The sequence below is a fragment of the Pseudoselenomonas caprae genome (assembly GCF_008271345.1).
Taxonomy (GTDB): Bacteria; Bacillota; Negativicutes; order Selenomonadales; family Selenomonadaceae; genus Selenomonas_A; species Selenomonas_A caprae.
Genome location: NZ_VTOZ01000024.1, coordinates 1 through 47,521, shown reverse-complemented (window position 1 = coordinate 47,521; position 47,521 = coordinate 1). Strand labels below are relative to the sequence as shown.

The window sequence follows — 47,521 nt, the reverse complement described above, 5'->3', positions numbered from 1 at the left end:
CAATTTATATTATTAAAAAAAGCCTGCTGACACCGACGCCAGCAGGCTTTTCCTTTATATTATGCTTCTTTCTTGTCAAACGGAACGTGGTTGAGCACGAGATCCGGATTGTTATCCGTAATCCAGCCGATAGCCCACTCGTTGTTGAGCAGGAGCACCGGATTCTGGTTGCGGTCATAGACGAACATGCCGCGGTCAGCACCTTTGAGCGCCGCCGGCGTCACTTCGCGACCATCCTCAAAGGCCATCCAGCGGGCGACCTCAAAGGGCTGCATGTTCATCTCGATGTCAACGTTGTACTCATTCTTGAGGCGGTACTCAAGCACCTCGAACTGCAGCGTGCCGACCGTACCAACGATATAGGACTCCGTGCCAGCACCAGCCTGCTGGAAGAGCTGGATAGCACCTTCCTGCGTGAGCTGCTCGATACCCTTGACGAACTGCTTGCGCTTCATGGTATCCTTCGCCTGGACGCGGGCGAATTTTTCTGGCGGGAATACCGGGAAGTCCGCATATTTGAACTTATGGCTGGCATCGCAGACCGTGTCGCCGATGCCAAAGACACCCGGGTCGAAGAGACCGATGATATCACCCGGGTATGCCGTATCCACAATCTGGCGGTCCTGAGCCAGGAACTGCTGAGGCTGAGCGAGCTTTAACATCTTGCCCGTGCGCTCATGCCAGACTTCCATGTTGCGCTCGAACTTGCCCGAGCAAATGCGGATGAAGGCCAGACGATCGCGATGGGCCGGGTTCATGTTGGCCTGAATCTTAAAGACAAAGCCCGAGAACTTCTCATCGCTGGCCGGAATCATGCCCTCGGAGGACTTGCGGGGCTGCGGAATCGGCGCCATGCGGATATAGCCTTCCAGGAAGTCCTGCACACCGAAGTTCGTCATGGCCGAACCAAAGAACATGGGCGTAAGCTCACCGGCATTGACAAGTTCCATATCGAATTCTTCACCAGCCTCATTGAGGAGCTCCAGATCTTCCTGCAGAGCTTCCCAAATATCTTCGCCCACGCGCTCGATGACTGCCGGGTCATCGGGCTCATAGACATCGGCGATGCGCGCTTCCTGGCCGTGCGTCGTATCCTCAGCGAACAGCAGCACCTTGTCGTTGCGGCGGTCATAGACGCCCATGTACTGCCCGTCCTGACCGATTGGCCAGTTCATCGGATAAGAGCGGATGCCCAGCACGTTTTCGATTTCGTCCATAAGGTCAATCGGAGCCTTACCATAATGGTCCAGCTTGTTGACAAAGGTAAAGATAGGAATGTTCCGCTGCTTGCAGACCTTGAACAGTTTCTTCGTCTGGGCCTCGACGCCCTTGGCTACGTCGATGACCATGACAGCACTGTCAACGGCCATCAGCGTGCGGTAGGTGTCCTCGGAGAAGTCCTGATGGCCCGGCGTATCGAGGATGTTGATGCGGCAGCCGTCGTAGTCGAACTGCAGCACCGACGAAGTGACCGAGATACCACGCTGCTTCTCGATTTCCATCCAGTCGGATACCGCATGGCGCTGAGTCTTGCGGCTCTTGATGGAACCAGCCAGATGGATGGCACCACCGTAGAGCAGGAGTTTCTCGGTAAGCGTCGTCTTACCAGCATCCGGGTGGGAGATGATGGCAAAGGTGCGGCGCTTTTCTATTTCTTTATTGAGTTCTTCACTTAATGCTGACAAAGTAAATCCTCCCATATGCAAATAACACTAATCTACATATTATCACAAGGACTATTATCATCGCAATAATTAATTTCTTGTCGTATAATAGAGAGTAATGAATACAATGGAGGTGTCCTCATGGAAATCAAGAAATCCGCCTGCCCTTACGACTGCCCCGATTGCTGCGGGCTGCTTGTCTATACCGAGGGCGATGAAGTTATCAAAGTAAAGGGCGACCCGAGCCACAGCTATACCCGCGGCACACTCTGCCCTAAGATGGCGCGCTACGAGCGCACGGTGCACTCACCGGCACGCCTTACGACGCCCCTCAAACGCGTCGGCCCCAAGGGCAGCGGGGAATTTGCGCCGATCAGCTGGGACACCGCCATTGCGGCCATCGCCAGCCAATGGAAAACCATCATTGATACGTACGGTGCTGAGGCCATCCTGCCCTACTCCTATGCTGGCACCATGGGCACCATCCAGTACAGTGCCGGCCACAGCTTCTTCTATCAGCTGGGCGCCACGAGCCTTGACCGCACCATCTGCGCCCCAGCAAAATCGCGCGGCTATCGCGACGTCATGGGCGGCACGCTGCCCACTGCACCCCAGGAGGCCGGCTGCAGTGACTTCATCATTCTCTGGAGCATCAGCATGCTGGCCACCGACATCCACTTCCGTCACGATGTGGAGCTTGCCCGCCAAAACGGCGCTAAAATCTGGTGCATCGACACCTATGAGACGCCAACAGCCCGCTATGCCGACCACTTCACCTGCGTGAAACCCGGCACCGACGGTGCCCTGGCCCTGGGCCTTATGCATGTGCTTAGCCGCGACGGACTTGTCGACGAGAAATTCATCCAGCAATATGTCACGGGCTGGGAGGAACTTCGCGACAACGTCCTGCCCCGCTATACGCCAGCTAACGTAGCAGCCATCACGGAGGTTCCTGCCGCAGCCATTGAGGAGCTTGCCAAGGCCTTCGGCCGCGCCCGGGCCCCCTTCATCCGCCTTGGCAGCGGCCAGTCCCGCTATGGCAACGGCGCGATGACCTCGCGGCTCATCACCTGCCTGCCCGCCATCGTCGGCGCCTATGCCCATACCGGCGGCGGCCTGCTGACCTCAGCCTCGGGCAGTCATGCCTTTGACAAGAGCATCATCCGCCGCCCCGAAAAGGAAAAGGGTGGCGTCCGCCATATCAACATGATCAAGCTGGGCCAGGCCCTGACAGATGAAAAACTAGCGCCCCCCATCAAGAGCCTTTATGTCTATTCCTCCAACCCTGCCTGCACGGCCCCCGAGCAGGTCCTCGTCCAGCAGGGGCTTTTGCGCGAGGACCTCTTCACCGTCGTCCACGAGCGCTTCATGACCGACACGGCCCGCTATGCCGATATCATCCTGCCTGCGACGACTTCCCTGGAGCACGACGACATCTACTATTCTTACGGCCACTATACCGTCCAGCGCGGCGATGCCGCCATCCCGCCGGTCGGCCAAAGCAAATCCAACTGGCAGGTCTTTTCGCTGCTGGCCAAGGCCATGGGCATCGACGATACCTTCTTCCAGCAGACGGAAGCAGAACTGATTGAAAAATTCATCGCCAGCACCGACACGGCCTGGCCACTGCCTGTCGACAAAGCAAAACTAGCAAACGGCGAGCCAGTCGACCTGCCTCTGCCCGAAAATTACAAACTCGATTTTAAAACACCCTCAGGCAAAATCGAAATCAAAAATCCAGCCATCGAGCCAGCCCTGCCCGACTACCGTCCGCCCCATTATGCCAACGACACCGAAACATTCCTGCTTATCAACGCCCCCGACCCGCGCATCCTCGACAGCTCCTTCAACGAGCGGCCCGAGCTCACGCGGGGCCATGTCATGGAGCTTTTGATGCATCCTGATGATGCCCAGCGCCTGGGCCTTTGCGAAGGCGATACCGTGCAGACCAGCAATGCCCAGGGAAGTGCGCAGTTTACGCTTACCCTATCGGCACGCACCCAACCAGGCCGCGTCGTCAGCGAGGGCGTCTGGTGGAACACGCTGACAAAGACTGGCAACACCAACCAGCTGACCCATGCCCGCACCACCGACAAAGACGGTGGCAGCACCTTCTACGATGTCAAAGTCAATATCACAAAATTGACCGGTCAAATCTGACATGTCAGCATTTGACAAGTCAAAATTGACCAGTCAAAAACGGCAGCAGCAATCCTATGATAAGATTGCTACTGCCGTTTGTTTTATTTGAGCTCCAAGCCCACGGGGCAATGGTCACTGCCAAATATTTCATTGTGGATGGTCGCATCGGCGATGCGGTCTTGGAGCCGCTTCGACGTCACGAAGTAATCGATGCGCCAGCCCGCATTCGTATCGCGGGCCTTGCGCAGGTACGACCACCAAGTGTAGATGCCCGTGCGCTCCGGATACAGCGTGCGGAAGGTATCGATGAAGCCCGCCTCCAGAAGCTCCGTGAACTTGCCCCGCTCCTCATCGGTGAAGCCTGCATTATGATGGTTCGTCTTCGGATTCTTGAGATCGATCTCCGTGTGGGCCACGTTGAGATCGCCGCAGACGATAACCGGCTTCTTGCTGTCAAGCTCAAGTAGATAGGCACGGAAGGCATCCTCCCACTCCATGCGGTAGGCCAGACGCTCCAGCTCCCGCTTGGAGTTCGGCGTGTAGACCGTCACGAAGTAAAATTCCGGGAACTCCAGCGTGATCACACGGCCCTCGTGGTCGTGCTCCTCGATGCCGAGCCCGTAGCTTACCGAAAGGGGCTCGATGCGCGTGAAGACCGCCGTCCCCGAATAGCCCTTCTTCTCGGCGCTGTTCCAGTACTGCTTATAGCCCGGCAGGTCGAGGATGGCCTGATCCGGCTGCATCTTCGTCTCCTGCAAGCAGAAGACGTCCGCCCCCAGCTGGCAGAAGGATTCCATAAAGCCTTTTTTGAGGCAGGCCCGCAGGCCATTGACATTCCAAGAGATAAATTTCATCGGCAATACCTCATGCTATCACGGCAGCGTCTTGAACGCATCAAAGGGCCAGAACACCAGCATCGCCTTGCCCTTGATGAGATCGAGTGGCACAAAGCCGACATCGGCGAAGCGGCTGTCCTCCGAGTTGTTGCGGTTGTCCCCCATGACGAAGATCGTCCCCTTCGGCACCGTGGACTTCGGATATTCGCTCTTCGTCTTCTCGAGGATGTAGTCCTCGTTCAAGAGCTGGTCATTGACGAATACGCGGCCATCCTTGATTTCGACCGTATCGCCAGCCGTCGCGATGACGCGTTTGATGAAATCGCGTTTCGGATCACGCGGATACTGGAAGACGAGGATTTCCCCCTTCTGCGGCTCGCGGAACTGGTAGATGAACTTGTTGACCACCAGACGCTCCTGGGACTGCAGCGTTGGCCGCATCGACGGCCCATCAACAATGTACAGCTCTACGACGAACTGACGGATGATGAATGCCAGCACAACAGCGACGACAATCGAGATAATCCAATCCTTGGCTTCTTCTCCTAAAGAACTCATTACAGTATCCTCCTCCTAATCGACTTTTAATCTACAAACAAATAGGGACTGCCCAAAAGCAGTCCCTACCGTTACGCCAATTAGCGTTTCTCTTTGATACGAGCAGCTTTACCCGTAAGGTTGCGCAGATAATAGAGTTTTGCACGACGAACGATACCCTTGCGGACAACGTCGATCTTCTCAATGCGCGGGGAATGAACCGGGAACATACGCTCAACGCCTACGCCGTAAGAAATACGACGAACCGTGAACGTCTCACGGACACCCGTACCCTGACGAGCGATGACAACGCCCTCGAACATCTGGATACGCTCGCGGGAACCCTCGACGATTTTCGCATGAACGCGAACCGTGTCACCAGGGCCGAAAGCCGGGATGTCAGAGCGGAGCTGTTCTTTTTCCAAAGTTTCGATGATGTTCATTTGTATATTTCCTCCTTATTTCAGACGTTCGTGGCAAGCATCTCATGGGTGACAAGTCACCGGCTCACTCAGAGGACCGCCCACATATACTCTGATAGTTTATCATAAAAGGAAGAGCGTTTCAACACCCCGAAAAATTAATTTTCACTGAAAATCAGCGGGAAATACGCGCCGCCATCGCCCGCTTGACGACCTCCTCGGGCACATCATTGCGGGATATCACCGTGCCGATTCCCGTCATGAGCACCCAGTTGACCTTGCCGCCCACGGTCTTCTTGTCGTGGAAGATATCTTTATACATCGCCTCCACGGTGCAGCCCTCGGCCTGCACCGGCAGATGCAGTGCCGCAATGAGCCTGTTCACACGCGCTGCGGCATCCGCAGGCAGCAGCCCCAGCTGTACGCTGATATCGGCGGCGCCAGCCATGCCGATGGCGACGGCCTCGCCATGGTTGTAGCGCACATAGCCGGTCTCCTTCTCGATGGCATGAGCCATCGTATGGCCAAAGTTCAGGATGCGGCGCAAGCCGGCCTCCTGCTCGTCCTGGCTCACGACAGCCGCCTTGATCTCACAGGAGCGCGCGATCATATGCGTCGCCGCCTCGGGCTCCAAGCTCAGCACTGCTTGCTGGTTCTGCTCAAGGAACGCAAAGAACTCCGCATCATAGATGATGCCGTATTTGATGATCTCCCCCAGCCCCGTATAGATTTCGCGCTTGGGCAGCGTCTTCATCAGCGCCAGATCCATGAAGACGGCCTTGGGCTGATAGAAGGCCCCGATGAGATTCTTGCCCAAGGCATGGTTGACGGCCACCTTGCCGCCCACGCTTGAGTCGACCTGCGCCAACAGGCTCGTCGGCAGCTGCACGAAGGGCACGCCCCGCATATAGGTCGCCGCGATGAAGCCTGCCAGATCGCCGACCACACCGCCGCCCAGGGCAAAGATCGGTGACTTGCGGTCAAGACCAAGCTCGATGGCCTTGGTATAGAGCCCCTCGGCCACGGCCAGGCACTTGGAGCTCTCACCGGCGGGAACCTGCGCGATCTCCACCTGCAGCCCGGCCGCCTGCAGCAGCTTCTTGACCTTGCTGCCATAGAGCGGGCCGACATTCGTATCCGTCACGAGCAAGGCCTTCGGGGAAAAGCCAGCCCTGCGCACAAAGGCCTGCAATTCCTCCTCTAATCCATAACCGATATAAATCGAATAACTTTTCTCGCCTAAATCAACCTTGACCTCACGCATGCAGTACACCTCTTGTTTTCAAAAAACGCACGATATTTTCCACGACCTGCAGCGGCGACAGCTCACTAGTATCGATCGTGAAATCGGCCTGCTTATAGAGCTCCCGACGCTCGGCCATCAGCTGCTCGACAGCCTTGCGGCGGTCGCCCTGATCAGCACTGTCAAGCACCGGCCGCGTGCCGCGGCGATTCGTGCGCGCCAGCACCGCATCGACACTTGCACTCAGGCAGACAATGACACCGCTCTTCTTGAAATCCGCCACGTTGTCCGGATTCTTGACCGTGCCGCCTCCCGTCGAGATGACCGCGTTGCGGCGCGCCGCCAGCCGCTTCACCAGTGCCCGTTCCTGCTCCCGGAAGTACGCCTCGCCCTTCCGGGCAAACATATCGGGGATGCTCATGCCCGCCTCTTCCTCGATTTTCTGATCCATATCAATGAAGGCCGCGCCCAGCTTTGCCGCCAGCATCTTGCCGGTGCTCGTCTTGCCCGTGCCCATGAAACCGATGAGTACGACGTTCCTCATGCTCACCAATCCTTCCCGATGCGCTGTTTATAGCTGTCCATTGCCGCCTTGACGTCCACCAGTGCATCAGCACCGAACTTGTCGCAAATAGCCTCCGCCATGACAAAGGCCGTCATAGCCTCGCCGACTACGGCCGCCGCCGACACAGCGCAGGTATCGCTGCGTTCCTTGCAGGCCAGCACAGCCTCGCGGCTCTCGATGTCGATGGAATGCAGCGGCGTCATCAGCGTCGGGATTGGCTTCATGGCCGCCTTGACCACGACCTCCTCGCCATTCGTCATGCCGCCCTCCAGGCCGCCCGCACGGTTCGTCTTGCGGTACACCTCGCCAGTTTCATCGAGGAATACCTCATCATGGATCTGGCTGCCCGGCAGGATGGCGCAGTCAAAGCCTGCACCGATCTCCACGCCCTTGATGGCCTGGATCGACATCATCGCCGCCGCCAGCTTCGCATCGAGACGGCGGTCCCACTGGATATGGCTGCCGAGGCCTGCGGGCAGGCCGCGGACCGTCACCTCGAAGATGCCGCCCAGCGTATCACCAGCCTGCTTGGCCGCATCAATCTTGGCCTTCATCTGCTGCTCAGCCTCAGCATCATAGCAGTTGAGCTCCGAGCCATTCTCCGTGCCGAGTCTTGACCGGTCAATCTTTGACAAGTCAACAGCCACGCCGCCGATATTCGTAACCTGCGAGACAATGCTTATGCCCAGCGCCCGCAAGAATTCCTTGCAAACTGCGCCCACAGCCACGCGCATCGTCGTCTCGCGGGCGCTGGACCGCTCAAGGATATCACGGACGTCCTTGCGGTCATACTTCTTGACGCCAGTCAGATCGGCATGGCCCGGGCGCGCAGCAGTGACCTTCGGGCCAGCCGGCTCCCCGAATACCGCCATGCGATCTGTCCAGTTGGCAAAGTCCTTATTGACCACCTGAAGCGTCACCGGGCCGCCCAGCGTCTCGCCGAAGCGCACGCCCGAAACGATTTCGACTTTATCCTTCTCGATCTTCATGCGGCCGCCGCGGCCATAGCCCTGCTGACGGCGGGCCAGATCGCGGTTGATGGCCTCAAGGTCAATCTTCAGCCCCGCTGGCAGCCCCTCCAGGATTGCCGTCAGACACGGGCCATGGGACTCCCCAGCCGTCATAAAACGTAACATACTCATACAGGATACACCTCGCAGGTTTTCAAATTTCTATCATTAATAGTTTAATTTATTGTATGTGATAAATCAAGTCCTCTGAATATCAATCATTGTCCACAGGACTATCTCCTGCCCAGGCATAGATCCGCAGCACCAGCACGCAGTCAAGCCGTCCCTCCTGCTGCCGCACTGCCGTCCGCTCCACTTGGATGCAGCGTTCGCTTTCCCGCAGGCCACGCAGGAAAGCCAGCAGGTCGAAATACGTGCAGCGGAACCTGACCTCCACGGGCAGGACCTGCATATCCTGCTGCCGCTGCACTGCCTGCGGTGTCACCTGCTGCAAGGCCACATGATGGCGGAGTGCCTCGCGCTGCAGCAGGCTCAAGAAATCCCCCTGTGCCAGCTCCGCCGGCAGAGCCTTATCGGCCCGTGCCTTACGGTCCGTCAATTCCTGCCCATAGGCTGACAAGTCAAGATGCGCATTCTGGTAATTCGTCACCGTCACGATCTGACGCTGCGTCACCTGGGCATCTCTCAGATACTCCTGCCGGGCCGCCTGCAGCGGCTCATGGATGCCCCATAGGACCACGGCCCCCAGCACCAGGCTGCTGCCTGCCGCTGCCGCCAGCCATTCCCTTCCTGCCAATTGCCGCAACTTGCTTCCTCCTTTCCCGCCATGCCTCATCTACAAATGCAGTGCCAGCCGGAAAGCAACGGTACCGCCAGCCCGCGGCTGCTTGCCCTCCGCCGTATCCCCTGACGACTCCAGCACCGGCCCCTCGGGAAAGAAATCCTTATCCCGCTCGAAGACCTGCACGAAATCCGCGATTGCCTCATAGCTCACGGCCTGCCCCTCTATCTCCAGCACATCCTGATCGCGCAGCTCGATACCCTCGAGCCAGACGCCATCCACGGTCATCGCCCCCAGGTGCACCAGCAGCCCATACCAAGGAAAGCCTGCCTGTGTCAGTCCCTGCCAGCGCTGTTCTTTCCGCTCGAGCTCCGACCGCAGCTGTTCCAGTGCTTCCATCTGCTGCTTCTGCGGCAGAAGCCGGGCCAGTTCCTGCTGCCGGGCCTCGGCCTGGGCCCGGGCCTGATAGAGCGCCCAGCCATCCCAGCCGATCAGCGCCCCCGCCCCCAGCAGGCAAAGGCCTGCCAGCAGCGCTGCCAGCCGCCGGTAATCCCATCGCTCAGCCGTTTCCCTGCGCTTGAGCAGCCATGCCGCCCGCAGCGCTTCCTCCTCCAGCCCCCGCAGGAACAGCACCGCTGCGGCGGCCGCCGGCTCGATGGCCGCGGCATCACACCGCAGTGTCCCCTCAGCCCAAGGCAGCTGCCAGCCTGCCACGGATAGCTGCTCCTCCCTTGGTTCCTCCCTGCCCCTCGGCGCCGCTGCCGGGAACGGCACCACCAGCTCAGTCAGGGGAATCTCAGCCTGGGCAAAGGCCTCGCAGGCCTGCTGGATATACTCGCGATTCACGGCTGCCGCCCACATATCCGGCCTGCCCGCCACCTCAGCGCTTGCCACCAGGAAGGCTTCGATATCCAGTGCAGCCTCGCTGAGCTGCGGCTCCAGCTCCCAGTAGACGGCTTCCCGCCGCTCAGCCACAGGCATATCTGGCGGCAGCGGAATCCAGTAGGTCAGGATTTCCGCCTGCGCAGCTGCGAGCACGCGCGGGATCTTTTCCCAGCCCTCGCGCGCCAACCGGACACTGATCCGCTCGGCCTGATCCGCCAGCGCCAAGGGCTCAGCCGGCAGCTGCACGGCACCACCTATCTGCCAAGCCTCCCCGCAGACCAGCCGCACCAGATAGACCTGTCCCTGCCCATCGATCTCAATGCCGACCACCTCCGGCCACGCCTTGCGGCAGCGCCGCACCAGCTTCTGCCCCCACTCACGGAGCCCAGCCCAACCATACATATGACGTTCCTTCCTTCCGCAATACGCCCTTGACCAGCCGATGGCGTTCCCAGCGGGCCCCCGCCTCCTTGTAGCGGGCAAAGCCCAGCAGATACAACTTGTCCTGCCGCGGCACGGCCGTGACCTGCACCGCCATGTTGTCAGGATAGCAAAAGCCCGTAGTCTTTATCTCGGTACGCTTATGCCCCCAGCACACCTCAGCCTGCTCCGGATGGGCCGTGAGCAGCTGTGCCGCCTGCTCTGTCACTCCTTCGGCTGCCAGCCGCAGCTGCATCTCCTGCTGGTATTCCTCATCGGCTGCCTGCATGGTATGTATCGTATGCAACATCGCCAACGCAAACAACACCACTACCAGCATCAGGCAGAGCATCACCACCGTGACAGCCCCCGCTTCGCCTGCACGCGGCTCATTTCTTGTCTGGCGGCAGATAGACTGCCGTCTGCAACGTATACACATGACCTGTCCTTTCGCTCACGCCTTGCAGCCGGATTACATACAGCCCTTCATGCCCAGGCTCTTCCTGGCACGAAAAGTCCTGTATCGACGCCTCGGCCATCGCGGAATCACCAGTCATCGGTGCCGACGCATCGATGCCATCCACGAGTTTCCGTGTGCCTTCCATATTATGCAGCCAAAAAGTCCGCCGCAGCGGCTTCTCCCCTGCCCCCTGCGGTGGCAGGGCGTATTCCCGCTTGCAGATGTCATATCCGCACGACTCGGAATGATTGGGCTCGATGCTCCGAGCCTCCAGCGCATGCTCCACCACCCGCTGGAAGGCTATTCCCACCTCCTGCTGCAGCTCCGCATCGGCCATGACCAGGAAATAATTCTTGATGCTCCACAGCACCATGGTTCCAGCCGCCGTCAACAACAGCACGAGCATCGGCAGCGACACGGCCGCTTCGAGCAGCACAAAGCCCTTCTGCTTACCATCCCTCATGATTTCAGCCCCTTCGCTCCGTCCTGGCGGCATATGACCCGCGAGAACTGCAGCTTCCCCTGCCGGTGAAGGCTCTGCCAGTCCACCGTCACGACAACCTGCCAGGAATTCTCTGCCACTGGCTGCACATCTGCTTGCACAACAAACCGGCCGTTATTCATCTGCAATTGTTCCTTCGCCCCCAGCCAGCCCACCTGTCCTGCCTGGAGCCCCCGCTTCGCTGCCTGCCACTGCAGGCGTGACAGCTCCTCCCGGGCCAGGTAGACGCCCGTCGTGCGCACTGCATCGATTTCCTCGGTCAGCATGGCCTGCTGGTACAGCCGCAGGCTGGCAGTCATCGCCAGCAGCACCACGCCCACCACCAGGATCTCCAGCAGGATGTAGCCCTCCGCCCTGCTATTCATCGCATCATCCTCTTTATCCGTATTCTGCCCGCCCGGCTGATCATAATCTTGCGGCCCTCATTTTCCCAGCCCTCGCAGTACAGGACCAGCGTCATCATCTGCCTGCCGATATCGTCCAGGCCGCCATTCTGCAAGAAGGAAATGGTCCGGTTGCCGCTGCCGGCAGGCTGGTCGTTGCGCCGCACATGGACAAAGGGCAGGTAGTGATGCACGCGCGCCGTTTCTCCTGCATGGCTCTTCACCCGGAACACATAATACGTCTCCTCCACCCGGATGCTCGCCTTCTGCTCCATCGGCTCCTGCTGCCCGTAAAGCCACGCCTTGTCTGCCACCATGCGGCTCAAGGACTGGGTGCGCCGCAGGTCAGCCAGCAGGCACTCCGACTCATATTCCAGCGCCGTCTCCCGATAGAATTTGAGCAGCGACGGTGCTGCCACCGCGGCCAGGCAGGCCACTATCGCCAGCACTACCGCCAGCTCCCCTAGGACAAAACCAGCATTTCCCTGACCTCTGCCCTCCATGCTATCGCCTCACCATAACGACCAATACCACTGCCAGCATTCCGCGCCCACCTCATAGGCGAAGAGGAAGCCGCCAGCCAAGAAGGGGCCGAAGGGCAGCGTATCTGACCAGCCCTGGCGTCCCTGCCAGACCAGCACACAGGCCCAAAGGCCGCCTGTAAGAAATGCCATGCCCAGCGCCACCAGCATGGACTGCCAGCCCAGCCACAGTCCTGCTGCCCCGGCCAGTTTCACATCGCCCCAGCCGAGCCCGCCCCGGCTGAGCCAGCGCAGCAGCCATAGCAGGCAAGCGCCGCAGCCGCTCCCCCCGAGTGCCTCCATACCGCTGCCCTGACCGCCCAGCCAGGGAATGACGGCGGTAGCTGCCAGCAGTGCCACCAGCCTGTCCGGCAGCAGGCCCCAACGGATATCGGCATACGCCAGGCCCGCCAGGCAGGCGCCAAACACCACGCCGCCCAATGGCAGCAAAACCGCCCCCATCATTTGCCGAAGTCTCCCGACAGATGGTCATCGCAAGCTGCCCGGCGCGTCGACATCGCCCCCAGGGAAATGCCCTCCGTCGCCACCAGCTTGTAGGCCGTATCCTTTATCGTATGTCTTACCGCCTTGCCGTTCGCATCCTTCAGGAAGCAGTCACCCACGGGCGGCTTCAGCTTGTCGATATCATTGACATAATCCTTGAGCTGCGAGATCTCCGTAGGCACCCGCCCCTCCTGGGCCTCATACACGGCCACAGCTGCATCGAGAGTGCTCAGGTCTGCCTGTATCTTGCTCGTGTTGGCCATGACGATCATCGAATGGAACTTCGGCACCGCAATCGTCGCCACCACGCCGATGATCATGACAGCGATCAGCACCCCCAGCAGCGAAAAACCAGCTTCCCTTGACGTATTCATCCTACTCTCTCCTTTCAGCATCTGCCCGCCTCAGCATGACTTCTGTATGGCAACGCTGCTACACTTCGCCATTGTCCATGGATTTCCTTTGGATTTCCTAAAAATCATGTTACAACATTACACACAAAAACCCCGCTGGACCGTAGATCCAGCGGGGTTTTCCCATTCCCTGTTATACTGTCAGAATCTGAATTTCTGCAGCGAATTCTGCAAGCTCTGTGCAAGGTTCGCCAGTGACGTGCTGGCATCGGCGATTTCTGTTGCCGATGCCGACTGCTGCTCGGATGCTGCCGATACGCTTTCCATCTCCGAAGCGACCATGCCGCCCTTCTTGAGGATACCGTCGGATTTCTCCTTGACGACCTCGGTCTCCTCCGATACCGAGCGGATTTCCATCGACATAGCCTTGGCCTGTTCTGCCATAGCCAGTGCCGCATCGCGGATGCTGGCGAAGTTCTCGCGCAGCTCTTCGACGGACTGCGTGCCCTCCTTGACCGCATCGCTGCCTGCCTGCATCGAGCGGACAGCCTCAGCCGTATCGCCCTGGATGCCGTTGATGAGGCTCGTGATGCGCTGAGCAGCCTCCTGCGACTCCTCGGCGAGCTTCCTTACCTCATCGGCGACGACAGCAAAGCCGCGGCCATGCTCACCAGCACGGGCAGCCTCGATAGCTGCGTTGAGGGCCAGCAGGTTCGTCTGCTCGGCGATGGCCGAGATCGTCTCGACAATCTGGCCAATCTCCTGCGAGCTCTGGCCGAGCTTGTCGACCGTAGCTGCCGACGTATTGACGATGCGGGCAACGCTTTCAATCTGCTCCACCGCCATCTTGACGGACTCATTGCCGCTCGTAGCTGCATCGTTCGTGACAGCAGCATGATCCGAGACTTCCTTAGCCGTCTGGTTCAGGCGGTTGATCGCAGCCGCCGTCTTATCGATGGCATCGATGGTATCGCCGACATCCTGCTGCTGTTCAGCAACAGCGCCAGCAGCATTCGTTACCGACTGTGCCACCTGCTCCGACGCCTGCGCCGACTGGTGCGAGCTTGCCGTAAGCTCCTCGGACGACGCTGCCAGCTGCTCTGCCGTCGAGCTCGTCTCACGCATGAGCTTGTTGAGGCTCATGCGGACAGAGGCAACCTTATCTGCCATCTGGCCGAATTCATCGCCACGCATGATCGTACGCGCATGATCGCTGAAATCGCCACCTTCAAGACGATTGAGCGACAGCATCATTTTTTCCAGCGGATTCGTGATTTCCTTCGTGATCCAAAGTGCGCAGGCAATCAGGATAATCAGCGTGACCAGCAGCTGAATGACCGTATTGCGGACAGCCGCAGCCGAGTCAATATCATTCTGCGTATTGAGCTCCTCGGCATGCTTGCTGTTGAGCTCTGACAGTTCACCTAGTTCCTTTCCCAAGGCTGCTGCCAGCGGCGAACCAGTTTTCTCGTAATGAGCCAGCGCTTCTTCGTTCTTGCCCTCCATGCTTAAAGCCACCGCTTCGCCAAGGTTCGTCTTCAAAGCGGCCCAATCCTTCTTGACCTTGTCCATGATCGGGTCTTCGCCAGCAATTTTATGCGGGATTGCATCATAGGCAGCAATACTGTCATCTACCGTTTTGACGCCGGCCTCATACTTGCCCTTGAGGTCCTGCAGCCGCTGCGGATTGTTTTTGACCGTCGTTGCAATAACCGCCATGCCCTGGGCATAACGGATACCATAGCCGGCCTTGCCGACCGCATCGATACCTTTGACCGTTCCTTCATACATCACTTCCATATCCCGCTGTGCCTTGGTGACAGCTGAGTAGCCATTCCAGCCGATAAAGCTCATGCCGATGACGGCAACTACCGCTAAGATCAGCAGCTTGTAAGCCACCCGTAAATTGTTCATCCATCCCATTAATAAACACTCCTTTACCTTTTACGAAGATATCCCTTTATTGCTCTTCGCCATTGATGTTTGTTTTATATTTTATTTCGTTAAAAACCGTATAAATCCTGCTGGCAAAGAAAAAAAATAGAACCAAGCCGCAACTTGGTCCTATTTCCAGTGTTTTATTTATCCTCAATGAGCTCTACAAGCTCATCGTAATCCTGCTTGAGCTGATAGTACTCCTCCGCCAGCTGCAGCGCTGTGAGCACCGCGATCTTGCGGTCATCGAAACTGCGAACGGCCCGCGACATGAACTTCATCTTCTTGTCGAGTTCGGCCGCCAGCTTCCGCATGTGCTGCGGATTATCCGTGCGCAGCGGATAACTGTTGCCATAGATCTCTACGACAACGCGCTCCGACGGTTTCTTTTTTTCATCTGCCATAGCGGATCTCCTTACGCGCGCAGTTCCGCCTGGAACTTGTCCTCAACGGCCTTGAGGATGCTGTTGAAGCCTGCATCGGCCTCCTCATCGGTCAGGGTCTTGTCCTTGGACTGGAACTTGAGGTTGAAGGCCAGGCTCTTCTTGCCTGCGGCCACATGCTCACCCGTGTAGACGTCGAACAACGTCACGCCGCAGAAGAACTTGCCGCCGTTCTTCTCGATGACTGCCTTGATTTCGCCCTCGGCAACCGTCTCGTCGACAACGATGGCCAGGTCGCGGGCGATGGCCGGATATTTCGGCAGGGACTCGTAGTGGAAGTTCTTCGCCGTGTATTTCATCAGCGTCTCCACATCCATCTCGAAAAGGTAGACCTTCTGCTTGATGCCAAAGTTGGCAGCGACTGCCGGATGCAGCTCGCCCACCGTGGCGATAACCTCACGGCCCTTCTTGAAGAGGGCCGTCTTGCCCGGATGCAGGGCGAAATGCTCGCCTGCCTCAACCGTGTAGCCGGAGATCGACAGAGCACGGAAAAGCTCCTCGACGATGCCCTTCATATCGTAGAAGTCCACCATCTCATTTCCCTGGTTCCAGCCAAACGGATGACGGCGGCCCGTGATAAGGCCAGTCAGCTTGATGACTTCATCCGGCAGCTCCGTGACCGGCAATGCCTTCGGGAAGAATACCGGCGCCACATCGAACAGGCGGATATCGGTATTCTTGCGGGCGAAGTTGCGCACAGCGTTTTCCATGATGCTTGTGAGCAGGCTCGTGCGGACCAGCGGTGCATCGTCGGTCAGCGGGTTCATGATGGGGATAGCCTGGCGCAGCGGGCTGTCTGTCGGCACCTGCATCTTGTCGAACATCTCGGTGCTCGTGAAGCTGAAGGACAGCTCCTCGGTCATGCCGAGGCTTGCCAGCACATGCTTGATCTTATCGATGAAGTTCTGGCGGTCGCTCTGGCGGCCCTGCATGATAGTGCCGCGCGGCGACGTCGACAGGATATTGTCAAACCCATAGATGCGCGAAACTTCCTCAGAAAGGTCTTCCATATAGGTGCAGTCATTGCGCCAGGACGGAACCGTAGCCGTGTAGACCTCCGCACCCTTCTCCTCAACGACAAAACCAAGGCTCTCGAGGATTTCCACCATCTTGGCCCCAGCCAGCTTCGTGCCCAGGCGCTTGTTGATCTGCTCAGCCGTGAAGTCAATCTTAACCGGCTCTTTCGGCTGCGGATAAACATCGACGATGCCCTTCGTAACCGTGCAGGCCCCCATTTCCTGCAGGAGCTGGGCAGCACGGTCGAGAGCACGCGGCGTATTCGTCACATCGACACCGCGCTCAAAGCGGCCCGATGCCTCGGAGTGCAGGCCGCAGCTGCGGGAGGTGCGGCGGATGTTCGGGCCATAGAAAGATGCTGCCTCGAGAACGACCGTCGTGGTCTTCTCGGTGACTTCCGTCTCCAGGCCGCCCATGACACCAGCCAGGCCAGCCGGCTTCTCATCGTCAGCGATGACGAGCTCCGTGCCCTTGGCTACCCGCGACGAATCGTCGAGGGTATGGAGGTTCTCGCCAGCCTTGGCGACACGAGCCGTCAGGTGATGGCCCTTGATTTCATCATAGTCATACGCATGCATCGGCTGGCCCAGCTCGATCATGACAAAATTCGTGACATCGACGACATTGTTGATGGCGCGGATGCCAGCTCCCTCCAGGCGCTGCTGCATCCACTCCGGCGACGGGCCGATCTTAACGTTTTTCAGCACGCGGGCCGAGAAACGGTCACAGAGGTCATGGGCCTCGATGTCAATCTTGACCATGTCAGCAGCACTTGCCGCATCGTCCTCATTGACCTTGATTTCCGGATAGTGGGGCTCATTGCCCGTGAGTACCGCCGCCTCGCGCACGAGGCCCATAACGCTGAAGCAGTCGCCGCGGTTGGCCGTGAGCTCGAACTCCAGCACCACATCGTCAAGGCCCAGCACATCTTTAGCCGGCACGCCAACTGGCGTATCCGCCGGCAGGATGTAGATGCCGTTCTTCTGCTCCTCCGGCAGTTTGTCGAGATCCATGTGGAGCTCATCGGCCGAGCAGAGCATGCCGTTGGACGGCAGGCCGCGCAGCTTTCCTTTCTTGATATGAAGGCCATTGGGCAGATGCGCGCCAATCATAGCCACCGGCACGATCTGGCCCTCTTTGACATTCTGAGCCCCCGTAATAATCTGGATGAGATCTTTTTCGCCCACATTCATCTGGCAAATCTGCAGATGGTCCGAATCTGGATGTGCCTCGAGCTTTTCGATCCGGCCCGTCACGACCTTGTCGAGGCCCTCGTCCGCACGGATGACGTTTTCGACCGGCACGCCGGACATCGTATATTTATCGGCAAGTTCTTCTGCCGTCTCGTTGAATTTAATGTAATCGTTCAGCCATTTAATGGAAACCTGCATCGTATAACCTCCTCAATCTCAGAACTGGCTCAGGAAACGCGTGTCGTTATCGTAGAACAAGCGCAGGTCATCGACACCGTAGGACAACATAGCGATACGCTCAACACCCATGCCGAACGCAAAACCGCTGACCTTCTTCGGATCGTAGCCGCTCATCTCAAGGACATGCGGATGAACCATGCCGGCACCGAGGATTTCGAGCCAGCCCGTGCCCTTGCAGACCTTGCAGCCTTCGCCGTGGCACATGACACAGGAAATATCGACCTCAGCCGACGGCTCCGTGAATGGGAAGAAACTCGGACGGAAGCGGACGCCGACATTCTCGTTGAAAATCTGATGCAGGAACAGCTCCAGCGTGCCCTTGAGGTCCGCGAGGCTGATGCCCTCGTCGATGACCAGGCCTTCGACCTGCGTGAACATCGGTGAATGCGTCGCATCGTACTCATCGCGGCGATACACGCGGCCCGGCGCAATCATGCGGATCGGCTTGTTCGGCTCACTAGCCTGCATCGTGCGGGCCTGGACCGGCGACGTCTGCGAACGCATCAAAATCTCTTCGGTGATATAGAAAGAATCCTGCATGTCGCGGGCCGGATGATCCTTCGGCAGATTCAGCGCCTCGAAGTTGAAATAGTCGCGCTCGATCTCGGGGCCTTCCTCAACGCTGAAGCCCATATGCACGAAAATGTCCTTGATGCGCTCAAGAGTCAGCGTCAGCGGATGCAGATGGCCCATCGGCACATTGCGGCCCGGCAGCGTCACATCGATGCGCTCACTGGCAAGACGTGCCTCGAGCTCTTTCGCTTCAAGCACCTTTTTCTGCTCGCCGATGAGCGCTTCAATCTCGCCTTTGGCCGCGTTGACAATCGCGCCGACCTTCGGACGCTCCTCCGGGCTGAGGCTGCCCATGCCGCGCAGAATCGCGGTGAACTCGCCCTTCTTGCCCAGATATTTGACGCGGATATCGTTTAAAGCAGCCACATCAGCGGCGCCCTTGACGGCTGCGGCAGCTTCGGCCTTCAGCTGTGCAATCTTCTCTTCCATCGAATAACCTCCTACTATCAAAAAAGCCCTCGCCCCTTGCGCAACAGCGCACGAGGGGCGAAGGCATAAATTCGCGGTACCACCCTGATTTCTCACTCAAATGACTTTAACGCAGTCCTACGTCCGGCATTTCCTCCGAAAGACTCCAAAGCGAACGTTCACCCCGCCGCACCATCCCCTTTCCACCAGCCGGGGACTCTCTAAAGATGTTCTGCGAGCCTACTCTTCTTTTTCATCGTCACGATACGTTAAAGTGTAACATAGATAGCCGCTTTTTGCAAATCGGCAGCAGCAATTTCTGTAGTTTCATCAACTATAAATGACATTTTTCTTGTTCATATTGTTTTTATCAGTTATAACTGATAAAATTGTTAATAGTCATATTTTTATCAGTTATAACTTATGAAAGGATGGTTATATGGTAAAGCGCGACTTATATCTGAAAAGAATACGTCCCTTCATGAATAAAGACCTGATAAAGGTCATCACCGGCATCCGCCGCTGCGGCAAATCGGTCATGTTAGAACTCATCCAGCAAGAACTAATGAAAGATGGAATTCCTGCCAAAGCAATATTTTCCTACAATTTTGAGTCCATGACTTTATCGCACCTCTGCACTGCGAAGGCTCTCCATCAAGATGTCCTAGAAAAAACCAAGGGACACACAGGAAAAGTATATCTCTTTTTCGATGAAATCCAAGAAGTCCATGAATGGGAAAAGGCCATCAATTCCTTCCGGGTAGATATGGATTGCGACATCTACATCACCGGTTCAAATTCCAAACTGCTTTCTGGAGAATTGTCCACATATTTAGCCGGCCGCTATGTAGAGTTCATCATGTATCCCTTCTCATTCCGTGAGTTTGTTGACTTAATCCAAGAGGCACAGCCTGGCCGGTCAACAACAGATTGTTTCCGCCAATACCTTCTCTACGGTGGCATGCCCTATCTTTGGAACCTCCAATACCAGGACGATCCAGTCAAACAATATCTCCGAGATTTATACAATGCCGTAGAGCTAAAAGATATCATTCGCCGGAAGCAGATTCGTGATGTAGACCTGCTGGAACGCATTCTCGCCTATGTGACAACCAATATTGGCAATACTTTCTCGGCCACAACCATATCCAAATACCTGAAAAGTGAAGGCCGCAAAGTATCGCCAGAAACCGTACTGAACTACCTGCATGCTGGCAACGAAGCATTTCTCTTCTATCCCGTAAAGCGACAAGATCTCGTGGGCAAGAAAATCCTGAGCATTCAAGAAAAATACTATCTGGCCGACCACGGCATCCGCGAAGCTGTCATCGGCGGCAACATGCAGGATATCAACCTCATCTTGGAAAACATTGTCTTCCTTGAGCTCAAACGACGTGGTTACAACGTAACCGTCGGTAAAGCTGGCGAGAAAGAAATCGACTTTATTGCCGAGCGCCAATCTGAGCGCATCTATATCCAAGTCTCCTACCTACTGGCATCGCCGGAAACCATTGAACGTGAATTCGGCGTTTACCAGACTATCCGCGATAACTATCCTAAATATGTTCTGTCATTAGATGAATTTGACATGAGCCGTGACGGCATCATTCATATGAATATCCGGGATTTCCTGCTAAAAAGCGACACCCCCATGGCAAATTGACCAGTCAACTGCTGACAAGTGTTGAAAAAACAGTTAAAAGCCCTATACTGCTTCCTCCACCAAAAGAGCCGGCAATCGGGGTGGTCTAATTGACCACTCGGATTGCCGGCTCTTCTTGTCTTCTACTGGTTGTTTCCCCTATTTTTTGTCAGCTAGTACCTCACCTGCTCCCGAAACGCTTTCCAATCGATAAACGATTCCGCATCAGGATGCTTGGTAAAGTATTGTTGATGCTCTTCAGCAGCTACGCGGAAATCTGTGAGTAGCACAGCCTTGGCGTAGCATTTCCGTACGGCTTTGCTGTTGGGGTCGTTGATGGTAAGGCCGGCCCCCGTTGCTGCTGGCGGTTTGCCGCGATTCGCCAGGAAGTGCATGTAAAACTGCAGCTGCGGCTCATCTTCGGCATCGGTGTACCAGACGCCGGCACGGAATTCTTTGCCAATCGCCTTGCCCTGTCCATCGGGACGGTATGGTGTCACGACGGCGAATAGGATATCCATCAGCATGGAGAGATCCACTTTTTTCGGATTGTACTCGACTTCGATGCCATGCACCTCATCGTCGTTACCCTCTCCTCTTAGATAGCCGATCTGCGTCGCTACGACACCGGGCAAGCCTGTGAACACGGCCTGCAGTTCGTGGAAATCGCCGCCCGAAAAATAAATTTTTTTCGTGTACATGCCTAACGGCCGCCTCCCTTCTCTTCCCGTGGATGGAACAGATCGTCCTGCCTTGCGGCCGCCCGTTGTACATCAAACATGCCGATAAGCTCGGCCACTGCCTGCGTCGGCGAAATCGTGCCGTCAAGAACCGCGTCCTTTACCTCGGGCATCCGGCCCTTGATGACCGGATCTTCGAGGAACAGGTTGTGCAGATGCTCATCGATCATGCTATGCATCCAGTCGAGCAGCTGGCCATCGCGTCGCTTTTGGAAGACGCCGCTTTTCTTGGTCATCTGTTCAAAGGCCTGCATGACCTCCCAGAGCTCTTCAAGCCCTGTCTTTTCGATGGCTGAGGCCAGATACGCATGCGTGGGCCAGCCTGGCGTAGCCGGACGGATGTATTCGATCATGCGCTCAAATTCGCCGCGGGCCACCTTGGCCTTGACGAGGTTATCGCCATCGGCCTTGTTGATGACGATGGCATCGGCAAGTTCCATGATGCCTTTTTTGATGCCTTGCAGTTCATCGCCAGCGCCAGTAAGCACCACGAGCATAAAGAAATCCACCATCGACCGCACCGTCGTTTCGGACTGGCCGACGCCGACCGTCTCGATGAGAATGATATCGTAGCCGGCAGCCTCACACATCAGCATGGTCTCGCGGCTCTTGCGGGCTACGCCGCCCAAAGTGCCACCGGCCGGCGACGGGCGGATAAAAGCCTCGGGCCGTCTTGACAGCGTTCCCATCCGCGTCTTGTCGCCAAGAATCGAGCCTTTCGTAACCGAGCTTGTCGGATCGACCGTCAGGATTGCCACACGATGCCCCGCATCGCAGAGCATATTGCCTAGCGCCTCGATCATCGTGCTCTTGCCAGCGCCCGGCACGCCCGTGATGCCGATGCGCAGGGCCCTGCCCGTGCGCGGCAGCAGCCGCTGGAGCACACGCTGGGCCTTCTTGAAATGGCGCGGACTGTTGCTCTCGATAAGCGTAATGGCCCGGGACAGGGTCATGCGGTCACCGCGCGCTACGCCCTCGACATATTCATCCTCGGTCAGCACCATGCGCCGCTTGGGCTTTAGCCTGCCGCTTTGGATGGCCGGATTGATATTGCCGACTGTCGTATCCTTGATGCCTTCGATGCCGCCCATGACCGAGCAGGCAAATTTCTCATCCTTTTCTTCTGGCACCCAGCTCGGCTTGCTGACCGAATATTTCTGTGCCATGCGTATTACCTCCCTATGCTTCTGCGAGCTCTTCTTTCGCCCGGTTGATGAGCAGCGTCAGCAACTTGCAGCCAGCCTCCGGGATATTCGTACCCGGTGCGAAGATGGCCACGGCACCGTGCTCATAGAGGAAATCGTAATCCTGCACGGGGATTACGCCGCCGATGGCGACCATGATATCCTCGCGGCCGAGTTTTTTAAGCTCCTCGACGAGCTGTGGCAAAAGCGTATTGTGGCCAGCGGCCAGCGAGCTGAACCCGACCATATGCACATCGTTATCGACGGCATCCTGCGCGGTTTCCTCCGGCGTCTGGAACAGCGGCCCTACATCGACATCCCAGCCCATATCCGCAAAGCTTGACGCAATGACTTTCTGGCCGCGGTCGTGGCCATCCTGGCCCATCTTGGCGACAAAGATACGCGGCCGGCGGCCCGTGAGTTCCTCGAATTCATCAGCCATATGGCGGGCTTTTTCGAGCGCGCTCTTGTTCGTGAATTCCGACGAATAGACACCCGAAATCGTATGGATGACGGCCTGATAGCGTCCCGAAACCTTCTCGACGGCATCGGAAATCTCACCGAGGGTACAGCGCACCCGGGCAGCTTCGACGGCGCATTCCAGCAGGTTGCCGTTGTCGCGGCTGTCGGCGGCCTTCGTGATGGCCTCGAGCGCGCGGCGCGCATCGTCGTCGTTGCGCTCGCTGCGGCATTTCTCCAGGCGCTCGATCTGGGCCTGGCGCACCGCCGTGTTGTCGATGGCAAGGATTTCCAGCGGATCTTCCTTGTCGAGACGGTATTTGTTGAGGCCCACGATGGTCTCATTGCCCGAGTCGATTCTGGCCTGCCGGCGGGCCGCGGCCTCCTCGATGCGCATCTTCGGCAGCCCCGTGCTGATGGCTTTAGCCATGCCGCCCAGCGACTCGACCTCCTGGATATGGGCCCAAGCGCGGCGGATGATCTCGTTGGTCAATGCCTCAACGTAATACGAGCCGCCCCAAGGATCGATGATCTTGCAGACCCGCGTCTCATCCTGGATGTAGAGCTGGGTGTTGCGGGCAATGCGGGCCGAGAAGTCCGTCGGCAGCGCGATGGCCTCATCCAGTGCATTCGTATGCAGCGACTGCGTATGTCCAAGAGCCGCGCCCATAGCCTCCATACAGGTGCGCGAAATGTTGTTGAACGGGTCCTGCGCCGTCAGCGACCAGCCAGAGGTCTGGCAGTGCGTGCGCAGCGCCATGGATTTTGGATTCTCGGCACCAAACGACTTGACGATTTTTGCCCAGAGAACGCGCGCCGCCCGCATCTTGGCCACTTCCATGAAGTAGTTCTTGCCGATGGCCCAGAAGAACGACAGGCGCTTGGCAAAGGCATCGACGGCCAGTCCGGCATTGATACCTGTGCGCAGGTACTCGAGGCCATCGGCCAGCGTGTAGCCGAGCTCGATATCGGCGGTGGCACCAGCCTCCTGCATATGGTAGCCCGAAATCGAGATACTGTTGAACTTCGGCATGTTCTTGGTCGTGTATTCAAAGATATCGCCAATGATACGCATCGACATATCCGGTGGGTAAATATAGGTATTACGTACCATGAATTCCTTTAAGATATCGTTCTGGATCGTGCCGGCCATGATAGACTTGTCAACGCCCTGCTCGATACCGGACTGGATATAGAACGCCAGGATTGGCAGCACGGCGCCGTTCATCGTCATCGATACCGACATCTGATCAAGCGGTATGCCCGAGAACAAGATGTTCATATCGAGCATCGAGCAGACCGAAACGCCGGCCTTGCCGACATCGCCGAGCACGCGCGGGTTATCGGCATCATAACCACGATGGGTCGGCAGGTCAAAGGCAATCGAAAGGCCCTTCTGCCCTGCAGCCAGATTGCGGCGGTAGAAGGCATTGGATTCTTCAGCCGTCGAAAAGCCCGCATACTGGCGGACCGTCCAGGGACGGAACACGTACATCGTCGAATACGGTCCGCGCAGGCACGGCGGAATGCCGCTGGCAAAATCGAGATGATTCATGTGGTCGTATTCCTCGTGGTTGTAAAAGGGCTTGACCGGAATATGCTCCATCGTGCGCGCCGTCATTTCGTCATAGCTGGCGCTGACCTGCTGTTCAAAGAGTTTCTGCCATTCTTCTTTCGTGTGCTGCGGTGCCTCCCGCAGATTCATGCTCGTAAAATCCGGATTCTTGAACGCTGCCATTATGCCATCATTCCTTTCTTCTGCTGCAGGAACTGCAGGATTTTGTAACAATTGGCTCGTACCGAAATGTAATCGTCAATGCCCGCCGCGTTGTACGTTTCGAGCAATTCTTTCGGTGCGGCTCCAGCCAGATAGACCGTAGCCGCTGGCAGCGCCTTATGAAGTTTTGGTGCTAAATCGGGAACGATTTCCGGATAGGTCGCATCGGTCGAACAGATGACCACGGCATCCGCCCCGGACTCGGCTGCGGCGGCCGCCGCTTCATCGGTCGTCTTGAAACCATCGTTACGCAAGACCTCAAAAGCCCCGACCTGCAAAAAGCCTGTGGTAAAGTCCGCCCTTGCCTTATGCTGCGGAATCGGCCCCATATTCGCCAGGAAAATGCGCACGTTATCCCCCTTGTCGGCTGCGTATTTTTCCGTGCGGTGACGCAGGCCCTCAAAGCGTTCACTCCAGCGGTGCGGCGTGATTTTCTCGACACTTGGCGCCTCACCAGTCTTTGGCAGTGCTGCCCAAAGCTCCGGCAGAGTTGCCCCAGCCTCGGCAGCCGCGATAGCTGCCGTCACCCGGTCTGTTTGAGCTTTCGACAGGGCCTCGAGTTTCTCCGCGCGATACTTGCCGTCGATATCCGCCAGATACGCTTCGATGGCCTCGGTACGCGCTTTTTTATTTTCGGCCCAATCCTCGGTGCGCGGGTCGAGAAGTTTCTCCGTCATATTCGGGTACATATTGTTACCGACAATGCGGTCGCGCCTGAGCTCGGCATTCTTGAACCGCTCAGCCAGCACCTCGCCGATGGCCTGCTGCGGCTTGCCAGCCTTCAGCGCCTCGACAATACCGCCTGCACCCTCCACCGTCTGGAAGGCCTCCCAGATCTTTTCCTTGACCTGTTTCGTCAGCGACTCCACCGCCCACGAACCACCGGCCGGATCGATTGGCTGCAAGAGACCGAACTCTTCCTGCAGGATAATCTGCACGTTACGCGCAATGCGGCGCGAGAACACGTCGCCCTTGCGAATCGGCTCATCAAACGGTGCATTCTCAAACGAATCGATACCGCCGACAACCCCCGAAAAGATTTCTGTCGTGTTGCGCAGCATATTAACATAGGGATCATAGACCGTCTTGAAGAACAATGCCGGCCGGGCATGGACATGCATGCGCTGGGACTCGGTACTGCCGCCAAAGGCCGCGATGATCTGCGCCCAGATGGGCCGCATCGCGCGGAGCTTCGCAATCTGCAGGAAGAAATTGGCCCCCATCGAAAAACCGAACATGATCTGGCTGGCCGCCTCATCAATCGAAAGGCCCCGTTTTTGCATCTCCCGCAAATAAGTGACTGCCGTGTCAATCGTATAGGATGCCTCCTGGATATCATTGGCACCGCCGCGGCTGTAGACATCGCTGCGGACCATAATCGTGCGCAGCTCCGGCGCATTGGCGATAGCCCATTTCGCACACTCCGCCAGCTCATCATAGCGGTCGCTGAGCGTTGCCGACAGGGTTCCCCGCTCGGCCAGCTCGCCAATGGGATCAGCACCGATAAAGCCGCAGACCGCCTGCATGTCTTTCCCCGATGCCCGGCGCACAGCCGCCACCATCGACAGCAACGGCAGTGCTGTCTGGCCGGCATAGAGGTAGAGCGGCTGCTCGTCGAGCTTGAGTCCATCGAGCAGTACATGCATATCGTCCAGCGTCGTTACGCTGCAGCCCTCATCGCCCGGCTTTTCCGCCTCGCGTGCATCCTGACCGGTCAAGGTTGACTGGTCAAGTTTGATATGATAGATTGTCGAGCCTTTTTCCAGCTCGTATTTCAGCAGCTCATTGTTCTCCGCAGGCATCGTCTCATCGCAGGCCTGGGCGATCCCCCAAGGCGACTTGATATAGCCATTGGGACGGGAGCCGCGCAGGAAATCATCCATGCCGGGGAAAGACGTGCGTGGAAGGATTTCCTCGGTGGTATTGCGGAAGTACATCGGGTCAAAGGTGATTCCCTCGTAGGTCTTGGTGAACATCTTCTTCTCAAAGGGTGCTCCCTTCAGGAGCGTGATACAGTTCTCCTTCCACTCTTCGTACGTCGGCGGCGTGAATTCGTCGAGCGGGACATCGGGGAACTCGGTCTGCTGCTCGGCCTTCTTCAGAATGGCCTGCAGGTCGAGTTCCGACTCTGCCTGTGTCTTTGTTTCATTACTCATATACATTTCCCCCTTTAAAGGTAGAATAATATATGCTCCATTTCATCCGCCCAGGCAAAAAAAGAAGGGTCTCGATCCTTCCACAAATCGAGACCCTTGCTGCAACAAAGGCAGCCAATACATAGAACTGAATGAAATGTATGAGCAATTTCTTCCCCACAGAAGATTCCATGAGGAAAAACCTTTCGCCTAAAGTCAAGAACAGCGAGAATACATACCACAATGAGCCCATTCCCTGCTGCATGCGGAAATAGGCTCATCTTGAAAAACATTCAGTTCTAACGGTCAGGTAAAAGCCTGACTCTTTCTAAACTAAATCGTCCAAGATCCCCATCCCCATCGCTCGCAGGTCAAACGGTGATCGTCAATCAGGCAGTTCTCCTGGCTCCAGTTCATCGCTCCTCCGCGCCTTCCCAAAGAGGCTTTTTCCCTCTCCAGTGACATATCTGCGGAGTCGCTCGCTGTTACAGTGGCGGGACCGCGCCGGATTTTACCGGCTTCCCTATTAAGTCTTGCGACACCTGATCCAATCGCGATATTCTGTTTTAACTGATATTTATTTTACTATTGTTTGGACTAATTGTCAAATTTTCGCGAAAAAAATCACAGGTCGAAATCACATCCCCCTAGGGCTTACAAATCTCGCGGAAATACTTTAAACTGTAATCATATTGAGGTCTTATTTCTTTCTTATTTAATGTTAGGAGTGATAGTATGCACATTCCAGAAAATTATCTGAGCCCGTCCACCTGCGCCGTCTTCGGTGCTGCCATGGCACCGGTCTGGTGGCTGGCCGTGCAGAAAGTCAAACAGGAAATTCCCAAGGAAAAAATGCCGCTGCTGGGAATTGGCGCGGCCTTTTCGTTCCTTGGCATGATGTTCAACCTGCCGCTTCCCGGCGGCACGACTGGTCACGCCGTCGGCGCCGTGCTGCTGGCCATCCTGTTCGGCCCTTGGTCTGCCTGCCTTGCCGTCAGCGTCGCCCTGTTCGTGCAGGCGCTCTTCTTCGGCGACGGCGGACTGCTGGCTTTCGGTGCCAACTGCTTCAACATGGCATTTGTCATGCCGTTTGCCGGCTGGGCCATCTATCAGCTCCTGAAGAAAGCAATGCCGCAGCATGATCTCGCTGCCGCCGGCATCGGTGCATATGCCGGCATCAATCTCGCCGCCCTTTGTGCGGCCATCGAGTTCGGCCTCCAGCCGCTGCTCTTCACGGACGCAGCAGGCCATGCCCTCTATTGCCCGTATCCGCTGTCGGTTTCCATCCCCGCGATGATGGCCGGCCACCTGACGCTTTTCGGTCTTGCAGAGGTCGTCTTCACCACAGCCATCCTGGCCTTCCTGAAGCAGGCTTCTCCCGCGCTTCTGGCAACAGATGGCCACGAGTCCCAGGGCAGCAAGGCTGTCTACGGCCTTCTCGGTCTGCTGATCCTCGGCACGCCGCTGGGGCTGCTCGCCACGGGTACCGCCTGGGGGGAATGGGACCCCGAGGAGCTCGCTGAGCAGGATTTCCTCGGCTCTGCACTTGGCTATACGCCAGCTGGCATGGAGGATGGCTTCACCTTTGACGCCCTGTTCCCCGACTATGCCATCGCCGGCCTGCCCGAATCCTTCGGCTATATCCTGTCCGCCATCATCGGCACAGCGCTCCTGGTGCTCGCCTTCAAGGCCTTCGCCTCCTTCTTCCACGCGCCAACCGATTATGACACATCCATCGCCAAACACTAAGGGGCTTATTGCATGTTGAAACTTCCTCCATGGGCAACACAGGAAGAACACTATCAGCCAAATCGGGACCGGGACTATTTCATCTCCCGGTCTCTTTTGCGTGTACTGACCGTGCTGCTCACCCTCCGTCAGCAATGCGCCGCTGGGAGCCGTTCCGTCTCGGCTCCGTGCGCGCTCTGTTTCCTGTTCTTCTGGCTGCTATGCTGCGCAGCCGCCCACACCGCGGCCTTCCTGCTCTGCCAGCTGGCACTCACCCTTGTCGTGCTCTGCCTGCTGCCAGGGCATATGCTGTGGCAGGCACTCCAGACGGCCTTTGCCGCCGCACTCTTCACCCTGCTGCTCATCCTGCCCGCCCTCTGGCTCGGCAGCGGCCCGCTCGTCCTGCTGCTGCCGGCCAAGACCTTCCTATCCGTCACCGCCCTGGCCAGCCTGCGGGCCTTCCTGCCGGGGAACGACATCACGGCGGCCCTGCGTGCCTTCCACGTGCCGCAAACGGTCATCTTTCTCTTGGACACGACGCTGCGCTATATCATCCTGCTCGGCGAGATTGCCAGCGATATGCTGACAGCGCTCAAGCTGCGCTCCGTCGGCAGCAACCCGCATAAGCAGCAGGCCATCGGCGGCATCCTGGGCACGCTGCTGCTGCGCTCGCAGAAAATGTCAGCCGACATGTATGAGGCGATGACCTGCCGCTGCTTCACCGGCGAATACCTGCCAGCCCGCCGCATGGCGTTCTGCCGCGGCGACACTCTGCTCATCCTGATTCTTTTCGGTTATCTTTATCTTTTCCTGCGTCTGGAGGTTATCCTATGATCCGCTTTGTTGATGTCTGCTATGCCTACGAAGGTGAGCCCGTACTGCGTCATATCAACTTCACCATCGCCAAGGGCGATACAGTTCTCCTGCGCGGCCCCAACGGGGCGGGCAAATCCACGCTGCTGCGCATGCTGAACGGTCTCATCTATCCCGAGCTTGGTACCTATCAGTTCCTCGGCACCGAGATCACTGCGGGCAGAATGCGCGACCATCGCTACTCCAAATGGTTCCATCAGCAGGTGGGCTTTGTCTGGCAGAATCCTGACGCGCAGCTTTTCTGCGGCAGCGTCGCCGAGGAACTCGCCTTCGGTCCTGAGCAGATGGGCCTTGCCCCCGCTGAAATCAAGCGCCGCGTCGATGATGCCCTGGAGCTGCTCGAGCTCGGTCATCTGCGCCGGCGCGCGCCCTATACCCTATCGGGCGGCGAAAAGAAAAAGGCGGCTATCGCCGCCATATTGACTATGAATCCTAGCATCTGGGTCTTCGACGAGCCCCTCAGCGCCCTCGATGAGAAAGCCCAAGCCTGGCTGCAGGAATTCCTGCAAGCCCTGCAGGCTGCGGGCAAGACCCTGATTGTCGCCACGCATGACGCAGGCCTTGCCCGGACGCTCGCGGCCAGGACATTCACGCTCACCGCTGACCACCAGCTACAGACGCAGGCATGACAAGCGCCACCTCTGCGCCAAAGCTCAGAGGTTTGCGAGCATCTTGTTGACCCGCACGCCGATAAACGCCGCCAGCAGTGCCTTCATGATATCGCCAGGGATAAACGGGAACACCGCCATGATAAGTCCCTGCCAGAGACCGACCTGCATGACGAGCATCATCGAGATCAAGCCGCCCACATAGGTCAGCGGCACACCGACGAGCACTGCCACCAGCGCATAGCGACGAAAGCCGACGGCCTTTCCCTTGAGCAGGCTGACCAGCAGGCAGACAAAGGGCCAGCCGAAGTAAAAGCCGCCCGTCGGCCCCAGGAGACGGCCAAGACCGCCCATGCCGCCGGGGAACACCGGCAAGCCCACGGCCCCTAAGAACACATAGGCCGCAATCGTGATAAAGGTAAGTTTTGGCGGCAGCACGAGCGCCGTCACCGTAAGCGCAACGGTCAGCGCGGTCACGAGCCCTGGCGTGAACGGCAGCGGGAACGAGATGAACGCCGATACACAGCAGAAGGCCAGACAAAGGGCCATCTTCGTCATCTGCCGCACCGTGAATTTTTCTTCTGGTAATTCCATTACTGTTTCTTTCTGCATAATAAAGACCTGCCTTAACCTATACCTTGATTTCCTGCCAAGCAAACGCCGCTGTACAGCGCTCCTCCTGCCAAAGCCGCCCGCTTGGCCAGTCTACAAACACAAAACCCGCATACGCTGCATGGAAAAAGCGCAGCACCAGCTTCGCTGCCCCCCGGGGACGCTGCGCAAGGAGCTTTTCCAGCAGCAGCAGTCCTGGGATCACAGGAGCATCCCCTTGATGGATGCTGTTCCCATCGCCGACGGCTGCCGCAAACGCCCGGACTTCAGCGGCAGAGATCCTCCACCACTCCCGCCCGGCCATCTGACATGTCAAATCTGACTTGTCAGATGTTGACATGTCAACGGCCGGACGCACCGGCTTATGCCCCAGCAGCATGGTCACCAGCAGCTGCTCCCCAGCGGCCTGACAGCAAACTGTCATGAGGCCATGCCGGTCTCTCAGCACCCGCAGCGCCTCGGTCTGCCCCTCGCCAGCGGAGAGCAGCGACCACTCGGCACGCATGATGACAGCACCAGCAAACCGCTCTCCCTGCAGGCACGCCAGCACCTCAGCCAGCGCCCGCAAATGATTCTTCTCCATCCCTTGACCTCCTGCAAACAATCTCATTATAAACACCGCGCCGCCTTTCGTCAACCTAGTATTGATTTTAAAGTTGACCGAATTCATACATATGATTATTGCTGGTTGCTATCATTCCTGTTATACTTATATATTAGGTCTATTAGTTATTAAGAAAGTTTATTAAAGGAGTTAACTTATATCATGATTCTTAATCGTAAATCGGTAGAGCTGCTGGCTCCGGCCGGCACTTGGGATGCGCTCGTCGCCGGCGTCGAGTCCGGTGCCGATGCCTGCTACCTCGGCGGCAAGCACTTCAATATGCGCATGCACGAAGGCGATTTCAACTTCGACAACGAAATGCTCAAAAAGGCCATCGCCTACACCCATGAGCACGATGTCAAACTCTATATCACCCTCAACAACCTCATCAGCGACGAAGAGATTCCAGCGCTGCGCGAATATCTTGCCTATCTCAATGAAATCAAGCCGGACGCTCTGCTCGTGCAGGATTTTGCTGTTCTCGAGCTCGTACACGAAATGGGCATCGACATCCCCATCCATACGTCGGTCATGATGAATACGCACAACGAGCACGCCATCGAAAAACTCAAAGAGTATGGCATCACGCGCATCGTTGTCGGCCGTGAGATGACGCTCTCCGAGCTCAGCCTGTTCCGTGAGCGCACGGGCATCGAGGTCGAATACTTCATGCATGGCGACATGTGCATGAGTGAAAGCGGCCAGTGCATCCACTCGGGTGTCGTCTTCGGCCAGAGCGGCAACCGCGGCCGCTGCCTCAAGCCCTGCCGCTGGGCTTACCAGCTCATCGACGAGCAGACTGGCGAAGTTCTCGACAAAGACAGCGACGGTGCTTACAAGCTGGCCCTCAAGGACATGTGCATGTACCGCTCGATTCCGCAGCTCATCCAGGCCGGCGTCTTCTCGTTCAAGATTGAAGGCCGCATGCGTCCGGCACCGTTTATCTGCCGCATCGTCTCCACCTACCGCAAGGCCATCGATGCCTATCTGGCTGACCCCATGGGCTACCAGGTTGACGAGGAAGGCTGGAAGAACCTCTACGAGAACCGCGCCCGGGACTTCACGACCACCTTTGCCTTTGGCAGCCCGACCAAGAAAGATATCGGCATGACCGGTGAGCGCGAACCGCGTTTCTTCAGCGATGCCGTCAAGGAAGCTGGCTTCCAGGATGAGATCCTCAAGAAAGAAGCTGACATCCAGAAGGAGAACGCTGCTCACCGCACGCTGAGCGTCCGCGTGAACACCCTTGACGCGGCAAAGGCTGCTGTCGATAACGGCGCCGATGTCATCTACGTAGGCGGCGAGGCCTTCCGCCCGTTCCGCCCATGGACACTTGCCGAATACGCCGACATCATCGCTTATGCCAAAGGCAAGGCTAAAGTCGTCATCAATACGCCGCGCACGACCATGCGCCGCGAATGTGGCGAGCTTGAGCAGTTCCTGACGGCGCTTGCCTCACGCCCGGAGCTTGCCGCCGACGGCATCATGGTCAGCAACCTCGGTTCGCTGAAGCTTGCCAAGCAGTACACCCAGCTGCCGATTCAGGCCGATGTCTCTTTCAACCTGTTCAATCATCTGGCCGCCAAATTCCTCAAGGAAAATGGCCTTACCCAGGCCTGCTCCTCGCTGGAGCTTTCGTTCGAGCAGCTGCGTGAGATTGTCGAAAACTCCGAGCTTCCCGTCGAGACCATCGTCCATGGCTCCTATGAGTCTATGATCTGCGACCACAACATCCCGGGCATGTCGCTGCCCCATTACAGCGAGCTCGACAACCCCGAGGTGCTTGACCGCCACTATGCGCTGCTCGACAATGCCAAGGAAAAACATTCCATCCGCATCGACCAGTTCGGCCGCAACCATATCTACTTTGCCAAAGACCTCTGCCTCTATCCGTATCTTGCGAAATTCAACGGCATCGCCTCCTACCGCATCGAGGCGCAGGATTACACGCCAGACTTTACCGGCAAGGTCACGAAAATCTATCGCAAGGCACTTGATGCACTGGCTGCCGGTCAGGAATTTGACCAGTCAAAACTTGACGAGCTCAAACAGGGCCCGCGCGAGCTTGGTATCGGCACCTTCCGCTTCCGCCAGAGCCGCAATTCCATCTAAACACTGCTACAAACAAAACACCCTCCGTGCCTAATATGCCGGAGGGTGTTTAGGAAAGGATACGCATAATGGAAGAACAGAAATACATTGGCCCTCAGGCCATCATCGAAAAGAAAAAGAAATATATCATGCCGTGCCTGGCGCATTTCTACTCGAATCCGCAGCAGATGGTCAAAGGCTCGATGCAGTACCTCTGGGACAGCAACGGCAAGAAATACCTCGACATGTACGCCGGGGTATCGGTCATGAATTGCGGTCACTGCAATCCCGAAATCACGGCCAAGATCAAAGCACAGGTCGACAAACTCCAGCATGTCTGCAACATCTACCTGACTGAAAACTTCGTCAACCTCGCTGAAAAACTCGCCGCAGTCACGCCGGGTGACCTGCAGAAATCCTTCTTCTGCTCCACGGGCTCCGAGGCCACCGAGGGCGCCCTGCTGCTCGCTGAAGTCTACAGCGGCAACAGCGAAATCATCGCCCTGCGCCAAGGCCTGCACGGCCGCACGAAGCTCGGCATGAGCGTCACAGGCCTTACGATGTGGCGCACGGCACCGACACCGGTCGGCGGCATCCACTTCGCCCCGAACCCAAACTGCTACCGCTGCCCGATGAATAAGAAGTTCCCAGAATGCGACTACGCCTGCGCCAACGCCATCGAGGATCTCATCAAGACGGCGACATCGGGCCATCCGGGTGCCTTCATCGCTGAGACGATCCAGGGCAACGCCGGCTGCGTCGTCCCCCCGAAGGGCTACTTCCAGCGCGTCAAGGAAATCCTGGAGAAGTACAACACGCTGCTAATCATCGACGAGGTCCAGACGGGCTTTGCGCGCACGGGCAAGCTCTTTGCCATCGAGAACTACGATGTCGTCCCTGACATCATGTGCATGGCCAAGGCTCTCGGCAACGGCACGCCGATTTCGGCCTTTATCGCAAGCAGTAAAGTCGCAGACACCTATACGCGCCCGGGCGCCTCGACGCTTGGCGGCAACCCGGTTTCTTCCGAGGCAGCGCTCGCCGTCCTCGACTACATCGAGGAGCACAAGCTCGCCCAGAACGCCATGGAGCGCGGTGAGCAGCTGCGCGCCGGCCTGCGCGAACTCCAGAAGAAGCATCCGGTCATCGGCGATGTCCGCGGCCTCGGCCTTATGGACGGTGCCGAATTCATCCATGCCGATGGCTCCGAGGCCCCCGAAATCCTCGATGATGTTTTGGAGACCCTCAAGGACCGCGGCTTCATCATCGGCAAGAACGGCGTAGGCCGCAACGTCATGGCCTTCCAGCCGCCCCTTGTCATCACCAAAGAAAACGTCGACGACGTGCTCAACGCCATCGACATGGTACTGACGGAGAAAAACCTCTGATTCCCGACATAAAAATCCCCCCGCTAGCCTCTAGCGGGGGGATTTTCTTATCATTCATTCTGCCTCGTGCTCATGCACTTCGGCCTGCTCGTTCTTGAGCGCCTGGATTCCCTGCTGGAACTCCTCCATCGTCAGCGTGAAGTACGGCAGCGTCTTCAAGGCTTCATACACTTCCTGCTGGGATTTGGCGCCATCGAGTTTTTCGCCTACGGATTCTTCCGTCAGCGCATGCAGCAGCATATGCTCGATTTCAGCGATTTCCATCTATGCTTCATCCTTTCGTCCTATGCTGCTACTATTTTGACGGGTCAAAGGGCAAATGTCAAGGTCAGACCGCAGCCTCGGCATCATCGTCACGGCTCGCGCTCTGGCGCGCCGCATACTCCGGCTGCTCTTCGAAGATGACCGTCGGGGCCAGATAGAAGCCGTTGAAGCGCGTCGCGCTGACGCTGGTATAGGAGCCCATCTCCGTCACCAGCAGGTTGTCGCCCACATGGAGCTGGGGCGCCATGAAGTCGCGATAGAGCACATCGATGCCATCGCAGCTCGGGCCCGCGAACACCGACGGTTTCTTCTCGCCCTTGCCGAAGCAGTGGAGCGGATAGGTCCAATGGTCGTACATGATGCCCGAGAAGCAGCCATAGATGCCCTCGTCGAGGATATACCATGGCGTGCCCCCACGGTCCTTCGTGCCGATGACTGAGGTCACGAGGTTGACCGCCGTGCCGCACATGTAGCGCCCCGGCTCCGTCCACACTGCCGTATCCGGGAACAGGCGGTCAATCTGGCGGTTGATGGCCTCCATCATAGCGGCCAGATCCACCGTGAGCCCATCGGCATCAGGCACAGGGAAGCCGCCGCCTATATCGAGGTCAGTAAGGTGCATCCCACGAGCTTCCGCCTCATCGAAAAGGTTACGAACCAAGAGCAGGGCCTCCTCATACGCCGCCGTCGACAGCGACTGGCTGCCGACATGGAAGCAGATGCCCATCGCATGCAGGCCAGCCTTCTCAGCCTGCTCCAGCAGGTCGAGGGCCTCCTCCATCGGCGCACCGAACTTCGTGTTGAGATCGACCAGCGCCTTGTTGTTGCGCACCTGGATGCGCACCAGCACATCAGCCCCTGGCACGTATTTGGCCATCTTGCCGATCTCCGTCACGTCGTCAAAGGTGAAGCGGCGCACACCATAGACCGCAGCGGCCTGCAAGCCACGCACATCCTTTACAGGATTGGCGTAAATCATCCGCGAGCCATCGATGCCCAGCTCTGCCAGAGCCTCCATCTCGCCAGCCGAAGCCACATCGAAATGCGAGCCCAGCGATGCCAGCAGCTTGAGGATGGCCGGCGTCGGATTCGCCTTCATCGCGTAATAGACACCTGCGCTCGGCAAGTGCTTTCGCATGAACTGGTAGTTCTCCTCAACTTTATCCAGCGATGCGACGAGGAATGGCGTCGGAATCCGCTCTGCCATCTTGTTCATTTCCTTTTCCGTGAGTCTGAAACTCTTCATAACACATTAACACGACCTTATCTTGTAGATTTAAGACCAAACAGAAAATTTAGTCTCATGGGTGTATTCTATTACAAAACCCGCGCCAGTACAAGGTATAAACTCTAATTTTATACAACTTTTCACCGAATTATCATATTCATTTGCACACAGCGGGGAAAGAGAGTATAATAGGTGGGTACTAAACGAGAGAGGTGTACTATGGCTGATAGATTTTATGAATTGACTGTTGCAGGCTGCACGCGCTCCCTGCCGATCCTGAACGTCACGGATAAACTGGCCATCGCCGGCTTCATCATGCTGGGCGATCCGGATCTGACGCTGGCCTGCGCCAAAGAGCTGGCCAAGAAGATCCCGGCAGATACCGACATCATCCTGACCGCTGAGACGAAGGGCATTCCCCTCGCTGCCGATCTGGCCCGCGAGCTTGGCATGCCGCGCTACATCGTAGCCCGCAAATCCGTCAAGGCTTACATGGAGAACGCCATCTGGGTCGAGGATATCTCCATCACCACGAAGGGCGTCCAGAACCTTTGCCTCGACGGCGTCGATGTCGACCGCATCAAGGGCAAGAACGTGCTGCTGCTCGACGACGTCATCAGCACGGGCGGCTCCATGAAGGCGCTGCGCGAGCTGACCGAAAAAGCAGGCGGCAAGGTCGTCGGCGAAGCCTGCGTATTGGCTGAGGGCGATGCCTCCAAGCGCGATGACATCATCTTCCTCGAGCCGCTGCCGCTGTTCGACGCACAGGACTGAATCCAGCCAAACAAAAACTCCGTCCGGGATATTCCCGACGGAGTTTTTTTGTTGGCACAGGAAAGCGATCAGAACTTGACCGTCACGCCGGCGCCAACGCCGTTTTCACGTTTGCCGTTCTCCGGCTTGAAGTTGTGATAGTTGATGTTGAGGTCAACGTTGAGCAGCAGGTTCTTGTTGACACCGACCGACACCTCGTTGAAGTCCTTGCCAGCGACATAGGACGCATAGGCATCAAAGCCCATGACCCTCGGCGTGCTGACTGCTACGCCGCCAAAGAGCTGGTTCTTATCGCCCGGCAGATCCCAGCGGTAGCCGCCGATGAGCTTGACCTGGGAGCCCACGACATCATACTGCAGGTAGAGGTCCTTCTGGTCACCATACTGGTCGCGGCGGGCCAGCTGCGCGCCGACCGTAGCCTTGCCGCTCACCTTATGTTCAAGGTAGGACTCGTTCGTCCCCACCCCAATTGCCGTCTCATTTGCGGCCATCTGATTGACCGGTGCAGCCATGACCGCCGACGAAGCCGCCAGCAATGCACCCAGCGTCAACAATGCTGTTTTTCGCATGGAAAAACTCCTTTCTGGAATACCTAAGAAATACCAAGTACTAGCGTAATCGTTTTCGCGCCATCTGTCAATTAATCGTCCATTAAAATGGCCACATCACTCCTGGCGCAGCGCATCATAGAGCTCCACCATCTCGCGGATATTCTGGATTTCCTGGGCACTCATATCATGGCGGCGCGACTTGCCCCCCTCCTTGTAATACACGAGGGTCGCCGCCCCCGCAGCGATGATCCGGCGGAAGGCTGCCAGCGTCGCCGCATCGGCATTCATCACATAATTCTCCGACAGCCAGGACGCGTCGGAAGACATATGCTTGCGCAGCTCTGACGGGTCGAGCACGAGTGTTACCGTCTGCCCGCCCGCATAGATGTCGAGCCGGTCCCCCATGATCCAAGCCGTCTGCTCCGCATCGGTGATCGAATAGTAGTAATAGATATCGTTCTTCAGTACACAGCGGTCATTCTGCGCAGCGACAAAGGGCCGCAGATAGACCCCCGTCGGCAGTTTCTTCGGCCAATGGTGCTTATAGTAGGTCACACCATTGATTGTCTCTTCCCACATCTCGCCAGCCGCCCGCTCACGCCTTGCAGCAGCCTTACGCGGCTTCTCCCCTTCGTCCTTCGCTTCACGGGCCTTGTCGGCCGCCTCACGCGCCTGACGTCGTGCATCGATCTCCTGCTGCGCCTCCTGCTCTATCTTTGCCTGCTGCTGCTCATGCTGGACGCTGTACGCGTAATACGCCATGCCGCCGATGACCATGATGAGCAGATACAGGATCGCCGCCGCCAGGATGATATGCGATTTCTTCACTGTCACCCCTCCTACGAAAAAGAGCCCGGCAGGACAATCCTGTCAGGCTCTTTCTGGATACTCAACCGCGTATCGCTAATCGCAAAGGATTAGTATTTGACGCTGGATTTGAATGCCAGGCTATCGCTAGCAGCAATCTCGATCGTAGCGCCCGTCTGCGGGTTACGGCCCTGACGTGCATTGCGATGAGCTTTCTTGAACGTACCGAAGCCGATGAGACGGATCTCAGCATCAGCTTTAACGCTCTCCTTTACCGTTTCGAGCAGTGCATCGACAACAGCTTTCGTATCTTTCTTGGATACGCCAGCAGCCTCTGCAACTTTATCTACCAGTGCGGATTTGCTAAGTACTTCTTTTGCCATAGTGAGTAATCCCCTTTCACTTTGATAACACGACGTATTATAACGAATTATCTTGCATTCGTCAATCATTTTTGCCCGGCAGGCACAAATTTATCGAAAATCAGCCGACTGTAGTGCGTTCCGCCGCAGCCACAGCGTCGTTGAGAGCCGCCTCGTAACCGGCAGCATAGCCATCCTGTTCCCGGCTCGCACCATAATCACGCAAGAGATCCAATACATCCTGCAGCTGGTCGTCCGTCCACGCGCTCATCGCGCACATCGTTCCCAGTTTATCAATGCAAGCCAGTTCTTTCCCCTGTGTATCTACAGTCATCACGATTCTCCTTCACACACAATTTGCATCAAAGCGGACATATGTCCTATTTTGTCCGGTACCTATGACAGTATACCACGGGAATTTCTTCATAAACAGTCTTGACATTTTGTTTCTTTTTCCCCCGCAGGCTCCCAAAAGTTTACTATCCCTTGCAACTATGATATGATGACTACAAGGATTAAGTGTGTCGATGCAACGACAAATCCAAACAGCAAAGGAACGATGACTATGAACCCATCCATGGAAATTGCCCTTTTCCTGGTACTTATCATACTCGTCCTGACGTTCCTGCTTTACCAGGAACACCAGCGGCGCACCGAACAGCATGATTATTTCCATTGGCTATGCGAGACCGCAGGTCTCTATGTATTCGATTACGATCCTGTCCACGATACCATGCGCCTGTCAGCCACCTGCGCCACTGCTCTGCAGCTGCCCGAAAAGATTCATCCCTTTTCGCGTGCAGCCAGCCAGGTCAGCACGCCATTTGCCCAGGTCGGCATCCGCTTCCTCAAGCAAGCCATGCAAAACCCGGATAAAACGGCTAATCTCTGCCTTACTTACGACAACGCCCACACCTGTTTCTATCGCGTAACCGCACATAACTTCGCCGGCAGAAAACAGGCCGTGCAGCATACCATCGGCTTCTTCTACGACGTCACCGCTGAGATGCTGCGCGAGAAACGGCTCGAACGCAAGGCCGCCATCGATCATCTGACGGGAGTCTACAACCGCGGCGCCGTCCACGAGCTCATCCGCCTCGCCCTCAAGGACCAGACGCCGAGCGCCTTCATCATGCTCGACATCGACTATTTCAAATCCATCAACGACACCGCTGGCCACCAGGCTGGCGACGAGGTCCTGCGCAGCATCGTCCGCGTGATTCGCGAGCACATCCGCCACACCGACATCGTCGGCCGCATGGGTGGCGACGAATTCTGCATCTACCTCCCCAACGTCCCCTCGCGGGAATACGCCCAGATACTCTGCGAACGCATCCGCTCCACGATTCCCAGCGAGATCACCTACGGGAATCAGCAGCACCCGGTCACCATGAGCATCGGCTGCACCATCTCCCGGCCCACCGATAACTTCACCAGCCTCTATTCCCGTGCCGACAACGCCCTCTACCAGTCCAAGCGTCAGGGCCGCAACAAAGTCACGATCGACGACAAATAAACGCCAAGAGCCATCCATAAGCGCAAGATCATCCAGCTTATTGATGGCTCTTTTTTCACGCTCCGGCTCTAACCAGAGAGGAATTTCAGAAAACATCCAGAAGTAAAGAATATCCGCCAGGCACTATGCCAGAAGCAAAGAAACAAACGGAAGGAGAATACTTATGCGTTACAAAAACTTGACAGCAACGGCGCTCACAGCATTTTCCCTGCTCATTCCTTGGAACAGTGGTACAGCCATGGAAAAAGCCGCCACGCCCCCCAGCGCCACCGCCAGTCTCAGGACCTGCATCTACCAGCAGGCCGGTCTCTATCTGCGGATTCCCCGGGACCTTGACCACCTGCTGCTGATAAAAACAGGTAGTGGCCAGCAGCTTTTTTCCGTTGCGGAACGGGCGTCCGTCGAAGCAGCCAAAAAAGAGATGCCAGCCTACGATGGCGCAGGCTGGCTTTTTGCCATCGGCAAAGTCACAGAAACCGAGCTTCATGAGATGCTTTGCGCAGATATGTCTGGCAGGGAATTATTCGCCCAGGACCAAGCCGGCAACTATTTTATCTTCTATCATCCTACGGATGTGCGCTATATGCGGGAGTCAGCAGACGCCATGCGGCAGGATCAAGAAACATGGAGCAAGCTCTGTGCCTGGGCCCATAACGATGTACCTCAGCATTTCATCGCCGATAACGGCCTGATTGCCTTAACAGCAGATAACAGTTCCATCGGTATCGCGCTAGCCCATATCATCTACCAGCCTGCCACCAAATACACCCTGTCCCGAAATGGTGAGCAGCCGCGCAATGGCAATCGCACCAAGGCCACCCCCTTCGTCAACATGCTACTATACGGCAATTCTTTTGCAATAGCCCCAGAGCCAAAATCCCTGCCAGACGAGTCGCCGGCCCTGACCCTGACCCTGCCCGGCGAAAAAGTCTCTCTGACCTTCTTTCAATGTGAAAGCAGCACCTATGTCCTTGAACGCAGGCAAAATGGCGAAAAAACGCTCTACCAAGCCATCCCGCGCGAAGAACATGCTGAGGCCCTTGCCGTCATGCAAGACTGGTATACAGCCCTGCCCCACCCCTAAGTCAGACTTGTCTTTTTCGCAGCAGAATTGATATTTTTTCTATCTGCCTAAACACTTTTCACATCCGAGGATATAAAGAACAGAAAGCAAGACAACAAACCCAAAGATGTGAGGAGGAAAATAAAATGGCTAAGAATCTCATGAACAACAACCGCATGACGGACAAGGAACTTTCCCTGGTATCGGGCAGCTTCGATTACGGCTACGGGCGCGACAAGGACATCTGGGTAGATGGCAAAAAGTACTACGTCGTATATAATCGCACCCTCAACCAGAACGAGTTTTATGACTACGCCAAAGGCGATGTGACCAGACAAATGATTCAGTGGAACCTTGATTGCGGGCAGACGCAAATGCGCTATTACAACCAAAGAGTTGGCGACCTTACGGCCAGTGTGCAGGATGAAGCCAGATCACGTGGAATGAAAAAGAATGCGGTTGCCACGCCGCCGATGACTCGCATTGCAGGCGTTGGTTCAGCCGGTTAAGCCAGCACCAAAAGTGACCACCTGCCAAATAGACAAGGCTGTTGCATGAATGTTCACACATCACATGCAACAGCCCTTCGTTTTTCCTTGCAGGAAATCCGCATTGCCTGCAGAATGTATGACCAAAAACAGATCCGATGAATGTGCAACAGCAAACGAGGTGATTCCATGTACTACAAACTGAAAGACGAATTCCGGCTGCGAGGCTGGGAGCTTTTGCCCACAGGCATCGTACAGCGCCTTTCGGGAGCAGTGGAATTCCTGCCCCCTGCCGTTTACCGTACCTTGCAAAAGGCCTGTGGCTCCCTGCCTGTCGGGAGTGCACTCTTTTCTGCCGAAGAAAAGCAGATACTCTCCGAGCTATGCGCGGCTGAGATTCTGGTAACATGCGAAAAGCCTGCGCCCCTATCTGCGGAGCAGAGATACCACGCCTATCCGAACCGCTTCCTCTATTCCATCCATTGGGCCATCACCAGCAACTGCAACTGCCGCTGCCGCCATTGTTATATGTCAGCCGGAAAACATACAGAAGCTGATCCCTCCCTGGAGGATTGCCTCGAAATCATCCGGCAGATGGAGGCCGCAGGCGTCCGCACCGTGTCGCTGACAGGCGGCGAGGCACTCATGCGGCGGGACTTTTTCGCCATCGTGGATGCACTGCTTGCAGCGGATATCCTTATCGTCACCGTCATGTCCAATGGCCTGCTGGTGAACGAAAAGACGCTGGACGAGTTCGAGCAGCGGGGCCTTAGGCCAGAGTTCAACATGAGCTTTGATGGCATCGGCTGCCATGACTGGCTGCGGGGTGTTCCCGGAGCTGAAAAGGCTGTACGCCGGGCCTTTGCCCTCTGCAAGGAGCGGGGCTTTCCCACGGGGGCAGAATACTGCCTGCACAAGGGGAACCTATCAGCGCTGCGGGATAGCATCAAGCTGCTAGGCGAACTAGGCTGCCAGACCTTGAAGGTAAACCGTCTGAATCTTGAAGGCGAGGCGCTGGGCATCACCGATTGCGCCATCACCCGCAGCGAAGAGTTCCAAACCTACCTGGATTATATCCCGCATTTTTATGAGGACGGTGCGCCGCTCTCCCTGATGCTGTCAGGTTTTTTCCACAGCGATGGTATGGATGACTTTACGATTCCTTTCGTGAAAAACGACGAAGAGGAGGATTGCAGCGCTTACTGTCTATGTGGTCATGCACGCAACTATATGTATATCACCGCCGAAGGAGCGATGGTTCCCTGCATCCCCATGGGCAGCACCGAAGGCGGGCGGCGCCACTTCCCCAATATAAGGGAAACGAAATTAGCCGATGCCCTCCGTGATTCGCATTATATGGGCTTTATCGACACGCGGCTGCGGGACTATTTCGCCCACAATCCAGGCTGCAAGGCCTGTGAATTCAGAAACCGCTGCGCAGGCGGCTGCCGCGGCCGCGTGGCCGCATCGGGCCACGGCGATGATCTTTTGGCCCGGGACGAAGACACCTGCGCGTTCTTCCGCGGGGGATGGTATGAGAAACTGCTGAAACTAAAACGGTAAATAAACCATAAACACTTTTGCCCCTTCGGAAATATAAAGGACAGAAAGATACCTGAACAAAAGGGAGGAATACATCATGGCAACGGAAAATGTGGCAAAATTCTTTGAGCAGCTGGCACAGGACGCAGCGCTGGCAGAAAAGCTCAACAACCTCGATAAGGCCTTCGCAGAGACGAATGACACTTCGGCAGATGATGCTGCCATGCGTGAAAAGGCAGCTGAGGCTATTGTCCTCCCACTGGCAAAAGAAATCGGTCTCCCCTTCACCCTTGCGGAATTGAAGACATACGAGCATGAGCAGCTGAAGAAAATGACCTTGGCATATGACGAACTCGAGCAGGTAGCTGCTGCCGGCCGTCCGCATAATACGGGAAAAAGAAAGTCGACGTCAGAAGGGTTTAATGCCTGTGCCTTTCTTGGTGTAGGACTGGGAAAAACTAAGAAAAACGGGAAAACCGCCTTCTGCATATTCCTCGGCGGCTCCAACGGCCCGATAGCAGGGTGCTGACAATCTTCAGCTAAGAAAACGAGCTTGGCAAATGAGGCTATTGCATGTAAACAGCATGCAATAGCCTCATTTTTCATCAAAAAATCTAGTAGCTCTAAATTGTCTCCCCAAACAAAAAACGCACGAAAAAAGACCCCGCGAAAACATCGCGAGGCCTTGATAGCACTAATGGTGCCGGAAGCCGGACTTGAACCGGCACGTTGTTGCCAACGGCAGATTTTGAGTCTGCTGCGTCTGCCAATTCCGCCATTCCGGCAAAATGACACTTACGTGCGTCATCAACGGTTAGTAGTATAGCATCCTATACTTTGTTTGTCAAACATTATTTTTTAGATTTTTCAGGAGCCTTATCCCAGCCCTTGGCCTGGACTTCTTCGCGCGCTTTCTGCTTGATCTGCTCCTGGTACTTTTCCATTTCATTGCGCACGGTCTGCAAATCAGAACGCCTATAACGGAATTCGCCGCAACGGGCATTGTATTCATTGATCATCGCATTGAATTCATCAATCGCTTTGTTGTTATACTGGTTGATATGTGGGCGCATAGCCTCCAGCTTGATATCCATCATAGCCATCCAGCGAAGTTCCTCACGATTCAAAGTCGTGCTCTTGCCCTGCGGCGGTTTGGAAATCTTAAGCGGCAGCCCCATGGACTCCTGCTTCTCAGCCTCCGTCATCTCTGCTGCCGCCGAGGCATCCATATGCTCGTAGATGGCCGGCTTGATCACATAGATAACCAGCAATGCCGCGACCGCATACACTACCCATTTACCAAAACCACGCAGCATCCGCGACGCCAGGCCTGGCTTTTCTACCGCTCCTGGTTCAGCTGTATCACCTTTTACCTTCTCGGCCAGCCGTGCAGCCTCTTGCTGCAGCTGTTCATTCTTATCATCCATTTTCATCCCTCTTTCCGCCCTGCGGGCACTTTGCGGCCAGTTGCAAAGCCAGCCGCCATATAAAATCCTTTTTTAGGATAACCACCCTTTCTTAGACGTTCCTGCTATATTCATGAAAATTAGCTAAAAAATGAATTTCTTGCTGAGATTTTTGTAGTTTTTTTATAGTTTTCCGTAGTTTTGCCTAGTGAATGGTTAGAATATCTTATGGGTTGATAAAAACTATTTATTTATGGAAAGGGTGTTATTTCTATGAAAATGAAACGTCCACTTGTTGCCATGATACTGGCTGCGATGATGGCTGGCGGCCAATGCTTTGCCAGTGCTGCCACGGGAGACAAGCCTGACATCAAAGTGCTGGCTACCGGTGGTACCATCGCCGGCAGCGCTGCCTCCGACACCAAGACCACTGGCTACAAAGCGGGTGCCCTTGGCATCGACACGCTGCTCAACGCTGTTCCCGAGACAAAAAACTATGCAGTTCTCTCCGGCGAGCAGATCTGCAGCATCGACAGCAAGGACATGACCGATGATATCTGGCTCAAGCTGGCCAAGCGCTGCAACACGCTGCTCAAGGATAAAAACGTCGATGGCATCGTCATCACGCACGGTACCGACACGCTCGAGGAGACCGCCTACTTCCTGAACCTCACAGTCAAGAGCAAGAAACCGGTTGTCATCACCGGTGCTATGCGTCCCGCTACGGCCATCAGCGCCGACGGCCCGATGAATCTGCTCAATGCCGTCCGCATCGCCGCGGATAAGAAATCTGCTGGCCGCGGCGTCATGGTCGCCCTGAACGATCAGATCGATGCCGCCCGCAACGTCACGAAGACCAACACCACGTCCGTCAACACCTTCCAGTCCCCGCTGGTCGGCTCGATCGGCGTCGTCAACGACGGTGTGCCTGAGTTCTATGGACAGACCACGCGCCTCAACACGACGGCTTCTGAATTCGATGTCACGAACCTCGACAAACTGCCGTATGTCAAAGTCATCTATGGCACTGCCAACGATGACGCACTGTTCGTCGATGCTGCTATCCAGGCAGGCGTCAAAGGCATCGTCTACGCAGGCACGGGCAATGGCTCCATCCACAAGGATGCCGAAAAAGCACTGGCCAAAGCCTCGGCTGCCGGCATCGTTGTGGTCCGCAGCACGCGGCTGGTATCCGGCACGGTCATCCCTGCCGAGCAGTCTTATATCGATGAGCATTTCATCGATGGTGATTCCCTGAATCCGCAGAAATGCCGCATCCTCTTGCAGCTCGCATTGACCAAGACACACGACCTCAATGCAATCCAGGATATGTTCCACAAATATTAAGCTGCATTTTTTTCTCGAGCAAGCATAAGCCATCCAGGCTTCATGCTTGCTCAATTTTTTTTGGGGCTAAAGAGGAGATACTGACACTTTGCCGAATATATTACGATGGGATACGTAAGGTTATTGTCCTCAGAAAAAATGCCAGCCTGAGGACAGGGTATGAAGAAAGGATGATTTTATGAACAAAAAGAAACTCTGTGCCGCACTTCTGGCGATGAGCTTTGTCTTCGGGACTGGCGCCAGCATGAATGTCGAAGCCGCTACGCGCGCTGAAATCGCGCAGATCAGCGTCAAGAAGAACGGCAGTGACTTCAAGTATTGGAACCAGGATTCTGCTTCCTTCAAAGCTCTGACCAACTACGTCAAGGACGTGACGAACAAAAAGAGCCCGAACTACATCCCGGTCGAAGATCGCATCGCTGTCTTCGACATGGATGGCACGCTGCTCGGCGAAAGAACACCGTCCTACTTCGAATGGATGATGTATCTTGAGCGTGCGCTTAACGACCCGACCTACACGCCGTCAAAAGAAGACCGTGAGTATGCGAAGGTCGTCAAGGCTGCCATCGACAAGCAGGCCATCCCGGAAGACATGGAAGGCAAAGAAGCAAAATCGCAGGCTTCCGTCTTTGCCGGCATGACGCAGCCCGAGTATGAAGCCTTTGTCAAGAAGTTCATGGAGACCCCGGCTGAGGGCCTGACGAACCTCAAACGCGGCGAGGAGTTCTACCTGCCGATGGCTGAGGTTGTCTCCTATCTCAAGAACAACGACTTCGACATCTGGATCGTTTCCGGTTCCGACCGCGATGCACAGCGCGTGCTGATGAACGGCGTCCTGCCAATCAAACGCGATCACTTCATCGGCACGGACATCATGACGCTCGCTTCGGGCCAGGGTAAAACCGATGGTCTTGAGTATGTCTACGACAAAGACAAAGACGTACTCGTCCGCGGCCAGTTCGTCCTCAAAGACGTCAAGATGAACAAGGTCTCCAACATCGCCCGCGAAATCGGCCGTCAGCCGGTTCTTGCTTTCGGCAACAGCTCCGGCGATGCTTCGATGTTCAACTACACCATCAGCAAGAACAAATATAAATCGCTGGCCTTCTCCCTCTGCTGCGACGACCTCGAAAACGATCTCGGCAACACGAAGAAAGCTGACAAGATGAAAGCTGACTGCCAGAAAAATGGCTGGATTCCGGTATCCATGCGCGATGACTGGAAGACCATCTATGGCTACAATGTAAAAGTCGCCAAATAAGCACAGACTTTCTAAGACCAAAACAAGCAAACAACAAAAAGCCGGAAGGCTGACATGTCAATCTGACAAGTCA

47 protein-coding genes, 1 tRNA gene, 1 riboswitch and 1 other annotated feature are annotated in these 47,521 nt (G+C 56.5%); of the genes, 15 read left to right on the top strand and 33 right to left on the bottom strand.

All coding sequences use genetic code 11. The features are described 5' to 3' along the window. Positions 1–59: 59 nt before the first annotated feature. On the bottom strand, positions 60–1,685 hold the full coding sequence (locus FZ041_RS10950) for a peptide chain release factor 3 (RefSeq protein WP_149189583.1): 1,626 nt from the start codon (positions 1,683–1,685) through the stop codon (positions 60–62). Positions 1,686–1,805: 120 nt separating this feature from the next. On the opposite strand from FZ041_RS10950, the gene FZ041_RS10945 reads away from it, so the two are divergent. After that, on the top strand, positions 1,806–3,824 hold the full coding sequence (locus FZ041_RS10945) for a molybdopterin-dependent oxidoreductase (protein WP_149189582.1): 2,019 nt from the start codon (positions 1,806–1,808) through the stop codon (positions 3,822–3,824). An 83-nt stretch (positions 3,825–3,907) separates the two neighbouring features. On the opposite strand, the gene FZ041_RS10940 is transcribed toward FZ041_RS10945, so the two are convergent. The 18 genes from FZ041_RS10940 to pheS all read right to left on the bottom strand — a co-directional run bounded on the left by FZ041_RS10940 (position 3,908) and on the right by pheS (position 19,019). Continuing rightward, positions 3,908–4,660 (bottom strand): exodeoxyribonuclease III, encoded by a 753-nt coding sequence (locus FZ041_RS10940; RefSeq protein ID WP_075445822.1) that lies wholly within the window; start codon positions 4,658–4,660, stop codon positions 3,908–3,910. Positions 4,661–4,678: 18 nt separating this feature from the next. Then, positions 4,679–5,200 carry a signal peptidase I gene (gene lepB, locus FZ041_RS10935; protein WP_149189581.1) on the bottom strand — a complete coding sequence of 174 codons (522 nt, stop codon included), beginning with the start codon at positions 5,198–5,200 and terminating at the stop codon, positions 4,679–4,681. Positions 5,201–5,280: 80 nt separating this feature from the next. Continuing rightward, positions 5,281–5,622 (bottom strand): 50S ribosomal protein L19, encoded by a 342-nt coding sequence (rplS, locus tag FZ041_RS10930; RefSeq protein ID WP_075428710.1) that lies wholly within the window; start codon positions 5,620–5,622, stop codon positions 5,281–5,283. A 154-nt stretch (positions 5,623–5,776) separates the two neighbouring features. Continuing rightward, the gene (aroB, locus tag FZ041_RS10925; protein WP_149189580.1) at positions 5,777–6,865 is read right to left on the bottom strand and encodes a 3-dehydroquinate synthase; all 1,089 of its coding nucleotides are present in this window, start codon (positions 6,863–6,865) and stop codon (positions 5,777–5,779) included. Further along, positions 6,858–7,388 (bottom strand): shikimate kinase, encoded by a 531-nt coding sequence (locus FZ041_RS10920; RefSeq protein ID WP_149189579.1) that lies wholly within the window; start codon positions 7,386–7,388, stop codon positions 6,858–6,860. The genes aroB and FZ041_RS10920 overlap by 8 nt, the downstream gene beginning before the upstream one ends. A gap of 2 nt (positions 7,389–7,390) precedes the next feature. Beyond that, complete coding sequence (gene aroC, locus FZ041_RS10915; protein ID WP_149189578.1) at positions 7,391–8,551, bottom strand: chorismate synthase; 1,161 nt, start codon at positions 8,549–8,551, stop codon at positions 7,391–7,393. 82 nt (positions 8,552–8,633) lie between these two features. Next, positions 8,634–9,185, bottom strand: coding sequence for a GspMb/PilO family protein (locus FZ041_RS10910; RefSeq protein WP_149189577.1), 552 nt, complete (start codon positions 9,183–9,185; stop codon positions 8,634–8,636). A 30-nt stretch (positions 9,186–9,215) separates the two neighbouring features. Further along, on the bottom strand, positions 9,216–10,448 hold the full coding sequence (locus FZ041_RS10905) for a PilN domain-containing protein (protein WP_149189576.1): 1,233 nt from the start codon (positions 10,446–10,448) through the stop codon (positions 9,216–9,218). Beyond that, positions 10,423–10,905 carry a hypothetical protein gene (locus FZ041_RS10900; RefSeq protein ID WP_149189575.1) on the bottom strand — a complete coding sequence of 161 codons (483 nt, stop codon included), beginning with the start codon at positions 10,903–10,905 and terminating at the stop codon, positions 10,423–10,425. Before FZ041_RS10900 ends, FZ041_RS10905 begins: the two co-directional genes overlap by 26 nt. Continuing rightward, positions 10,856–11,389: a hypothetical protein gene (locus FZ041_RS10895; protein ID WP_149189574.1), complete on the bottom strand. Its 534-nt coding sequence runs from the start codon at positions 11,387–11,389 to the stop codon at positions 10,856–10,858. The genes FZ041_RS10900 and FZ041_RS10895 overlap by 50 nt, the downstream gene beginning before the upstream one ends. Beyond that, entirely contained in the window at positions 11,386–11,793 is a 408-nt protein-coding gene (locus tag FZ041_RS10890; protein WP_149189573.1) for a hypothetical protein, read from the bottom strand. Before FZ041_RS10890 ends, FZ041_RS10895 begins: the two co-directional genes overlap by 4 nt. Continuing rightward, the gene (locus tag FZ041_RS10885; RefSeq protein WP_149189572.1) at positions 11,790–12,314 is read right to left on the bottom strand and encodes a pilus assembly FimT family protein; all 525 of its coding nucleotides are present in this window, start codon (positions 12,312–12,314) and stop codon (positions 11,790–11,792) included. The genes FZ041_RS10890 and FZ041_RS10885 overlap by 4 nt, the downstream gene beginning before the upstream one ends. A gap of 9 nt (positions 12,315–12,323) precedes the next feature. Then, a complete protein-coding gene (locus tag FZ041_RS10880) occupies positions 12,324–12,797 on the bottom strand; it encodes a prepilin peptidase (protein WP_149189571.1) in 474 nt (157 codons plus the stop codon). Next, complete coding sequence (locus FZ041_RS10875; RefSeq protein ID WP_082336347.1) at positions 12,794–13,210, bottom strand: competence type IV pilus major pilin ComGC; 417 nt, start codon at positions 13,208–13,210, stop codon at positions 12,794–12,796. Before FZ041_RS10875 ends, FZ041_RS10880 begins: the two co-directional genes overlap by 4 nt. A 180-nt stretch (positions 13,211–13,390) precedes the next feature. Then, complete coding sequence (locus tag FZ041_RS10870) at positions 13,391–15,112, bottom strand: methyl-accepting chemotaxis protein (protein ID WP_149189570.1); 1,722 nt, start codon at positions 15,110–15,112, stop codon at positions 13,391–13,393. A gap of 155 nt (positions 15,113–15,267) precedes the next feature. Continuing rightward, positions 15,268–15,528: a cell division protein ZapA gene (locus FZ041_RS10865; protein ID WP_075443141.1), complete on the bottom strand. Its 261-nt coding sequence runs from the start codon at positions 15,526–15,528 to the stop codon at positions 15,268–15,270. A gap of 11 nt (positions 15,529–15,539) precedes the next feature. Further along, positions 15,540–17,975, bottom strand: a complete 2,436-nt coding sequence (gene pheT / locus FZ041_RS10860; protein ID WP_149189569.1) for a phenylalanine--tRNA ligase subunit beta — start codon at positions 17,973–17,975, stop codon at positions 15,540–15,542. Between the two features lie 18 nt (positions 17,976–17,993). Further along, on the bottom strand, positions 17,994–19,019 hold the full coding sequence (pheS, locus tag FZ041_RS10855; protein WP_149189568.1) for a phenylalanine--tRNA ligase subunit alpha: 1,026 nt from the start codon (positions 19,017–19,019) through the stop codon (positions 17,994–17,996). Between the two features lie 50 nt (positions 19,020–19,069). Then, positions 19,070–19,264 (bottom strand) — a binding site (T-box leader). Between the two features lie 215 nt (positions 19,265–19,479). Between pheS and FZ041_RS10850 the strand changes: the two genes are divergently transcribed. After that, a complete protein-coding gene (locus FZ041_RS10850) occupies positions 19,480–20,661 on the top strand; it encodes an ATP-binding protein (RefSeq protein WP_222931158.1) in 1,182 nt (393 codons plus the stop codon). 152 nt (positions 20,662–20,813) lie between these two features. Here the strand turns inward: FZ041_RS10850 and FZ041_RS10845 are convergent, their stop codons facing one another. Genes FZ041_RS10845 through FZ041_RS10830 form a run of 4 tightly spaced genes read right to left on the bottom strand, consistent with a single transcriptional unit; the run spans position 20,814 to position 26,956 of the window. Further along, on the bottom strand, positions 20,814–21,341 hold the full coding sequence (locus tag FZ041_RS10845; protein WP_149189566.1) for a peptide-methionine (S)-S-oxide reductase: 528 nt from the start codon (positions 21,339–21,341) through the stop codon (positions 20,814–20,816). Positions 21,342–21,343: 2 nt separating this feature from the next. After that, positions 21,344–22,546, bottom strand: coding sequence for a methylmalonyl Co-A mutase-associated GTPase MeaB (gene meaB / locus FZ041_RS10840; RefSeq protein WP_149189565.1), 1,203 nt, complete (start codon positions 22,544–22,546; stop codon positions 21,344–21,346). A 13-nt stretch (positions 22,547–22,559) separates the two neighbouring features. Continuing rightward, a complete protein-coding gene (scpA, locus tag FZ041_RS10835; RefSeq protein WP_149189564.1) occupies positions 22,560–24,761 on the bottom strand; it encodes a methylmalonyl-CoA mutase in 2,202 nt (733 codons plus the stop codon). Continuing rightward, positions 24,761–26,956 (bottom strand): methylmalonyl-CoA mutase family protein, encoded by a 2,196-nt coding sequence (locus FZ041_RS10830; protein ID WP_149189563.1) that lies wholly within the window; start codon positions 26,954–26,956, stop codon positions 24,761–24,763. The genes scpA and FZ041_RS10830 overlap by 1 nt, the downstream gene beginning before the upstream one ends. A gap of 354 nt (positions 26,957–27,310) precedes the next feature. Beyond that, positions 27,311–27,496: riboswitch (cobalamin riboswitch) on the bottom strand. 174 nt (positions 27,497–27,670) lie between these two features. Here FZ041_RS10830 and cbiM point away from each other — a divergent pair. Genes cbiM through FZ041_RS10815 form a run of 3 tightly spaced genes read left to right on the top strand, consistent with a single transcriptional unit; the run spans position 27,671 to position 30,165 of the window. Beyond that, entirely contained in the window at positions 27,671–28,684 is a 1,014-nt protein-coding gene (cbiM, locus tag FZ041_RS10825; RefSeq protein WP_149189562.1) for a cobalt transporter CbiM, read from the top strand. A gap of 12 nt (positions 28,685–28,696) precedes the next feature. Next, entirely contained in the window at positions 28,697–29,497 is an 801-nt protein-coding gene (locus FZ041_RS10820) for an energy-coupling factor transporter transmembrane component T (RefSeq protein WP_255449365.1), read from the top strand. Next, a complete protein-coding gene (locus FZ041_RS10815) occupies positions 29,494–30,165 on the top strand; it encodes an energy-coupling factor ABC transporter ATP-binding protein (protein WP_149189561.1) in 672 nt (223 codons plus the stop codon). Before FZ041_RS10820 ends, FZ041_RS10815 begins: the two co-directional genes overlap by 4 nt. 24 nt (positions 30,166–30,189) lie before the next feature. Here FZ041_RS10815 and FZ041_RS10810 read toward each other — a convergent pair whose 3' ends face one another. Together FZ041_RS10810 and FZ041_RS10805 are read right to left on the bottom strand one after the other, a co-directional pair. Continuing rightward, positions 30,190–30,756, bottom strand: a complete 567-nt coding sequence (locus tag FZ041_RS10810) for a biotin transporter BioY (protein WP_149189560.1) — start codon at positions 30,754–30,756, stop codon at positions 30,190–30,192. 19 nt (positions 30,757–30,775) lie between these two features. Next, on the bottom strand, positions 30,776–31,339 hold the full coding sequence (locus FZ041_RS10805) for a hypothetical protein (RefSeq protein ID WP_149189559.1): 564 nt from the start codon (positions 31,337–31,339) through the stop codon (positions 30,776–30,778). Between the two features lie 183 nt (positions 31,340–31,522). Between FZ041_RS10805 and FZ041_RS10800 the strand changes: the two genes are divergently transcribed. Further along, complete coding sequence (locus tag FZ041_RS10800; RefSeq protein ID WP_149189558.1) at positions 31,523–33,472, top strand: peptidase U32 family protein; 1,950 nt, start codon at positions 31,523–31,525, stop codon at positions 33,470–33,472. A gap of 68 nt (positions 33,473–33,540) precedes the next feature. Beyond that, complete coding sequence (locus FZ041_RS10795; protein ID WP_149189557.1) at positions 33,541–34,839, top strand: aspartate aminotransferase family protein; 1,299 nt, start codon at positions 33,541–33,543, stop codon at positions 34,837–34,839. A gap of 54 nt (positions 34,840–34,893) precedes the next feature. On the opposite strand, the gene FZ041_RS10790 is transcribed toward FZ041_RS10795, so the two are convergent. Continuing rightward, positions 34,894–35,103, bottom strand: coding sequence for a hypothetical protein (locus FZ041_RS10790; protein WP_075443111.1), 210 nt, complete (start codon positions 35,101–35,103; stop codon positions 34,894–34,896). A gap of 64 nt (positions 35,104–35,167) precedes the next feature. Continuing rightward, complete coding sequence (locus FZ041_RS10785) at positions 35,168–36,349, bottom strand: type III PLP-dependent enzyme (RefSeq protein WP_149189556.1); 1,182 nt, start codon at positions 36,347–36,349, stop codon at positions 35,168–35,170. Positions 36,350–36,550: 201 nt separating this feature from the next. Between FZ041_RS10785 and FZ041_RS10780 the strand changes: the two genes are divergently transcribed. Continuing rightward, entirely contained in the window at positions 36,551–37,105 is a 555-nt protein-coding gene (locus FZ041_RS10780; RefSeq protein WP_075443107.1) for a phosphoribosyltransferase family protein, read from the top strand. A 68-nt stretch (positions 37,106–37,173) separates the two neighbouring features. Here FZ041_RS10780 and FZ041_RS10775 read toward each other — a convergent pair whose 3' ends face one another. The 4 genes from FZ041_RS10775 to FZ041_RS10760 all read right to left on the bottom strand — a co-directional run bounded on the left by FZ041_RS10775 (position 37,174) and on the right by FZ041_RS10760 (position 39,159). After that, positions 37,174–37,674 carry a hypothetical protein gene (locus FZ041_RS10775; RefSeq protein ID WP_075443105.1) on the bottom strand — a complete coding sequence of 167 codons (501 nt, stop codon included), beginning with the start codon at positions 37,672–37,674 and terminating at the stop codon, positions 37,174–37,176. A gap of 96 nt (positions 37,675–37,770) precedes the next feature. Next, complete coding sequence (locus tag FZ041_RS10770) at positions 37,771–38,484, bottom strand: hypothetical protein (protein WP_149189555.1); 714 nt, start codon at positions 38,482–38,484, stop codon at positions 37,771–37,773. 89 nt (positions 38,485–38,573) lie between these two features. Next, positions 38,574–38,846 (bottom strand): HU family DNA-binding protein, encoded by a 273-nt coding sequence (locus FZ041_RS10765; protein WP_033169776.1) that lies wholly within the window; start codon positions 38,844–38,846, stop codon positions 38,574–38,576. Positions 38,847–38,946: 100 nt separating this feature from the next. After that, positions 38,947–39,159 carry a hypothetical protein gene (locus tag FZ041_RS10760; RefSeq protein ID WP_075443101.1) on the bottom strand — a complete coding sequence of 71 codons (213 nt, stop codon included), beginning with the start codon at positions 39,157–39,159 and terminating at the stop codon, positions 38,947–38,949. A 165-nt stretch (positions 39,160–39,324) separates the two neighbouring features. Here FZ041_RS10760 and FZ041_RS14975 point away from each other — a divergent pair, with 165 nt between their 5' ends. From FZ041_RS14975 to FZ041_RS10735, 5 genes are all read left to right on the top strand, one after another. Continuing rightward, a complete protein-coding gene (locus FZ041_RS14975) occupies positions 39,325–40,341 on the top strand; it encodes a GGDEF domain-containing protein (protein ID WP_149189554.1) in 1,017 nt (338 codons plus the stop codon). 163 nt (positions 40,342–40,504) lie between these two features. Further along, positions 40,505–41,425: a hypothetical protein gene (locus FZ041_RS10750; RefSeq protein WP_149189553.1), complete on the top strand. Its 921-nt coding sequence runs from the start codon at positions 40,505–40,507 to the stop codon at positions 41,423–41,425. 125 nt (positions 41,426–41,550) lie between these two features. Continuing rightward, complete coding sequence (locus tag FZ041_RS10745) at positions 41,551–41,913, top strand: hypothetical protein (protein WP_149189552.1); 363 nt, start codon at positions 41,551–41,553, stop codon at positions 41,911–41,913. Positions 41,914–42,081: 168 nt separating this feature from the next. After that, positions 42,082–43,455, top strand: coding sequence for a radical SAM/SPASM domain-containing protein (locus FZ041_RS10740; protein WP_187626366.1), 1,374 nt, complete (start codon positions 42,082–42,084; stop codon positions 43,453–43,455). Positions 43,456–43,531: 76 nt separating this feature from the next. Beyond that, positions 43,532–43,963, top strand: coding sequence for a Nif11-like leader peptide family natural product precursor (locus FZ041_RS10735; RefSeq protein WP_149189550.1), 432 nt, complete (start codon positions 43,532–43,534; stop codon positions 43,961–43,963). A gap of 169 nt (positions 43,964–44,132) precedes the next feature. On the opposite strand, the gene FZ041_RS10730 is transcribed toward FZ041_RS10735, so the two are convergent. Then, positions 44,133–44,219, bottom strand: a tRNA-Leu gene (locus FZ041_RS10730). Between the two features lie 66 nt (positions 44,220–44,285). After that, complete coding sequence (locus tag FZ041_RS10725; RefSeq protein WP_149189549.1) at positions 44,286–44,861, bottom strand: double-strand break repair protein MRE11; 576 nt, start codon at positions 44,859–44,861, stop codon at positions 44,286–44,288. A gap of 252 nt (positions 44,862–45,113) precedes the next feature. Here FZ041_RS10725 and FZ041_RS10720 point away from each other — a divergent pair, with 252 nt between their 5' ends. Next, entirely contained in the window at positions 45,114–46,187 is a 1,074-nt protein-coding gene (locus FZ041_RS10720) for a type II asparaginase (RefSeq protein WP_149189548.1), read from the top strand. A gap of 178 nt (positions 46,188–46,365) precedes the next feature. Beyond that, positions 46,366–47,448, top strand: a complete 1,083-nt coding sequence (locus FZ041_RS10715) for an HAD family hydrolase (protein WP_149189547.1) — start codon at positions 46,366–46,368, stop codon at positions 47,446–47,448. Positions 47,449–47,521 lie beyond the last annotated feature (73 nt).

Bases quoted from the DNA above. Each gene is read 5' to 3' on its own strand.
- FZ041_RS10945 (WP_149189582.1), top strand. From the start codon at position 1,806: ATGGAAATCAAGAAATCCGCCTGCCCTTACGACTGCCCCGATTGCTGC.
- FZ041_RS10940 (WP_075445822.1), bottom strand. From the start codon at position 4,660: ATGAAATTTATCTCTTGGAATGTCAATGGCCTGCGGGCCTGCCTCAAA.
- lepB (WP_149189581.1), bottom strand. From the start codon at position 5,200: ATGAGTTCTTTAGGAGAAGAAGCCAAGGATTGGATTATCTCGATTGTC.
- rplS (WP_075428710.1), bottom strand. From the start codon at position 5,622: ATGAACATCATCGAAACTTTGGAAAAAGAACAGCTCCGCTCTGACATC.
- aroB (WP_149189580.1), bottom strand. From the start codon at position 6,865: ATGCGTGAGGTCAAGGTTGATTTAGGCGAGAAAAGTTATTCGATTTAT.
- FZ041_RS10920 (WP_149189579.1), bottom strand. From the start codon at position 7,388: ATGAGGAACGTCGTACTCATCGGTTTCATGGGCACGGGCAAGACGAGC.
- aroC (WP_149189578.1), bottom strand. From the start codon at position 8,551: ATGAGTATGTTACGTTTTATGACGGCTGGGGAGTCCCATGGCCCGTGT.
- FZ041_RS10905 (WP_149189576.1), bottom strand. From the start codon at position 10,448: ATGTATGGTTGGGCTGGGCTCCGTGAGTGGGGGCAGAAGCTGGTGCGG.
- FZ041_RS10900 (WP_149189575.1), bottom strand. From the start codon at position 10,905: ATGTGTATACGTTGCAGACGGCAGTCTATCTGCCGCCAGACAAGAAAT.
- FZ041_RS10895 (WP_149189574.1), bottom strand. From the start codon at position 11,389: ATGAGGGATGGTAAGCAGAAGGGCTTTGTGCTGCTCGAAGCGGCCGTG.
- FZ041_RS10890 (WP_149189573.1), bottom strand. From the start codon at position 11,793: ATGAATAGCAGGGCGGAGGGCTACATCCTGCTGGAGATCCTGGTGGTG.
- FZ041_RS10885 (WP_149189572.1), bottom strand. From the start codon at position 12,314: ATGGAGGGCAGAGGTCAGGGAAATGCTGGTTTTGTCCTAGGGGAGCTG.
- FZ041_RS10880 (WP_149189571.1), bottom strand. From the start codon at position 12,797: ATGATGGGGGCGGTTTTGCTGCCATTGGGCGGCGTGGTGTTTGGCGCC.
- FZ041_RS10875 (WP_082336347.1), bottom strand. From the start codon at position 13,210: ATGAATACGTCAAGGGAAGCTGGTTTTTCGCTGCTGGGGGTGCTGATC.
- FZ041_RS10870 (WP_149189570.1), bottom strand. From the start codon at position 15,112: ATGGGATGGATGAACAATTTACGGGTGGCTTACAAGCTGCTGATCTTA.
- FZ041_RS10865 (WP_075443141.1), bottom strand. From the start codon at position 15,528: ATGGCAGATGAAAAAAAGAAACCGTCGGAGCGCGTTGTCGTAGAGATC.
- pheT (WP_149189569.1), bottom strand. From the start codon at position 17,975: ATGCAGGTTTCCATTAAATGGCTGAACGATTACATTAAATTCAACGAG.
- pheS (WP_149189568.1), bottom strand. From the start codon at position 19,019: ATGGAAGAGAAGATTGCACAGCTGAAGGCCGAAGCTGCCGCAGCCGTC.
- FZ041_RS10850 (WP_222931158.1), top strand. From the start codon at position 19,480: ATGAATAAAGACCTGATAAAGGTCATCACCGGCATCCGCCGCTGCGGC.
- FZ041_RS10845 (WP_149189566.1), bottom strand. From the start codon at position 21,341: ATGTACACGAAAAAAATTTATTTTTCGGGCGGCGATTTCCACGAACTG.
- meaB (WP_149189565.1), bottom strand. From the start codon at position 22,546: ATGGCACAGAAATATTCGGTCAGCAAGCCGAGCTGGGTGCCAGAAGAA.
- scpA (WP_149189564.1), bottom strand. From the start codon at position 24,761: ATGGCAGCGTTCAAGAATCCGGATTTTACGAGCATGAATCTGCGGGAG.
- FZ041_RS10830 (WP_149189563.1), bottom strand. From the start codon at position 26,956: ATGAGTAATGAAACAAAGACACAGGCAGAGTCGGAACTCGACCTGCAG.
- cbiM (WP_149189562.1), top strand. From the start codon at position 27,671: ATGCACATTCCAGAAAATTATCTGAGCCCGTCCACCTGCGCCGTCTTC.
- FZ041_RS10820 (WP_255449365.1), top strand. From the start codon at position 28,697: ATGTTGAAACTTCCTCCATGGGCAACACAGGAAGAACACTATCAGCCA.
- FZ041_RS10815 (WP_149189561.1), top strand. From the start codon at position 29,494: ATGATCCGCTTTGTTGATGTCTGCTATGCCTACGAAGGTGAGCCCGTA.
- FZ041_RS10810 (WP_149189560.1), bottom strand. From the start codon at position 30,756: ATGCAGAAAGAAACAGTAATGGAATTACCAGAAGAAAAATTCACGGTG.
- FZ041_RS10805 (WP_149189559.1), bottom strand. From the start codon at position 31,339: ATGGAGAAGAATCATTTGCGGGCGCTGGCTGAGGTGCTGGCGTGCCTG.
- FZ041_RS10800 (WP_149189558.1), top strand. From the start codon at position 31,523: ATGATTCTTAATCGTAAATCGGTAGAGCTGCTGGCTCCGGCCGGCACT.
- FZ041_RS10795 (WP_149189557.1), top strand. From the start codon at position 33,541: ATGGAAGAACAGAAATACATTGGCCCTCAGGCCATCATCGAAAAGAAA.
- FZ041_RS10790 (WP_075443111.1), bottom strand. From the start codon at position 35,103: ATGGAAATCGCTGAAATCGAGCATATGCTGCTGCATGCGCTGACGGAA.
- FZ041_RS10785 (WP_149189556.1), bottom strand. From the start codon at position 36,349: ATGAAGAGTTTCAGACTCACGGAAAAGGAAATGAACAAGATGGCAGAG.
- FZ041_RS10780 (WP_075443107.1), top strand. From the start codon at position 36,551: ATGGCTGATAGATTTTATGAATTGACTGTTGCAGGCTGCACGCGCTCC.
- FZ041_RS10775 (WP_075443105.1), bottom strand. From the start codon at position 37,674: ATGCGAAAAACAGCATTGTTGACGCTGGGTGCATTGCTGGCGGCTTCG.
- FZ041_RS10765 (WP_033169776.1), bottom strand. From the start codon at position 38,846: ATGGCAAAAGAAGTACTTAGCAAATCCGCACTGGTAGATAAAGTTGCA.
- FZ041_RS10760 (WP_075443101.1), bottom strand. From the start codon at position 39,159: ATGACTGTAGATACACAGGGGAAAGAACTGGCTTGCATTGATAAACTG.
- FZ041_RS14975 (WP_149189554.1), top strand. From the start codon at position 39,325: ATGATGACTACAAGGATTAAGTGTGTCGATGCAACGACAAATCCAAAC.
- FZ041_RS10750 (WP_149189553.1), top strand. From the start codon at position 40,505: ATGCGTTACAAAAACTTGACAGCAACGGCGCTCACAGCATTTTCCCTG.
- FZ041_RS10745 (WP_149189552.1), top strand. From the start codon at position 41,551: ATGGCTAAGAATCTCATGAACAACAACCGCATGACGGACAAGGAACTT.
- FZ041_RS10740 (WP_187626366.1), top strand. From the start codon at position 42,082: ATGTACTACAAACTGAAAGACGAATTCCGGCTGCGAGGCTGGGAGCTT.
- FZ041_RS10735 (WP_149189550.1), top strand. From the start codon at position 43,532: ATGGCAACGGAAAATGTGGCAAAATTCTTTGAGCAGCTGGCACAGGAC.
- FZ041_RS10725 (WP_149189549.1), bottom strand. From the start codon at position 44,861: ATGGATGATAAGAATGAACAGCTGCAGCAAGAGGCTGCACGGCTGGCC.
- FZ041_RS10720 (WP_149189548.1), top strand. From the start codon at position 45,114: ATGAAAATGAAACGTCCACTTGTTGCCATGATACTGGCTGCGATGATG.
- FZ041_RS10715 (WP_149189547.1), top strand. From the start codon at position 46,366: ATGAACAAAAAGAAACTCTGTGCCGCACTTCTGGCGATGAGCTTTGTC.